This window comes from Alkalihalophilus pseudofirmus OF4, from assembly GCF_000005825.2.
GTDB classification, from domain to species: domain Bacteria; phylum Bacillota; class Bacilli; order Bacillales; family Bacillaceae_D; genus Alkalihalophilus; species Alkalihalophilus pseudofirmus.
Genome location: NC_013791.2, coordinates 346,028 through 403,698, shown reverse-complemented (window position 1 = coordinate 403,698; position 57,671 = coordinate 346,028). Strand labels below are relative to the sequence as shown.

General features: G+C 42.2%; 51 protein-coding genes, 1 pseudogene and 2 riboswitches (2 of these 54 running past the window's edge). Of the genes and pseudogenes, 8 read left to right on the top strand and 44 right to left on the bottom strand.

Annotated elements, in window-relative coordinates; all coding sequences use genetic code 11:
• The 13 genes from putP to BPOF4_RS02020 form a co-directional block, all read right to left on the bottom strand.
• Nucleotides 1-453: the 5' end (the start) of a sodium/proline symporter PutP gene (gene putP, locus BPOF4_RS02080; RefSeq protein WP_012957399.1), read on the bottom strand. The gene continues 1,056 nt to the left of window position 1, outside the view; the window shows 453 of its 1,509 coding nt (coding positions 1-453); the start codon lies at nt 451-453; the stop codon falls past the left edge of the window.
• Nucleotides 454-1,000: 547 nt separating this feature from the next.
• The gene (locus BPOF4_RS02075; protein ID WP_012957398.1) at nt 1,001-1,966 is read right to left on the bottom strand and encodes an ABC transporter permease; all 966 of its coding nucleotides are present in this window, start codon (nt 1,964-1,966) and stop codon (nt 1,001-1,003) included.
• A complete protein-coding gene (locus BPOF4_RS02070; protein ID WP_012957397.1) occupies nt 1,966-3,024 on the bottom strand; it encodes an ABC transporter permease in 1,059 nt (352 codons plus the stop codon). The genes BPOF4_RS02075 and BPOF4_RS02070 overlap by 1 nt, the downstream gene beginning before the upstream one ends.
• A complete protein-coding gene (locus tag BPOF4_RS02065) occupies nt 3,024-4,553 on the bottom strand; it encodes an ABC transporter ATP-binding protein (RefSeq protein ID WP_012957396.1) in 1,530 nt (509 codons plus the stop codon). Before BPOF4_RS02065 ends, BPOF4_RS02070 begins: the two co-directional genes overlap by 1 nt.
• A gap of 218 nt (nt 4,554-4,771) precedes the next feature.
• Entirely contained in the window at nt 4,772-5,893 is a 1,122-nt protein-coding gene (locus BPOF4_RS02060; RefSeq protein WP_012957395.1) for a BMP family lipoprotein, read from the bottom strand.
• A gap of 390 nt (nt 5,894-6,283) precedes the next feature.
• Nucleotides 6,284-7,465, bottom strand: a complete 1,182-nt coding sequence (locus BPOF4_RS02055; RefSeq protein ID WP_012957394.1) for a CamS family sex pheromone protein — start codon at nt 7,463-7,465, stop codon at nt 6,284-6,286.
• Between the two features lie 36 nt (nt 7,466-7,501).
• On the bottom strand, nt 7,502-9,508 hold the full coding sequence (ligA, locus tag BPOF4_RS02050; protein WP_012957393.1) for an NAD-dependent DNA ligase LigA: 2,007 nt from the start codon (nt 9,506-9,508) through the stop codon (nt 7,502-7,504).
• Nucleotides 9,509-9,523: 15 nt separating this feature from the next.
• Nucleotides 9,524-11,752, bottom strand: a complete 2,229-nt coding sequence (pcrA, locus tag BPOF4_RS02045; protein WP_012957392.1) for a DNA helicase PcrA — start codon at nt 11,750-11,752, stop codon at nt 9,524-9,526.
• 102 nt (nt 11,753-11,854) lie between these two features.
• Complete coding sequence (gene pcrB / locus BPOF4_RS02040; protein ID WP_012957391.1) at nt 11,855-12,541, bottom strand: heptaprenylglyceryl phosphate synthase; 687 nt, start codon at nt 12,539-12,541, stop codon at nt 11,855-11,857.
• 214 nt (nt 12,542-12,755) lie between these two features.
• Nucleotides 12,756-13,727, bottom strand: coding sequence for a bile acid:sodium symporter family protein (locus tag BPOF4_RS02035; RefSeq protein ID WP_012957390.1), 972 nt, complete (start codon nt 13,725-13,727; stop codon nt 12,756-12,758).
• Nucleotides 13,728-13,800: 73 nt separating this feature from the next.
• The gene (locus tag BPOF4_RS02030) at nt 13,801-14,436 is read right to left on the bottom strand and encodes a GNAT family N-acetyltransferase (protein WP_158305544.1); all 636 of its coding nucleotides are present in this window, start codon (nt 14,434-14,436) and stop codon (nt 13,801-13,803) included.
• Nucleotides 14,396-15,430 carry a ribonucleotide-diphosphate reductase subunit beta gene (locus BPOF4_RS02025; protein WP_012957388.1) on the bottom strand — a complete coding sequence of 345 codons (1,035 nt, stop codon included), beginning with the start codon at nt 15,428-15,430 and terminating at the stop codon, nt 14,396-14,398. Before BPOF4_RS02025 ends, BPOF4_RS02030 begins: the two co-directional genes overlap by 41 nt.
• Nucleotides 15,431-15,444: 14 nt before the next feature.
• A complete protein-coding gene (locus tag BPOF4_RS02020) occupies nt 15,445-17,616 on the bottom strand; it encodes a ribonucleoside-diphosphate reductase subunit alpha (protein ID WP_012957387.1) in 2,172 nt (723 codons plus the stop codon).
• Nucleotides 17,617-17,804: 188 nt separating this feature from the next.
• Nucleotides 17,805-17,999, bottom strand: a riboswitch (cobalamin riboswitch).
• Nucleotides 18,000-18,432: 433 nt separating this feature from the next.
• Between BPOF4_RS02020 and BPOF4_RS23015 the strand changes: the two are divergent.
• Nucleotides 18,433-19,712, top strand: a pseudogene (locus BPOF4_RS23015) (IS110 family RNA-guided transposase).
• Between the two features lie 901 nt (nt 19,713-20,613).
• On the opposite strand, the gene BPOF4_RS02010 reads toward BPOF4_RS23015, so the two are convergent.
• The 6 genes from BPOF4_RS02010 to BPOF4_RS01985 form a co-directional block, all read right to left on the bottom strand.
• Entirely contained in the window at nt 20,614-21,396 is a 783-nt protein-coding gene (locus tag BPOF4_RS02010; protein WP_012957383.1) for a phosphatidylserine decarboxylase, read from the bottom strand.
• A gap of 16 nt (nt 21,397-21,412) precedes the next feature.
• Nucleotides 21,413-21,733, bottom strand: coding sequence for a YbjQ family protein (locus BPOF4_RS02005; protein WP_012957382.1), 321 nt, complete (start codon nt 21,731-21,733; stop codon nt 21,413-21,415).
• A complete protein-coding gene (locus BPOF4_RS02000; protein WP_012957381.1) occupies nt 21,714-21,920 on the bottom strand; it encodes a hypothetical protein in 207 nt (68 codons plus the stop codon). The genes BPOF4_RS02005 and BPOF4_RS02000 overlap by 20 nt, the downstream gene beginning before the upstream one ends.
• A complete protein-coding gene (locus BPOF4_RS01995; protein ID WP_012957380.1) occupies nt 21,913-22,851 on the bottom strand; it encodes an alpha/beta hydrolase family protein in 939 nt (312 codons plus the stop codon). The genes BPOF4_RS02000 and BPOF4_RS01995 overlap by 8 nt, the downstream gene beginning before the upstream one ends.
• 2 nt (nt 22,852-22,853) lie before the next feature.
• Nucleotides 22,854-23,390, bottom strand: a complete 537-nt coding sequence (locus tag BPOF4_RS01990) for a transcriptional regulator (protein ID WP_012957379.1) — start codon at nt 23,388-23,390, stop codon at nt 22,854-22,856.
• Between the two features lie 120 nt (nt 23,391-23,510).
• Entirely contained in the window at nt 23,511-24,926 is a 1,416-nt protein-coding gene (locus BPOF4_RS01985; RefSeq protein ID WP_012957378.1) for an alanine/glycine:cation symporter family protein, read from the bottom strand.
• A 179-nt stretch (nt 24,927-25,105) separates the two neighbouring features.
• On the opposite strand from BPOF4_RS01985, the gene BPOF4_RS01980 reads away from it, so the two are divergent.
• The 3 genes from BPOF4_RS01980 to alr all read left to right on the top strand — a co-directional run bounded on the left by BPOF4_RS01980 (nt 25,106) and on the right by alr (nt 28,812).
• Nucleotides 25,106-26,338 carry a PucR family transcriptional regulator gene (locus BPOF4_RS01980; RefSeq protein ID WP_012957377.1) on the top strand — a complete coding sequence of 411 codons (1,233 nt, stop codon included), beginning with the start codon at nt 25,106-25,108 and terminating at the stop codon, nt 26,336-26,338.
• Between the two features lie 132 nt (nt 26,339-26,470).
• Nucleotides 26,471-27,604: an alanine dehydrogenase gene (gene ald, locus BPOF4_RS01975; RefSeq protein ID WP_012957376.1), complete on the top strand. Its 1,134-nt coding sequence runs from the start codon at nt 26,471-26,473 to the stop codon at nt 27,602-27,604.
• Nucleotides 27,605-27,702: 98 nt separating this feature from the next.
• The gene (gene alr, locus BPOF4_RS01970; protein ID WP_012957375.1) at nt 27,703-28,812 is read left to right on the top strand and encodes an alanine racemase; all 1,110 of its coding nucleotides are present in this window, start codon (nt 27,703-27,705) and stop codon (nt 28,810-28,812) included.
• A 130-nt stretch (nt 28,813-28,942) separates the two neighbouring features.
• Here alr and BPOF4_RS01965 read toward each other — a convergent pair whose 3' ends face one another.
• From BPOF4_RS01965 to BPOF4_RS01955, 3 genes are all read right to left on the bottom strand, one after another.
• Entirely contained in the window at nt 28,943-29,410 is a 468-nt protein-coding gene (locus BPOF4_RS01965; RefSeq protein ID WP_012957374.1) for a hypothetical protein, read from the bottom strand.
• Nucleotides 29,411-29,653: 243 nt separating this feature from the next.
• Nucleotides 29,654-30,949, bottom strand: coding sequence for a Zn-dependent hydrolase (locus BPOF4_RS01960; protein WP_012957373.1), 1,296 nt, complete (start codon nt 30,947-30,949; stop codon nt 29,654-29,656).
• Nucleotides 30,950-30,967: 18 nt separating this feature from the next.
• Nucleotides 30,968-32,503 (bottom strand): AbgT family transporter, encoded by a 1,536-nt coding sequence (locus BPOF4_RS01955; RefSeq protein WP_012957372.1) that lies wholly within the window; start codon nt 32,501-32,503, stop codon nt 30,968-30,970.
• Between the two features lie 308 nt (nt 32,504-32,811).
• Between BPOF4_RS01955 and BPOF4_RS01950 the strand changes: the two genes are divergently transcribed.
• Entirely contained in the window at nt 32,812-34,668 is a 1,857-nt protein-coding gene (locus tag BPOF4_RS01950; RefSeq protein WP_012957371.1) for a helix-turn-helix domain-containing protein, read from the top strand.
• Between the two features lie 74 nt (nt 34,669-34,742).
• On the top strand, nt 34,743-34,898 hold the full coding sequence (locus BPOF4_RS22105) for a hypothetical protein (RefSeq protein ID WP_012957370.1): 156 nt from the start codon (nt 34,743-34,745) through the stop codon (nt 34,896-34,898).
• A 70-nt stretch (nt 34,899-34,968) separates the two neighbouring features.
• On the opposite strand, the gene ade is transcribed toward BPOF4_RS22105, so the two are convergent.
• The 6 genes from ade to BPOF4_RS01920 form a co-directional block, all read right to left on the bottom strand.
• The gene (gene ade, locus BPOF4_RS01945; protein ID WP_041822547.1) at nt 34,969-36,723 is read right to left on the bottom strand and encodes an adenine deaminase; all 1,755 of its coding nucleotides are present in this window, start codon (nt 36,721-36,723) and stop codon (nt 34,969-34,971) included.
• A 250-nt stretch (nt 36,724-36,973) separates the two neighbouring features.
• Nucleotides 36,974-37,630, bottom strand: coding sequence for a vitamin K epoxide reductase family protein (locus tag BPOF4_RS01940; RefSeq protein WP_012957368.1), 657 nt, complete (start codon nt 37,628-37,630; stop codon nt 36,974-36,976).
• 157 nt (nt 37,631-37,787) lie between these two features.
• Nucleotides 37,788-38,435: a TraR/DksA C4-type zinc finger protein gene (locus tag BPOF4_RS01935; protein ID WP_012957367.1), complete on the bottom strand. Its 648-nt coding sequence runs from the start codon at nt 38,433-38,435 to the stop codon at nt 37,788-37,790.
• Between the two features lie 144 nt (nt 38,436-38,579).
• Nucleotides 38,580-38,891, bottom strand: coding sequence for a YerC/YecD family TrpR-related protein (locus BPOF4_RS01930; RefSeq protein WP_012957366.1), 312 nt, complete (start codon nt 38,889-38,891; stop codon nt 38,580-38,582).
• Between the two features lie 18 nt (nt 38,892-38,909).
• Nucleotides 38,910-39,956, bottom strand: a complete 1,047-nt coding sequence (locus BPOF4_RS01925) for a DUF3048 domain-containing protein (protein ID WP_012957365.1) — start codon at nt 39,954-39,956, stop codon at nt 38,910-38,912.
• A 52-nt stretch (nt 39,957-40,008) separates the two neighbouring features.
• Entirely contained in the window at nt 40,009-41,748 is a 1,740-nt protein-coding gene (locus tag BPOF4_RS01920; protein WP_012957364.1) for an adenine deaminase C-terminal domain-containing protein, read from the bottom strand.
• Nucleotides 41,749-41,908: 160 nt separating this feature from the next.
• Here BPOF4_RS01920 and BPOF4_RS01915 point away from each other — a divergent pair, with 160 nt between their 5' ends.
• Both BPOF4_RS01915 and BPOF4_RS22880 read left to right on the top strand, forming a co-directional pair.
• Nucleotides 41,909-42,178, top strand: a complete 270-nt coding sequence (locus tag BPOF4_RS01915; protein ID WP_012957363.1) for a YgaP family membrane protein — start codon at nt 41,909-41,911, stop codon at nt 42,176-42,178.
• Nucleotides 42,179-42,278: 100 nt separating this feature from the next.
• Nucleotides 42,279-42,389 carry an EYxxD motif small membrane protein gene (locus BPOF4_RS22880; protein ID WP_012957362.1) on the top strand — a complete coding sequence of 37 codons (111 nt, stop codon included), beginning with the start codon at nt 42,279-42,281 and terminating at the stop codon, nt 42,387-42,389.
• Here the strand turns inward: BPOF4_RS22880 and purD are convergent.
• The 16 genes from purD to BPOF4_RS01835 form a co-directional block, all read right to left on the bottom strand.
• Nucleotides 42,364-43,638 carry a phosphoribosylamine--glycine ligase gene (purD, locus tag BPOF4_RS01910; RefSeq protein ID WP_012957361.1) on the bottom strand — a complete coding sequence of 425 codons (1,275 nt, stop codon included), beginning with the start codon at nt 43,636-43,638 and terminating at the stop codon, nt 42,364-42,366. The genes BPOF4_RS22880 and purD overlap by 26 nt on opposite strands.
• A gap of 15 nt (nt 43,639-43,653) precedes the next feature.
• Complete coding sequence (purH, locus tag BPOF4_RS01905; RefSeq protein ID WP_012957360.1) at nt 43,654-45,183, bottom strand: bifunctional phosphoribosylaminoimidazolecarboxamide formyltransferase/IMP cyclohydrolase; 1,530 nt, start codon at nt 45,181-45,183, stop codon at nt 43,654-43,656.
• On the bottom strand, nt 45,180-45,773 hold the full coding sequence (purN, locus tag BPOF4_RS01900) for a phosphoribosylglycinamide formyltransferase (RefSeq protein WP_012957359.1): 594 nt from the start codon (nt 45,771-45,773) through the stop codon (nt 45,180-45,182). The genes purH and purN overlap by 4 nt, the downstream gene beginning before the upstream one ends.
• Entirely contained in the window at nt 45,773-46,807 is a 1,035-nt protein-coding gene (gene purM / locus BPOF4_RS01895) for a phosphoribosylformylglycinamidine cyclo-ligase (protein ID WP_012957358.1), read from the bottom strand. The genes purN and purM overlap by 1 nt, the downstream gene beginning before the upstream one ends.
• A 36-nt stretch (nt 46,808-46,843) precedes the next feature.
• Nucleotides 46,844-48,256: an amidophosphoribosyltransferase gene (purF, locus tag BPOF4_RS01890; protein ID WP_012957357.1), complete on the bottom strand. Its 1,413-nt coding sequence runs from the start codon at nt 48,254-48,256 to the stop codon at nt 46,844-46,846.
• Nucleotides 48,232-50,457 (bottom strand): phosphoribosylformylglycinamidine synthase subunit PurL, encoded by a 2,226-nt coding sequence (gene purL / locus BPOF4_RS01885; protein ID WP_012957356.1) that lies wholly within the window; start codon nt 50,455-50,457, stop codon nt 48,232-48,234. The genes purF and purL overlap by 25 nt, the downstream gene beginning before the upstream one ends.
• Nucleotides 50,441-51,124 carry a phosphoribosylformylglycinamidine synthase subunit PurQ gene (gene purQ, locus BPOF4_RS01880; protein ID WP_012957355.1) on the bottom strand — a complete coding sequence of 228 codons (684 nt, stop codon included), beginning with the start codon at nt 51,122-51,124 and terminating at the stop codon, nt 50,441-50,443. The genes purL and purQ overlap by 17 nt, the downstream gene beginning before the upstream one ends.
• On the bottom strand, nt 51,121-51,372 hold the full coding sequence (gene purS, locus BPOF4_RS01875) for a phosphoribosylformylglycinamidine synthase subunit PurS (RefSeq protein ID WP_012957354.1): 252 nt from the start codon (nt 51,370-51,372) through the stop codon (nt 51,121-51,123). The genes purQ and purS overlap by 4 nt, the downstream gene beginning before the upstream one ends.
• Nucleotides 51,360-52,082, bottom strand: a complete 723-nt coding sequence (purC, locus tag BPOF4_RS01870; protein WP_012957353.1) for a phosphoribosylaminoimidazolesuccinocarboxamide synthase — start codon at nt 52,080-52,082, stop codon at nt 51,360-51,362. The genes purS and purC overlap by 13 nt, the downstream gene beginning before the upstream one ends.
• A 73-nt stretch (nt 52,083-52,155) precedes the next feature.
• Entirely contained in the window at nt 52,156-53,457 is a 1,302-nt protein-coding gene (gene purB, locus BPOF4_RS01865) for an adenylosuccinate lyase (RefSeq protein WP_012957352.1), read from the bottom strand.
• 42 nt (nt 53,458-53,499) lie between these two features.
• Nucleotides 53,500-54,627 (bottom strand): 5-(carboxyamino)imidazole ribonucleotide synthase, encoded by a 1,128-nt coding sequence (gene purK, locus BPOF4_RS01860; protein WP_012957351.1) that lies wholly within the window; start codon nt 54,625-54,627, stop codon nt 53,500-53,502.
• Nucleotides 54,624-55,109, bottom strand: coding sequence for a 5-(carboxyamino)imidazole ribonucleotide mutase (purE, locus tag BPOF4_RS01855; RefSeq protein ID WP_012957350.1), 486 nt, complete (start codon nt 55,107-55,109; stop codon nt 54,624-54,626). Before purE ends, purK begins: the two co-directional genes overlap by 4 nt.
• Before the next feature lie 131 nt (nt 55,110-55,240).
• Nucleotides 55,241-55,342, bottom strand: a riboswitch (purine riboswitch).
• Between the two features lie 75 nt (nt 55,343-55,417).
• Nucleotides 55,418-55,609 (bottom strand): NETI motif-containing protein, encoded by a 192-nt coding sequence (locus tag BPOF4_RS01850; protein WP_012957349.1) that lies wholly within the window; start codon nt 55,607-55,609, stop codon nt 55,418-55,420.
• A 23-nt stretch (nt 55,610-55,632) separates the two neighbouring features.
• Complete coding sequence (locus BPOF4_RS01845) at nt 55,633-56,172, bottom strand: DUF2179 domain-containing protein (RefSeq protein ID WP_175585174.1); 540 nt, start codon at nt 56,170-56,172, stop codon at nt 55,633-55,635.
• 143 nt (nt 56,173-56,315) lie between these two features.
• The gene (locus BPOF4_RS01840; RefSeq protein ID WP_012957347.1) at nt 56,316-56,876 is read right to left on the bottom strand and encodes an isoprenylcysteine carboxyl methyltransferase family protein; all 561 of its coding nucleotides are present in this window, start codon (nt 56,874-56,876) and stop codon (nt 56,316-56,318) included.
• Nucleotides 56,876-57,671, bottom strand: partial view of a type III polyketide synthase gene (locus BPOF4_RS01835; protein ID WP_012957346.1) — the 3' portion only. It continues 302 nt past the right edge of the window; only the last 796 of its 1,098 coding nucleotides appear in the window; its start codon lies beyond the right edge, outside the window; the stop codon is at nt 56,876-56,878. Before BPOF4_RS01835 ends, BPOF4_RS01840 begins: the two co-directional genes overlap by 1 nt.

Genomic DNA, 57,671 nt, shown 5'->3' with positions numbered 1-57,671 from the left:
TTCAAATAACAATGCTCCTCCTACAAGTCCTGAAGACGTGTAGAAAGCGAAGAATACTAAAATAACGAGTGCTGAAATAATACGAAGCGACTTAGAGCTATCTTTAAAACGATGCTCTAAGAAATCTGGTAGAGTAATGGAATCATTCGCAACCTTTGTGTACTTACGAAGACGTGCCGCCATAAACTGCCAATTTAAATATGCACCAACTGCTAAACCAACCGCGAGCCATATTTCACTCATACCACCAACATACATAGCGCCCGGTAGACCTAGTAATAGCCAACTACTCATATCAGATGCCCCCGCACTAAGTGCAGCAACACTTCCGCCTAATCGACGACCACCTAAAACATAATCTGATAAATTGCTTGTCATTTTGTATGCTATTAGACCAATAACGAGCATACCAACTAAATACACGATAAATGTAATAATCGTAGCTAATTCCAACGTTATCCTCTCCTTCTATTCAGTAACGAAACCAATGAAAACAAAATTAATAATGGCATGGGGATATACAAAAGCAACCAAGTAGCTGTTGTTAATCCGTAATCCATCCAATCACCTCCATTCTAATAAATAACATTTATACAATGAATATGCATTTATTATTTTGTTCATGCCCCGTCTGCTGACAACCCGCGAAGGTCATACCAGCATTTCCGAAAGCAATCATAACACACTATCCTATTCAGAACATTCAGTTCTTTATTTTTAAAATCTCTAAATGTATAAATATACAGTATTACCGTTCATGTAACCGTTTTATCCACTATATAGACATATATATTCATGAAAATAAATGATCATTAATTTCTTTATTAGGATAAAGGACTTATAGTATTTCCCATTATCCTACAGAAGCTGTCAATTATTATTCGAGGCTGTATCTTATTTTTCCTCTTTTATCCGGCTTTATTCCGCAGGTTTTTTCATGTCCTAAAACCTTTACATAATATAAAAAAGACCCACCTTTTAAAAGGCAGGCCTAAATCACTTATCTCGATCCTTTAATATACGGTTTACCAATCGCTTTTGGCCCTTCAGCACGTCCAACAAATCCAGCAAGAGCTAAGATCGTTAACACGTAAGGTGCAATCAATAAGAATACTGGCGGAACATCAGAAAGTAAAGGAATTTGCTGACCAGTTATACTTAAAGCTTGAGCAAGACCAAAGAATAACGCCGCTCCAAGTGCTCCAAGCGGATTCCACTTACCAAAGATCAGGGCTGCCAGCGCCATAAATCCTTGTCCAACGATGGTCGTTCCTGAGAAGTTACCTGTAACCGTTAAAGCAAATACTGCTCCGCCAAGTCCTGCAAACGCACCACTTAGCATAACACCGATATAACGCATACGATTGACATTAATCCCCATCGTGTCAGCTGCCATCGGGTGCTCACCTACAGAACGTAAGCGAAGACCGAATGGTGTGTAGAAAATAACGAAATACACAATGACCGCTAAAAGAATCGCGACATACGAAGTCATATATGCACTTGAGAAGAATAGTGGTCCAATAAACGGAATATCACTTAAAAGCGGGACATCCATTCTGTAAATACGGTTAGAAATATAATCCGTTTGTCCTTTGTTATAAAGAAGTCGAACAATAAATACCGTTAACCCTACAGCAAGGAAGTTCAGTGCAACCCCGCTGACAATCTGGTCCGCACGGAATGTAATGGATGCAACTGCATGAAATAAAGAGAAAAGTGACCCAATTAAAATTGAAATAACTAAGGCAAGGAGAATAACGACTGGGCCGCCCATTCCCATCCCTTCTAACGTTAACGTCGTAATAATGGCTGTGAAAGCCCCCATCACCATCAGCCCTTCAAGACCGATGTTTACAACACCCGCACGTTCACTGAATAGTCCACCTAATGCAGTTAAAATAAGCGGGGCCGCTGCAAAAATGGCAGCTGGTATAACAAGCCCAAGAATTTGCATGATATCCATTAGATGTCCTCCTTCTTCACACGGTTCATGACCCAGCGAATGATGTAACTTGATGCCACAAAGAAAATAATTAAGGCAATAACAATTTCAACTAACTCTGTTGGTACACCAGCCTGTGATTGCATGTTTAGGGCACCAATTTTTAATCCACCGAACAAGAAAGAAGCAAGTACTACACCAATTGCTGTATTTGCACCAAGAAGGGCAACAGCGATTCCGTCAAACCCTAAGCCTGAGAAGCCGGATAAGATACTCATGTAGCCGTATGTTCCAAGTCCTTCCATAGCTCCAGCCACACCAGCGAACCCGCCGCTGATCAGCATCGATAAAATAATATTGCGTTGAACATTCATTCCCGCATATTGGGAGGCATGTTGGTTAAGTCCAACCGCACGCAGTTCGTATCCTTTTGTAGTTCTCCATAAAATAAACCACATGATTACACACGCTAAGATCGCAACAACGAATCCCCAGTGCAAACGTGAGAAGTCTGTTAGTGATTGTAAAAATGGAGAGGAAAGAGAAGCAGACTGATTAATCGACTCAGTTCTCTCACCCGGTACAAGTAAATAAGAACGAATAATAGCATTCGCTGTATAAAGCGCAATATAGTTCATCATGATTGTAACAATAACTTCATGCACTTGAAATTTAGCTTTAAGCAAACCTGGAATAAAGCCCCAAAGTGCACCAGCAAGGGCACCAGCTAAAATCGCCATTGGCAGGTGAAGCACTGCCGGAAGATCAAAAGCAATCCCCACATAAACCGACGCCAGCCATCCGACAATCAGCTGTCCTTCAACCCCGATATTTAATAATCCAGTTCTAAAGGCAAATGCTACCGCTAAACCTGCAAGAATGAGCGGTGTCATCATACGAATCGTTTCACCAAGATAATACGTATCGCTGAAGATCCCTCTAATTAGCGCTGAGTAGCCCGTAATAGGATTGTAACCACTTACTAACATAATGATTGCCCCAATAAAAATACCTAGAAAAACGGCAATCAAAGGGACAGACCATGACAATAACCTTCCTTTAGGAAGCAACTTCGCCATCACTGTGCTTCACCCGCTTTCTCTTTCTTCCCGCCTGCCATAAGCAGCCCGAGCTCTTTCTCATTTGTTTTATCTGCATCAACAATCGCGACGATCTGTCCTTCATACATAACCGCAATCCGGTCACTCACATTTAGGACTTCATCTAACTCAAGTGACATTAATAAGACTCCACGTCCCTTATCACGTTCTGAGATCAGGCGCTTATGAATAGATTCAATTGCCCCTACATCAAGACCACGTGTCGGCTGTGCCGCAATTAAGAAGTCAGGTGAACGGTCTACTTCACGAGCAATAATTGCTTTTTGCTGATTACCGCCCGAAAGCGCACGTGCCGGTGTGTATTCTGAAGGCGTTCTTACATCAAAGTCTTCAATTAATTCTTTCGCCTTCTTATAAATTTCTGGATAATTTAATACGGTATTTTTTGAGTAAGGCTTTTGGTAATATGTTTGCAAAACAATATTTTCACCAATCGCAAAATCAAGGACTAACCCGTGCTTATGGCGATCTTCAGGAATATGCCCGATTCCAGACTCTGTTACCTTACGTGGTTTTAGGCCAACTAACTCTTTGTTGTTCAATTTGATTGAGCCTTTATCGGCTTTACGCAAGCCCGCAATGGCTTCAATAAATTCAGATTGCCCGTTTCCGTCTACCCCGGCAAGACCGACAATCTCTCCAGCCTTGATTTCAAGGTTCAGAGATTTTACAGCATCCACACCGCGTGAATCTTTAACAGTTAAGTCTGTTACAGAAAGCACTGTTTCTTTAGGGGCTGCTGGTGTTTTATCCACTTTAAAATTAACTTCGCGTCCTACCATCATAGCAGCAAGCTTGTCCTGATCTGTTTCACTTACTTCAACTGTTCCGATCCCCTTACCACGACGGATAACCGTACAACGATCACATACAGCCATAATTTCTTTAAGCTTATGAGTAATTAAAATAATTGACTTCCCTTCTGCTACAAGGGTCTTCATAATTCCAATCAGCTCTTGAATTTCTTGAGGGGTCAAGACAGCTGTCGGCTCATCAAAGATAAGGATATCAGCGCCGCGGTACAGCGTTTTCAAAATTTCTACACGCTGCTGCATTCCGACTGAAATGTCTTCAATCTTCGCATGAGGATCGACCGAAAGACCATAACGCTCTGAGATCGCTTTAACTTCTTTTGCAGCCTTTTTAATATTAACGACTCCAAATTTAGTCGGTTCATTTCCCATCACAATATTTTCAGTAACTGTAAATTTATCTACTAACATAAAGTGCTGATGCACCATTCCAATTCCAAGACGATTGGCAATGTTAGGGTCTGTAATTTCAACTTTTTCACCATGTACGCGAATTTCCCCGCGCTCAGGTTGATATAAGCCGAACAGCACGTTCATCAGTGTTGATTTTCCAGCTCCATTTTCACCAAGTAAGGCATGAATCTCACCCTTTTTAAGCTGGAGTGTAATATTATCATTGGCTACAATGCCAGGAAACTCTTTACGGATGTTATTCATCTCAATAACATAACTCATTGGATTCACTCCTTACATATTTAAGAGAAGGTATGTTAATCGCTGATTGCATGTTTGATCGTTTAGCCAAAAAAGAGGCAATGATGGATTGGGCAAACAGCAATCCGTCATTGTCCCTTCGTACTAAGAGATTGTCATTTCATACCATCTGATGCTTTAAGGTAAAACAAAGGCTAGTGTAATACTAGCCTTTGCTTCTGTATAACTTATATCGTTGCTTATTCTAAGCCGTTTAGGTACTCTTCGTACTCATCATCTGTTTGAGGTACGCTGATATCACCTGATTGAATTTGTCCTTTGTAATCTTCAACAGCAGATAAAGCTTCTTCAGAAACGTTATCTGTAGAAGGAGCAATACCTACAGCATCTTCTTCAAGACCATACTCTAGAATTTCGCCGCCAGGGAAGTCTCCGTTCATTGTTTGCTCAGAAACGATTGCAACAGCAGTATCTACACGTTTAACCATTGAAGTAAGAGTGACAGATTGACCATCGCCGTATTCGCCTTCTTCGTGTTGGTCACGGTCAACACCGATTGCCCAAACATTTTCGCCGTTACGTGCACGGTTGATTGCTTCTGTGAATAATCCGTTACCAGTTCCGCCTGCAGCGTGATAGATGATGTCAGCGCCTTGGCTGTACATTGTGTTTGCGATTTGAGAACCACGAGATGCATCGTTAAAGCTCTCTGCATATTGAACTAGGATTTCAGCATCTGGATTTACTGCTTTAACACCAGCTTTGAATCCATTTTCGAACTTCTTGATTAGACCACTTTCAACTCCGCCGATGAAACCTACTTTATCGCCTTCTGTTTGAAGACCAGCAATAACACCAACAAGGAAAGAACCTTCATGCTCTTTAAATGTTACGTTAGCAATGTTGTCATACGTATTTTCTTCAGCATCAAGAACCACTGTATCTACAATAGCAAGCTGCGCATCTTCAACTTGCTCAGCAATTGTACGGATCGCATCTTCCATTAAGAAACCAATACCCCATACAAGGTCAGCATCTTCACGAACTAAGTTACGTAAGTTTGGCTCGAAATCATCCATTGTTTGTGATTGAAGGTAACGGTAACCAGTTCCTTCTTCAAGTCCAACTTCTTCACCAAATGCAGATAAACCTTCCCAAGCTGATTGGTTAAATGATTTATCATCAATTCCCCCAACATCTGTAACCATTGCTACTTTAAAATCTCCAGCTTCAACTGCTTCTTCAGATGAGTCATCCCCACCATCAGCAGGTGTTTCTTCTGCAGTATCACCTGATCCACAAGCAGCAAGAGCAACAGCGGCAGCAACAGACAGTGATAATGTACGTAACCACTTTTTCATTTTATTTCCCCCTTATAAATGTTTGCATGAGAGCACACAAATTAGTATGGCATATTAACAGGATTATTTAGCCATGACCTAAGATCGATCATACCGGCTTTCATCCTGCTTGTCCATCTATTTTGTAAGCGCTATCTTGCAGGCTTGGCGTTGGTAAGACATCAGACTTCTTATCTCTATGAACAACCATCACCAAACGTCATAAATATATCATGATCTTAGACAATAATAAATACTTTTTTTCATTGTTCACAGGTTTTTGACACACTTTATCCGAGAAAGCGAATTCAATGTGTTATCCATATGGTAATAAATAGATATAGAGTGTCTTTATAGTAAAAAAAGACCCCTTTACATAAGGAGTCTTCGAATGATTCATTTATACATAATTTACTCAAATACATGAATAAATGGTTCCTCACCCGGATTTCGGACAACCATACTTTCTTGCTGTCCGCCAACTGAGGTCACATATAAATTCACTTTTACATTTTGATTGTTAATACGCTGGTTGATCACATCTGCCGCGTATTGAGTTAATGCTACAATCTCAGCCTTCCCTTGAAAACGAAGCGGCACCTCAATCGTTAATTCCTGTAATTGATTATCCACGTAGTACCCGCGGCCAACTACGCCGACATACGTATCAAAGAAGCTTTGTATATCATCTTTAATTTGACCGAAAGAAGCTGCATCATTGCTTACATCTTCATTAGCAGCACTTGATGGGAACAAATAATAGCGCTCATTCATTCGCTGCCACCGCTCAAGGCCTTCCCCTGGCTGTGCCGTTGCCTGCATAAAATAGTTTCCTGGAATGGTTGATTGACGCGGCTGCTCACGGAATAACGCGACCGTAATCGGTACCCTGTCAAATACCCCTTCTTCACGATTAGGGTCACGCAGCCTTTGTACGATTAAGTCAGCGATACGCTGCCCCTCTTCTTCCATTTTCTCCTGGCTGATTGGTGTTTCATAGAAATAGTAGCGGCCTTGCTCATCTTCTACTCTGAAGTTATAAACACTGTTCATAGAAAGACCGATAACGATACCGCCAAGTTCATAATTCCCCTGTTCACTTCTAACTAAATAATTATGCTCTAAAATATGCGATAAATAACGAGGCTGATTCTCCTCTTGTTCACGTAAGGTCTCCCCTTCCCCAAGCTCTGGGTTTAACCCTTGTTGATTTTCTACTTGGTCATAACGCATTAACCAGCTGTTAATCTCATTTCTATTAATAAACTGTCCTTCACGAAAGAAATAGTTTTCTGGATCAAACTGCTCTTTCGCAATTTGCGTAAGTCCCATTTCTAAGTTATCAAGGTCTAAGCGGTTGTAAACGACCGCATTACCAAACCCTCTAGACTGGCCGTGTAAATACGATCCATCATAAAGCACACTTTGGTAGTAATTCTCAGGTGTCGATACACGCGGAACAATATCTACAATCTGCTCTTCTTGCTGCGATTCTTCTACAACGACTTCATCGGGTTCTTGCTGAAACATCGGGAAACACCCCGTTAAAAACAATAGTCCCGTTAAGGAGACCAGCCCCAAACGTCTTACCATTGTAACTTTCCTCCTCTACACCTGCACTAAAAAAGACTACGTAAGCTCTTTTAACAATGCAGCCTCATCCCAAATCTCAATTCCTAGCTCTTCGGCTTTCTTTTTCTTTGAGCCGGCATCTTCGCCTGCAATCACTATATCAGTCTTCTTACTTACACTGCCAGTGACTTTTCCACCAAGTGTTTCAATTTTTTCTTTCGCTTCATCACGTGTCATCTCATAAAGCTTCCCTGTTAATACAACTGTTTTATTGGCAAACGGGCTTTCAGCAGCTTCCGTACCATTAACTGGCTTAGGTCCCTTATAAGTCGTATTTACCCCATATGATTGCAAACGTTTGATTAACTCTTTTACTTCATCTGTTTCAAAAAAGCGCACAATGGACGCGGCCATTTTCTCGCCGATCTCGTTTACAGCGACCAGGGCCGCTTCATCTGCTTCGATAATCGCATCAATTGATTCAAATTCCATCGCAAGCGTCTTTGCTGCCTTTGAGCCGACAAAACGAATGCCAAGGCCAAACAACAGCTTTTCAAGCGAGTTCTCTTTTGAAGCTTCGATCGCCTTCATTAAATTATCAACAGACTTCTCCCCCATACGTTCAAGCTTTAACAGCTCAGAACGATCTAATTGATAGAGATCTGCGACGGTGTGAATTAATTTATGTTCAAATAATTGAGCAATGACCTTTTCTCCCAATCCATCAATATTCATCGCTTGTCTTGAAACAAAATGAATTAAGCCTTCACGAATTTGTGCCGGGCATTCAGGATTAATGCAGCGAAGTGCCACTTCCCCTTCTAAACGAACTAGCTCGCTTTCACATTCCGGACAATGAGTAGGCATGCTGAAGTCCCTCTCTCTGCCGTCACGGCGGTCTGTGAGCACATTCACTACTTCAGGAATAATGTCGCCTGCTTTTTTCACGATCACTGTATCTCCAAGCTTCACATCCTTCTCACGGATCAAGTCCTCATTATGTAAGGATGCGCGCTTAACTGTTGTACCAGCTACAACAACCGGATCAAGAATAGCCGTCGGTGTCACAACCCCTGTTCTGCCTACACTAAGCTCGATATCACGAAGAACTGTTACGACTTCTTCTGCTGGAAATTTAAACGCAGTTGCCCATCTAGGGCTTTTCGCTGTAAATCCAAGCTCTTTTTGTTGTTCGATGGAATCAACCTTGATAACAATCCCGTCAATTTCATAAGGGAGATCTGCACGTTTATCTAACCACTCATTTGTATACTCAATGACTTCTTCAATTGTCGCACAGTGCTTGCTTTCATTATTCACTTTAAATCCAAGCTCTTTTAGGTAAGCGAGGCCTTCGTGATGAGAAGCAAGGTCTTGGCCTTCTGCGTTACCGATCGCATAAATAAAGATCGATAAGTTCCTTTTCGCTGCAATTTTAGGATCTAACTGGCGCAAAGATCCGGCCGCTGCGTTACGGGGGTTAGCAAATTTTTCTTCCCCCGCCTCGCTTTTCGCTTCATTTAATGCTTCAAACGATTTTTTCGGCATATACGCCTCTCCGCGCACTTCAAGACTTGCTTCTTGCTTCAGCTTTAACGGAATCGCAGGAATCGTTTTTAAGTTATTCGTAATGTCTTCGCCGATTGTTCCGTCTCCGCGAGTTGCTCCGCGGACGAACTTCCCATTCTCATACGTGAGTGAGACAGCCAGTCCATCAATTTTCAATTCGCAGCTATACGTTACATTATCGCCTACACGCTCGCGCACACGGCGGTCAAAATCACGCAGGTCTTGATCATTGAAGGCATTTCCAAGACTGAGCATCGGAATTTGATGTTCTACTTTTTCAAAGAAAGGAAGAGGTTCTCCACCTACACGCACGGACGGAGAATCCTCACTCACTAATTCTGGATGCTCTCCTTCTAGAGCAATCAACTCTTGCATTAGCTGATCATATTCGGCATCCGTTACAAGCGGCTGGTCAAGAACATAATAGTGATAGCCATACTCTTCTAATTTCTCTCGCAGCGTTTGCACACGCTTTTCTGCCTCTTGTCGATCCATACTCTTCTTCCTTTCCTATTGCTTAGTAATTGGGGCAAACTTAGCAAATAAACGCTTCACGCCAGTAGGCTGAGGGAAAGCAATATCAAGCTCAACAGCTTCGCCTTCACCTTTGATGCTGACAACGGTCCCTACTCCCCATTTTTTGTGCTCTGCTTTATCTCCAACAGCCCAAGCAAATTGATCACCGCCCGTTGAAGTCGATACAGATGCACGCACTTTAGGTTTTGCTGCTGGAGCAGAGGCTGTACCACGTGACGCTTTCATCCAAGCCGGTGTTGGTTTATCCTCGTTCACTTGTTCAAGACACTCTTCTGGAATCTCTGAAATAAAACGAGACGGCGGGTTTGTATTTGTCTTACCATATAAGGTCCGCATCCTTGCATTCGTTATATAAAGCTGCTTTTCAGCTCTCGTAATCCCTACATAGGCAAGGCGGCGCTCTTCTTCCATTTCTTCTGCCTCAAAAAGCGAGCGGCTATGCGGGAAGATCCCTTCTTCCATACCAATCAAGAATACTAGCGGGAATTCCAGCCCCTTTGCGGAATGCAGAGTCATAAGCGTGATCGCATCCTTAGGTTTTCCTTCATTTTCATCGTCAAGCTTGTCAATATCTGCGACAAGCGCAAGATCTGTTAAGAATGCTACTAATGATTTATCATCATTTGATTTTTCAAATTCATTCGTAACCGTTATAAACTCATCAATATTCTCAAGACGGCTCTGTGCCTCGATCGATTGTTCGTTGCGGAGCATATCACGGTAGCCTGTCTTCTCTAGCAGTTCCTCGACTAACTCAGTCACAGATAAATACTCCTGCATTTGAATCCAGTGAGAAAGTTGATCTCTAAAGTCTTTTAATTTGCCGACCGTACGTGCTGTCAGGCCTACCTGCTCAATTTCCTGCAAAGCAGCAAATAGAGAAAGGCCTTGTTCAACAGCATACGCTCCAATTTTATCAACAGTTGTCGCACCTATGCCTCGTTTTGGAACGTTAATAATCCGCTGCAAGCTGATATCATCGTCAGGGTTGGCAATAAGACGCAGATACGCAAGAACATCTTTAATTTCTTTACGATCATAGAACTTAGTGCCGCCGACGATGTTGTACTCAATATTAGACTTCACAAAATATTCCTCAATTACACGTGACTGAGCATTTGTACGGTAGAGAATCGCAATATCTGAGTTAGTGTGCTCCCCGCTTCTCGTTGCTTCACGGATTTTCTCGACCACAAACTGTGCTTCCGATTGCTCCGTATCTGCCCCGTAGTAACCAATCTTTGGACCGTCGTCATTTTCTGTCCATAGGTTTTTCGGTTTACGGTTAAAGTTGTTCTCAATTACTTTGTTTGCTGCATTTAAAATCATTTTAGTGGAGCGGTAATTCTGCTCTAGTAAAATAACGGTCGCATTCGGGTAATCTTCTTCAAAGGATAAGATATTAGCAATATCCGCACCCCTCCAGCGATAGATCGACTGATCAGAATCCCCGACAACGCAAATATTTTCATATTTATCACTAAGCATTCGGACAAGCATATATTGTGCTTTATTCGTATCTTGATACTCATCTACCAGGATGTACTGAAACTTGCGTTGATAGAATTCTAATACCTCTGGTACAAGCTTGAACAGCTCGATCGTCTTCATGATAAGATCATCAAAATCTAAGGCGTGATTTTTCTTTAATTGTTTTTGGTACTCCACATATACTTCAGCTGCCGTTTGATCATATGGTCCCGTTGCCTGCCTCATGCAGTCATCAGGCTTCTTTAATTCATTTTTCCAGCCGCTCATTGTTCCAAGGATGCTTCTTGGATCAAATTTCTTAGGATCAATGTTCTTGTTTTTTAGAATTTGCTTTATAACAGATAATTGATCTGAGGAATCTAGAATTGTGAAATTACGGTTGTAGCCGATGCGGTCAATATCACGACGCAAAATACGGACACACATCGAGTGAAAGGTAGAAATCCAAATATCTTCAGCTACCGGTCCAACAAGTTTTGCCACACGATCTTTCATTTCTCGTGCAGCTTTATTTGTAAATGTAATCGCTAGTACGTTCCACGGCGCAATGGCTTTTTCACGCAGCAAATAAGCGATGCGATGGGTAAGAACTCGTGTCTTTCCACTTCCCGCGCCAGCCATTAGTAATAACGGACCTTCCGTATGAGTTGTTGCTTGTCTCTGCTCAGGATTTAAGCCTGAGAGCATTTTTTCTATGATCTTTTCTTGCATACTTCCACCACCAAACAAATGTTCTTAGTTTATAGTCTACAATGCCTTACCAGTTGATGCAATCGAATGTCCAGCCGACTTCTGCTTTTAATGTACATTCTATTAAGATTTCGTTGCTTTAACTGTTTCTAATGCAGCCTTTAAATCTTCATAAATGATATTTCCTACAACAATCATATCCGCTGCTTCAGCCATCTCTTGTGCCTCTTTTAGTGAGTTAATGCCACCGCCGTAGACGAGCTTCGTTTCATTTAATACGTTTTTCACTTGGTGCACCAAAGAAGGATCCCCGTATGTCCCGCTGTATTCAATATAGAAGATGGGAAAACGGTAGAGGTTCTCAGCCATTCTTGCATAAGCCACCACGTCTTCTACATCAATATCCGTATTTGCTTCTGTCACTTTAGCAGCTTTGGCCTCGGGATTTAAAATGCAATACCCTTCCATCACAATCTCGTCCCAGTTCATGATTGCTCCGTACTCTTTGATTGCTTGATGATGCAGTCCTTGTATCCAGTCAACGTTCTGGCTGTTCATCACAGACGGGATAAAATAATAGTCAAATCCAGGTGTGATTGCTTCAAGATTTGAGATTTCAAGAGCAGCCGAAACAGAGTAACGTCGTACACGAGCTAACAGCTGCAGCGTGTTATCCAATGTCACCCCATCAGTCCCGCCAATAATTAAGCCATCTGTACCTGATTCACAAATGGCTTCTAATTCTTCATCATTTATTTCTTTATTTGGATCTAATTTAAACACATGCTTCCATTCCTTAAATTCAAGCATGAATCTTCAACTCCTATAATCTACCCTCTTCTATGCAGCAGGGTTTCGCTATGACTTATCTTGTGATTCTGAACGTCATTATATCAAAATCCAAGCCCCTTGTCGCCCGGCAATAGGTACCTAAACCAAACACTCAGTCTCCCAAATAAACAAAAAGCTCCCTCCCATACTTTCTAATTCAAGGGAGAAAGCTTTTTCATTTTATAGAGATTGACTACCCTGCTTGTTTCGCTTCTGCTTCTTGCTCACTTCCATTTTTCTTTCTAGACCAGATTGAGACTAGCGCTGGTCCAGATACATTATGCCAAACAGAGAAAATAGCGCTTGGCAGAGCTGCGAGCGGCGAGAAATGAGCTGCCGCAAGCGATGCCCCGAGCCCAGAGTTTTGCATCCCGACTTCAATGGAGATCGCTCTGCGTTTGGCTTCATCGAGTCCGCATAATTTAGCTGTTACATGTCCAAGGAATAATCCAAAGCTATTATGAAGCATTACAGCTAAAAAGACGAGTAAACCTGTTTGAGCAATATTCGCTTGGTTTACCCCGACAACCGCGAGTACGATTGCTAAGATTGCTGCAATGGAAATAATCGGCAACGTCTTCACACTGCTCTCCACAGCTTTCGGGAAAAAGCGTCTTGCAAGCAAGCCAAGAGCAATAGGGATAATGATCACCTGAATAATAGATTGAAACATTGCACCAGCATTTACAGGAAGCCATTGTCCTGCTAACAGCAATAAAATAGCCGGAGTTAATAACGGCGCTAGCAGCGTTGAAATAGACGTCATAGCAACAGAAACTGGCAGGTCCCCTTTAGCTAGGTACACCATAACATTAGAGGCCGTACCCCCAGGACAGGCGCCGACAAGAATTAATCCTACTGCAAGTTCAGGCGGAAGCTGCAGTAATACAGCAATCGCATAAGCAACTAATGGCATAATCAAAAATTGAGCAATCACACCAATCACTACAGGTACCGGCTTCTTAGCGACAACACTAAAGTCGACAGCTCTCATCGTAAGACCCATTCCAAACATAATCACACCTAAGAAAAGCGTGATATGAGGGGCGATCCAAGTAAATAACTGCGGTGCAGAAAACGCAATAAAACTACATAAAATAATAATAAGAGCAAAATACTTACTCATCCACAAACCAATTTTTTCGATCTTTCCAACCGGCTGCATCCAACCCCTCCTTTTCAAATATTTAAACAATTCTAACTTTAAAAGAAGGTGAATGCAACATTATTTGGTGAAATTATCTGACATTATTTGATATTGGATTTCCGCTCAACTCAAGAAAGCGCTTAACAATTTCACTGGGTACATCTCTTCCAAATCGGACCATCATGAAGTTATCATGATAATTCATAATGTCAGGTTCATTGGTTAACACCTCTTCAAAGCCGCCTTTCATCAGCAGCTTTTGGAGAAGCTTTTTGTAGAGAGCACTATCACCATTAACAGAATCCAGATCCCAGTGCCACCGGTATTCTAGTGATATAAGTATATTCTTCTCATAGTCGCCTTCATCGAGTAAGGCTGTTAATAATGAACTTGCCGCCTGCTGATTTCTATACGGAGGCGCCACCTCAACCACACCTAATACGCGTATCTCTTTCATTTTCACCCAACGTTCATATGGCTCAGGCGGTAAGATAATAGCATAACCAACGATAAACTCCTCTGTGTAGGCTATCGCTAGATTTACATCTAAAGTTTGAAAAGCATCCAGCATCGCTAGCTGCTGTTCACTTGGCAGCCTGAATTGCCCTAGCCCATCGTGAAACCGGTGTTTCTGCAACAGCTTCCCGACGAGGGGGCGGTCAGCTGTTACAGATACCGTCTTATATTTAGAGTTCATCAAAGCCGTTGTCACTTGAAACTTTCGCATATTGGCGTGATTTTTGTTCAAAGAAATCACTTTTGGCCGCATTTACATCCTCGTAAGCTTTAATCCATTTAAATACATTTGTACGATGCTCTGGAAAAATATGATCGTAGCCAAGCTGCTTTGCTCTTTTATTTGCAATGAATTTTAAATAGGACCCCATCTCATCAGAGGTTACGCCCTCAATCTGCTCACCGATGATATAGTTGTACCACTTCAATTCAAGCTCCACTGCCGTCGTTAGGGACTGTTTGACGAAAGATTCCATCTCTCTGTTGTTTAATTCAGGATGCTCTTCAAGTAATTCTTTAAATACATTCGTAAATAAATACACATGAAGCTGTTCATCACGGTTAATATAATTAATCATCGTTGAAGTAGACACCATCTTCTGATGACGGGCGAGGTTGTAGAAGAAGGCAAAGCCCGAATAAAAATTAACTCCTTCTAAGATCACATCGTAAACAATCGATCTTGCCAATGTATCTGGTGTAGGGTTATTTGCAAATTCCTCGTACCCATCTACAATAAATTCATTTCTCTCTTTTAGGACAGGATCATTTTTCCAGTAATCGAAGATCTCATCCTGCGTCGCTTTTGGTACAAGACTTGAGAGCACATAGGAATAGCTCTGGTTATGAACGACCTCTTGAAATGACAGCACACTCATTAATGCAACAAGCGATGAATCTGTTAAGTAATCGGCTACCTTTAATGAATAATCCGTTTGTACACTATCTAGGAAAGCAAGAAGGCCGATAATCTTTTTAAAGGCCTCTTGCTCTGTTTCTGTTAGATTCTGAAACTGCTTGGTATCATGGCTCATATTAATTTCAAAAGGCGTCCAGAAATTAGCAAGCATGTTTTTATAGAGAGGATAAGCCCAACTGAACCGTACATCATCCCAATTCAATACATTTGAACTTTCCCCATTAATAATTCCTGTTGAAGCATTCGGGGCGTGTGGATTATAAAGTTTTCTTTTTTGAAGTGTCATTTCATTTCCTCCTCTTAACTTGAACAGCTTTCACAGTCATCTACCGAAAGCGACGTTGAGCGAACGTAATACGTTGTCTTTAGCCCTTCTTTCCATGCAAGCAAATGTAGATCAAGGAGCTCTTTTGCTTTTACGTTGTTTGGAACATATAGATTAAATGAAATTCCTTGGTCGACATGACGCTGACGAGCCGCATTTTGACGGATGCTCCATGTTTGGTCAACTAGATGAGCCGGCTTATAATACCAAGTGGTCCGAGCGTCGAGGTCAGGCGCCACAACAGGAATACGATAATTTTTCTTCTCTTCCACGTAATATTTTTGGAACAAAGGATCAATAGAAGCAGTAGAACCAGCAATAAGAGAAGTCGTTGCATTTGGTGCCACAGCCATCACGTACCCGTTTCTCATGCCATGCTTTGAAATGACCGAACGAATCTCATCCCATTCTGCGCCTTCGTATCCACGTTCGCTAAAGAACTCGCCCGTTTGCCAATCAGACCCTTCATAATGCGGATAGGCTCCTTTTTCAGCCGCTAATTCCGCACTAGCTTTAATCGCCGCTTGATTAATCCGCTCATATACACGCTCCACTTCCCAAACAGATTCCTCACTCTCCCAAGCGATCCCTCGCTTCGCCAAGTGATGATGCCATCCGTACGTACCAAGGCCGATCGCTCTGTACATTTTGTTCGTTTTCTCTGCTTGTTTTACGCCGATCGAATTTTGATCAATCACATTATCGAGCATCCTTACTTGAATCTTCACGACTCTTTCTACCACATCATCTGAAAACACTTGAGCCAGTGACAATGAGCTTAAATTACAGACCACATAATCTCCCGGCTGCTTCTTGATCGAAATCGTATCGTCTTCAAGCGTTTCTTCCACAACGGTTGTCGCACTCATATTCTGCATAATTTCTGTACACAAATTAGAGCCGTAAATCATTCCTTTATGCTTGTTTGGATTCAGCCTGTTTGCTGTATCCCGGTAGAACATAAACGGGCTTCCTGTTTCAAGCTGAGAGAGCATGATTCGTTTCATAACTTCAATCGCTGGAATTTCTGTACGCGACAGTTCATCATTCGCTGCACATTGCTCGTACCTTTTACGGAACTCTCCATCTCCTTTTTTCTCATCATAAAAATCTTCAAGAGAGAATCCCATTTTCACCCGAACTTCATGAGGGTCAAACAAATACCAGGTATCTCTCTTTTCAACAGCCTCCATAAATAGATCTGGCAAAGATACAGCTGTAAAGAGATCATGAGTTCTTTGACGCTCATCCCCGTTATTTAATTTCGCATCGAGAAAAGCAAAGATATCTTTATGCCAAACATCCAGGTACACCGCTATAGCGCCTTGCCTCTGGCCAAGCTGGTCTACGCTGACAGCTACGTTATTTAGCTGCTTCATCCAAGGAATAACGCCTGAGGAAACATTTTTAAATCCACGAATCGATGAACCTCTTGCACGAATCTTCCCTAAATACATACCAAGCCCGCCGCCGTTCTTACTTACGGTTGCCGCATCGGTACAGCTATCGAAAATCGACCTGAGATCATCTTCCACCGTATCGATAAAGCAGCTTGAGAGCTGGCCTCCCACTTTGCCGGCATTACTCATTGTCGGTGTAGCAACTGTCATATATAAGTGTGAGAGCGCCCAATAGGCTTCCTTTACCAATTCAAGCCGGGACCCTCTATTCTCTTCTGACATTAGAGTCATTGCTATAACCATCCAGCGCTCTTGCGGCAGCTCTACGATTTGATCATTAAAGTCCTTTGCCAGGTAGCGATCTGCTAATGTTTTAATGCCTATATACGTAAACTTTTGATCTCGTGCCGGTTCAAGTGTTAAGGCGAGTTCGTATAATTCATCAGTTGAATACGAATCTAATCTTCCGTCATAGATCCCTTTTTCAATCTGCGCTTTCAGAAACTCCGGAAAGCTTGCACTAAGCACTTTCGGTTCTACCCCTCGTTGTTCTGCTATTTGTTCTCTCAAATGGTTGATATAACAAGCAGCAGCCACATAAGTCCAATGCGGCTCCTCCACAGATAATTCATTTAAAGCATGTGATGCACGTTTTTCCCATGTTAGATGCGACGTTTGCTCTAACCAATTACGATCTACCTGCACATCTAGCGGGTTATCTTTTTTTTCTTTTACGTTTATCTCCATTTGTCCCACACTCCTTCATTTAGCTATGTACATTTCATTTGCAAATAAAAAACGCCCTATCTCTCAGGTTTGAGAAATAGAGCGTAAAACGGACTTGGTCATTTGCATACCTTAATCGAGCTAGAAGGCACCTTGCAAATACGCACAAATCTAGCCGCTGCCGTCTCACTTCTCATCCCCCGAAGATAGCTGACTGAGAAATGATGGCAGGTCTCCTGACTTGTGCTTCTCTTTACTCTGAGCCTTCCCGTATAAGCACCTTTCAGCTCTCTTATACAGTGGTTGTCTCATTTCATCCACACTTACAGTTGCGGGGACAGTTCTGGATTTTCACCAGATTCCCTATTAAGCTGCCTAGCAGCACCAACATTCCGCAAAAACAATATATAGTTGTTAGTTATGATTACTAATACGATATATTGATAGATTAAACGATATCAGGGGTGGAATGCAAGGATTATATTTTTGGAGGTGGTTGGGTGACTGGGTGGTCAGGTGGTTAGGAGATTGGGGGAATGATTCATACATAATAATAGAACTCGAAAATAAGCGTATGTTAGTGGAGTATTTGCATAGCTTCAAAATTTGAAATGCTTTAAACATGGTGTAGAGCGGACTCGCCGCTGCTGAAATATGCTTCGCTTTCCGCGGTGAGCTGCTGAGCTTCCTCGGGCCTTAGCCCTGTGGGATCTCAGCCCTGCTCTAGGCACCGCAGGAGCATTCCTGTCAGATGAGTTTTAACCTATTGAAAAGAAAAGGATCCTCCGATATGATGCTTGTGTCTCAAAACAAACATTAAAAAAGGAGGATCCTCACATGAAGGATAATCGAACGAAACGAATTAATCAAGTTCAAGAAAGCACTCTTGTCATTGGAATTGATATCGCAAAGGAGAACCACTATGCCTGCGCGATTGATAGCCGCGGTCGAGAATTAGCTAAAGTGTGGAGGATTCATCAATCTAGAGAAGGCTTTATCCAGTTTGAAGAGTACATTCACATGTTAATGAACCAACATCAAAAGACAGATGTTCTGATTGGTTTTGAGGCAACCGGTCATTACTGGATGAACCTAGCTCATTTCTTAAAGGCAATTGACTTTCCATTCGTCTTAGTGAACCCACTACACGTGAAAAATTCGAAGGAAATGGATGATAACCTTCAAACAAAGAATGATGCCAAAGATGCCCGAGTCATTGCGAAATTACTTCCAAACGGCTACTTTAGTGTACCAAGAGACATGACCCCGGTAGATCATTCTTTGCGTCAAGGATCAGCCATTCGAGAACGTCTACGAAAAGACATTGGGGCAGTAAAAAATAGAATACAGCGTTGGATTGCCCTTTATTTTCCGGAATTTCGACAGCCTTTAAGAATTTTGGAAAACAAGAACTGACGGTTCTAAAGCTTACTCCCCTTCCAGAAGATATCAAAGAAGCCTCTGCAGAGGAGTTAGTCCTCAAACAGAAAGAGGCTGGAGCTAAGTACGCGGGTAAACCTAAAATGGCGAAGCTCATTAATTTGGCCCGTCATTCGATTGGACTAACAGAAGGAGCGCAAATGGCGCGGTTAGAAATCCAAAGCTTGGTTCATCAATTAGAGCTATTAGATGCTCAACTCGAAGAAGTCACGACTCAAATGGTTGAACAGGCAAGATACTTACCGGAGTTTGAATACCTTGTTTCTGTTAAAGGAATTAGTGAAAACACGGTCAGTGAGCTGTTAGCTGAGACGGGTTCTCTTCAGAACTACGAACACCCACGCCAAATTATTAAACTAGCGGGGTTAACATTAAGAGAGAATAGCTCAGGGAACCATCAAGGAACCAAGAGAATTTCTAAGCGTGGCAGAAGAAGATTAAGGGCACTTCTTTACAAAGCCATCCTTCCGCTGATTCATAATAATGAGGCGTTCAACAGCGTGTATACCTATTATCACTCGCGCCAGTATAACCCATTGAAGAAGAAAGAAGCGATGGTCGTATTATGCAGAAAGCTCATTCAAGTGTTTCATGGACTGAGTAGGAATCAAGCAAGCTTCAATCCTGAAAGGATGTTAGCGGACCTCTCCTATATCACAGAGAGTAGAGCAGCGTAAGTGTTAAGCTTTCTTCGTTTTAACAACATATGCACAGAGACTCGGCAAGCGTAGACTTAAGACCGCCTAGGATAGGTGAGTCCATGCAGGAGTAGAAGCCGAGCTCTGCGTCAGGAAAGACCCAACGAAGGAATGTAGGCACTTGATGCCAGGAGATATGGGAGGGTACGTCCCCTGAAGCAGCAGAGATCACTCGTGCAAATACCATTTGAATTGGTAGTAGTTTACAAACTGCCAACGCCACGCGTAAGCATAACAGCCATATCCTTCTTAATCTTCCGTAATGTGTATATGGATATCGGAGTATAGTCTTAAAAAACCAAAGAAACCCCCGTCAGATTAACTTTTCCTGAGGGAGTCTACGCATATTTCATCCGCTGGGTTTCGTGCTTCGTTACTTTATTTAGTGGAACAATTTAATTATGAGTTACTTTAAGTCAAAGTATTATTGCTTTTATCCGCCATCTGAAAAGGTTCCTAATAAGCTTCCACCCAAAATAGGAACCACTTATTAACATCCTTCCCCCGTTGATTGGAGCGGAAGGCGCCGACTCCTGCGGGATGTGCGTGGCCAGGGGAGATCCCACAGGAGCGTATGCGACGAGGAAGCTCCCGGACAGCCCGCGGAAAGCGTGCGCCTGCAGCGGAAATCAACATTTTAGCAGGGAGGATTCTTTCTTTATACTTTGAAACGATAGCTGCCTTAGATGCGTAGCCATTGGTAATCCCGCATGAGTGAATTTATGAGGAGGCAACTGGTTACACCCGCGGAAAGCGAGTACCTGCAGTGGAAATCAGCCACTATGGCAAGGATACGTTTCATTGTGTACATGGCCAGCAGGGACTTATTCGATCTCCTTACAAATCGGATCTGTGGAATCTCGTTTTATTAAACAAACGTTTAATTAACTCGATTGGTCAGCTTTTGGCCCATTAGTACGTCTGCTGGCGTTTGCTTGTCGGCAAGCTCCATCAAGCCTTTTTCCCCAATTAAAACAACGGTTGAGCCAAAGGAAAAGTACCCCATCTCTTCACCTCGGGATAAGGTTGAATTCTTGTGGGTAAGCTCAATCGTATTAACATTCATCGCCCCTACTTTTACAACAGCTAACTGTTTGCCGCAAACGTTTAGCTCTGTTATAACTCGATAATTTCTTGAAAGCGGCCTTCTTCCGTAACGAAGCCCTATATTATTAACAGGGTAAGATCGCCCGCCTAACGTCCATTGCTTTGTGATTTCAGCATCTGCCGGGCTATGGATACGGTGATAATGACTAGGGCTTAAATAAAGAACCATTACTACGCCGCCATCATATTTCTCTGCCGCTTCTTTAGACCCTAACATTTCTTCTAAAGTATAATCTTGCCCTTTCACATGAAACGTGACACTAGGTGCTAGGATATGCTGCTCAGCCAAGATACCGTCAACCGGACTAACGAGAATATCTTCTAGCTGATTAATCGGCCTGCTCTCTGGCTTTAACCTCCGGATGAACAACTCATGCAAACTCTTATAGGAATGAACAGGCTCTAGCATTTCTTGTTCATTTAGATTAAACGTTTTAGCAAACGATCGATTCACTCTTCTGCTCATTTTTGATTCTGCAAAACTCTTTAATATAAGAGAGTTCATTTTATGATTTGATAACTCAATAAAAAGACGATACAGTGACTGTTTAACCATTCGTGCCTCCAATAATTTACTTCTCTAAAATTTTTACTGCTGTTCCATAAGCAATAATCTCTGCAGCCGAACCCATAACGGTTGATGACTGCAGACGCATGCCAACAATAGCATTGGCCCCTTTTTTCTTCGCATCTTCTACCATTCGATGAATAGCAAGCTTTCTCGCCTCATCCATCATCTCATTGTACCCTTTAATTTCTCCTCCGACGATCCCTTTTAATCCAGCTGTAATATCACGGCCGATATGTTTCGTTTGAATTGTGCCTCCTTTTACATACCCAATCACTTCAGTAATTTCAGCACCAGCAATCGTATCAGTAGTCACTATCATCATAATCTATTTCCTCCTCTTTTTCTTTATTTCGCTCAATAATAAATACAATTAGTACCCCGATAAAGCTTAATATGTTTAAAGCTAAAGTAGTCAAAGCCAACGTGATATCAATAAAAGCAAAGATTATCGTTAACACCTGAAATAGAATAGCAAGACTAATAAGTGATGCCTTCCACTTTCTATACATGTTTAACAAGCCACTCTTTCATCGTCGTTAACAGCTCGTTGGACAATGGTTTACTGCCTGCTTGTTTATATGCTCTCTTCAGCTGAAGAATGGAATAGTCTTCTGCTTGATCTCTTAGCATATGATTCATGTTCGGAATAATCTTGGCTTCCACCTCGCCGCCTGCGTACCTTTCGACTTCAAATACTCGCTCAGGCGTAACTTGCACGTCCTTTGAGCCCGTTACAGCTAAGATCGGACACTCAACTTCTTCAAGTACTTTACGTGCATTGAATTGATAATGTTCGCGAAACCATTTCGCATTCATTTTCATTCCTTGAACACGTACCGTTGCTGATTCTGAGCGGATCATTTTCTCATCAAATTTAGGTCCCTGCTTCTCCGCCCGCTCGGGGATCTTTAATACATTTAACAGTTTCCCTTTTATACCGCTTATTTCTTTTAAACTGCGAACAGCCTGCCCTCTTTGATGGGCCAACGCCTCAGCCATCGTCTCAGCAGCACCTGATAATAAAATGACTCCAGCAAGCTCCTCGTCTTTAGCTAAAGCTGGTGCAATCATTGCCCCTTCACTATGACCAATAACAAACACATGATGTGGGTCGACTTCCGGCTGTTCTTTTAAAAAGCGGAGCACAGCTTTTGCATCATCAATCAAATCCCATAAGCCGGCCTCAAGATACGTCCCTGTTGAAGCACCAACTCCACGTTTATCATATCTCAATGCGACAAAGCCATTTTCTTTAAAAAATGCGGCGAGCGAGTTATAAAGATTAAACACTTGCCCTCTTTTTCCATTCCCATCACGATTAAGGGGACCAGACCCTGAGATAATGAGTACGGCAGGATAGGATTGCTCTTTTTTTTCAGGCACTTCAAGCGTTCCGCTAATTGTAAGGTCACCACGCTGTATCGAGACCATCTTTTCCATGATCATTCCACCTCTGGTATTGAAATGGTTGCTAACCTCCGTGCACGTCTATCTTTATTCGGTTTCTTCTCCACCGCTTCCTTAATGAGATGACCAAGCTTTTCAGCAAACTCTTCAAACTCCTCATCACTTAGGTGCATCGTAGTCTGCCAATATCCTAGCCCATCTTCTTTATATGAAGCCGGTTGTTGACTCATGACATACCGTTCAAATTCTTTTGCTAAATTAGCTTGATAGGTCATAAAATAACGAAGATGTTCTTCAGGTGCTGTTTCTTCTAATTCCTTATCTGTGATCGCTAAATTCTCAACCAGTACGGCATATACTTTTTCTACCGTTCCTCTTACTTTGTTCGTTTCCACCACGTGAATCAATTCAGCGTCTGATAATATTTTTAAATGGCGGTACATTGTTGCTTGTGGTACATCGCCTAAATTATCAATCAGCTGCTGTACTGTTTGGTTAGGAGATTTAACAAGTTCCTGAATAATTCTCATACGAATAGGATGAAGCATGATATCTGCTTTCTTTTCAGCCAAAACATTTCTCCCTCTCATTATTATCATTTTATATAATGATAATAATATACTTTATAGTATATGTCTACTTTCTCCATAAGAAAGAGGCTCTGTCTTCATGACAGAACCTCATTAAGCTAGTTAACTTGCTTGTTTTGCAGTTGTTTTAGCTGCTTCATAGAAATTATTAAAATAATCATTTGTCTCAGCTACAATGACTTTCCAAAGCAATAATAAGGCAATTAAGTTTGGAATCATCATCAATGCATTGGCCATATCTGCAAATGCCCATACTGTTGCCAGATTTGCTACAGTACCGACTCCACAAGCTGCGATGTACACTAAGCGATAACCTGCAATACCTTTTGAGCCTGCAAGGTATTCAAAACACTTCTCGCCGTAGACATACCAGCCGACAATCGTCGAGAAACCAAAGAAGATTACTGAGAATGAAACGATATATTCACCAACGACTCCAAGGACCGAGCCGAACGCCGCACTTGTTAAAGCACCGCCTTCAAGCGTTGCATCATGAGCAACCCCTGATAAGACACCGCCTGATGGATCCCAAAAGCCTGTAATTAATAATGTCAGACCCGTCATCGTACAAACAACGATCGTTACAATAAATGTACCCGTCATTGCTACAAGAGCTTGTTTTACCGGATGGTCTGCACGAGCGTTACCAGCAATTAATGCTGCCGTACCAAGACCAGCTTCATTTGAGAAAATACCACGAGCAACCCCGTTACGAATCGCTTCTGAAACGACGATCCCTAAGAAACCACCAGCTGCCGCTACAGGATTAAAGGCATAATAAAAAATTAGTTCAAAAGCAGGAATGATCATATCATAATTTAAGATCAAGATGATAAATGCCCCACCCATATACAGGAAAGCCATAATCGGAACAAAGAAACTTGCAACTGTACTAATACGCTGAATACCACCAAAAATAATGACACTTACTAATACAACTAAGATTAAACCAGTTACCCAGTTTGCCATACCAAAGCTATTGCTCGTTACATCAGCAATCGTATTTGATTGCACACTGTTCCCAATACCTAAAGCCGCAAAGGCACCAAATAAAGCAAAGGCAACAGCAAGCGCCTTAAACTTCCGACCGAGCCCTCGCTCGATGTAATACATCGGGCCACTCGAATATTCGCCCTTGTCATTCTTCACACGGTATTTTACAGCAAGTAATGCCTCTGCATATTTAGTTGCCATACCTAGTAAACCAACAATCCACATCCAGAAAATTGCCCCAGGACCACCAAGCGTAATAGCTGTAGCTACCCCGGCAATATTACCGTTTCCAATTGTTGCCGCAAGCGCTGTCATCAATGCTTTAAAATGACTTACATCACCTTCAGCTGCAGCATCTTTACTATCTTCTTTACCAAAACCAATCTTAAATGCATAGATAAGACGGCGGAATTGCAGCCCTTTTAAAACAAGGGTTAAAAATAAGCCTGTCCCAAATAATAAGATTAAACTTGGCGGACCCCATAATACATTATTAATCTTTCCTAGTATGTCTAAGATGTCCATCACATTCACTCCCCACAGATAACGCTTTCATATATTATAATAAGATTGTATATGTTATTCTAACATGACGATGCAAGCTTTTGTTTGTGATAGCACACAAACTGAAAACGCTTCACTTGTGATTTTCAACAAAAAGACTGACGACTTATGTCTTATTTTATAGAGTAAGGAGTTTTCCCATGAGCGATAACAAACGCGAATCTTTCAATCGGCAGTTTGATTCATTAGAAGAATTTGTTGATACGATTAGCGAACGTCTTCAGTGTCCTGTAACTATTGAAGATTCAAATCACCACCTGCTTGCCTATAGTTCTCATGATGACGGAACGGATGCCGCTAGGATTTCAACTATTATCGGCAGACGCGTGCCAGAGAAAGTCATTAATCGCTTTTGGAAAGAAGGGGTGATCCCAACCCTTAATCAAAGTGATGAACCGCTTATTATTCCGCAAATCAACGATATCGGGCTTGGCAATCGTGTTGCCGTCTCTATCCGAAAAAACAATGAAGTGCTGGGCTACATTTGGGTGCTTGAAGTCGGTCGAAAGCTTACGGATGAAGATCTAGCCGACTTGAAGTTCGCTGCAAGCAAAGCCAAAAACCAACTGCTTCAATTAAACATGCAAAAGAAAAAGAAAGAAAAGAATCATCAGGAACTGCTTTGGCAGCTGATTACAGGAGATGCTAGAGACCACAAGCATATCGCTGATCAGCTTTCGAAAATAGGGGTTAACCCAACTAAACCGCTGGCTGTGATTTTATTCAACTTTGAAGTAATGTCCGATGACTTGTATAAAAAGCTTGTTTATGTTGCAAAAACAACTCAAAAAGTAACGATTTTAATTCAGACCTTGGATGAGAATCAAGTCGTCTTTCTCGTGTCCTCCCCTGCTTCAAATGATTTTGTAAAAGATACAAAAGAGTTTGTGGAAACTTTCAAAGCTCAAGTAAGGGAACGTTTTGGGATAATGGAAGTTACGGCGGGCTGCGGGTATGCGTACGACAATTACGAGTGGATTAAGAGGAGCTATGATGAAGCAACAAAGGTCATCACGTTAAAACAAACCTTTACTAAAGAGCTTCAATCAGCCGCTTTTTATCATGAGCTTGGGGTATTTCGCTACATTGATCTGATTCGTCAAACAATTAAAGAACAAGAGATGACGGTCAACCCTGCTATCCGCAAGCTTGAAAAGTATGATTTGGAGCATCGGACTAACCTGCTTGAGACATTAGGCATCATCCTAGACAAAGACGGCAACATGAATGAAGCCGCAAAAGAGCTTCATTGTCATGTGAATACGTTAAATTACCGTCTTAAACGAATTCAAGAGATTGCAAACATTCAATTAAAAGACCCCGTTCAGAAAATTGGTCTCTATTTAGATATGAAGGTCTATTTAAAACGCTAGTCAATGATTTGGACCATTTGTTAAAAACAACAAAAAAACGTTTACATTTTTAATTTTACGCACAATGCGTTCCTCCTTTTGTGGATTTATACTAACGATATAACAAACATCCGACTTAGGGGGACGAAAAACATGATTATCGGTATTCCAAAGGAAATTAAAAATAATGAAAACCGCGTAGCAATTACACCAGCAGGAGTTGTTGCTTTAACAAAAGCAGGCCACCAAATTCTAATCGAACAAGGCGCTGGAATTGGCAGCGGATTTGAAGATGTAGATTACACAGCTGCTGGAGCAACAATTATTCCAGAAGCGAAAGATGTATGGGCTAAAGCTGAAATGGTGATGAAAGTTAAAGAACCATTAAGCTCTGAGTACGGCTACTTCCGCAAAGGATTAATCCTATTCACATACCTTCACCTAGCTGCTGAGCCTGAACTTGCAAAAGCACTAGTAGACAGCGGCGTTATTGCGATCGCTTATGAAACAGTTGAAGTAAACCGCACTCTTCCTCTTTTAACTCCTATGAGTGAAGTGGCTGGACGCATGGCATCACAAATTGGTGCTCAATTCCTAGAGAAGTCTAAAGGCGGAAAAGGAATTCTATTATCAGGTGTTCCTGGAGTTAAACGTGGTAAAGTAACAATCATCGGCGGCGGTGTTGTTGGTACAAACGCAGCTAAAATTGCTGTTGGCCTTGGTGCTGATGTAACACTTATCGACTTAAGTGCAGATCGTCTTCGCCAGCTTGATGATCAATTTGGAAACGATATTCAAACACTTATGTCTAACCCGCTTAACATTGCTGAGGCAGTAAAAGAATCTGACTTAGTAATCGGTGCTGTATTAATTCCTGGTGCAAAAGCTCCTAAGCTTGTAACAGAGGAAATGATCAAATCTATGACTCCTGGATCGGTTGTTGTTGACGTAGCGATTGACCAAGGCGGTATCATTGAAACAGTTGATCAAATTACAACACATGATAACCCAACGTATACAAAACACGGTGTTGTTCACTATGCAGTTGCTAACATGCCTGGAGCTGTTCCGCGCACATCAACAATCGGCTTAACAAACGTAACAATTCCTTACGCTATGCAGATTGCTAACAAAGGCGTAGAAAAAGCTGTTGCTGAGAACCCTGCACTTGCTCTTGGTGTAAACGTTGCAAACGGTGATGTAACATACAACGCTGTAGCACGTGATCTTGGATATGAGTTAGTATCTGTAGAAGATGCATTAAAGAAAACACCTGTTCAAGCATAAGAATCTACTATAATATAGACTTACACGAACCCCCTCGGTCACCTTAGACTGAGGGGGTCTATTAAAAGATACGCTTATATGTAAAAGGAGTTTGCCAGATGAAGACGAGCAGTTTTAGAAACACCTATGCACAAATCTCATTACAAGCCCTAAAAGAAAATGCAGCTTCTTTTAAAGCTTCCCTACAATCTCCTGCATGCAGATTAATGGCGGTTGTAAAAGGAGACGGGTACGGACACGGGGCCGTTGCTGCAGCTAGTTCAGCCTTAAACGGCGGAGCAGACTATTTGGGAGTAGCCATTCTTGATGAAGCGATTGAGCTTCGTGATGCAGGAGTTGAAGCACCTATTTTAGTGTTAGGCTATACCTCTCCGCATGCGTTACGAGAAGCGATTTCTCGCAATATTACGCTCACTGTGTTTTCTACTGATGTTCGGGATGCATTGCTTGAGGTGGCTTCTGAGGCCGAATCGCCAATAAAGGTTCATATTAAAACTGAAACAGGCATGGGACGAGTAGGTGTGCAGACCAAAGAAGAGCTGCTCGACGTCATGACTCCTCTCTATCACCATAATAATATTGAAGTAGAAGGCATTTTCACCCATTTTGCTGAAGCTGATAACCTGCAGTCTACCTACACAGATGAACAATTTGCACGATTTCTATCATTTATTGAGGCAATAGAAAAAGACGATATGCACGTACCGATTAAACATTGCTGCAATAGTGCAGGAACTCTCTTCCATAAGGATAAACATCTTGATATGGTACGTGTCGGCATCAGCCTGTACGGGTTAAGACCGGACGTTTCCTTAGAATTCCCAATTGAGCTTACTCAGGCAATGCGGTTATTTTCTAGTATTGTATCGCTTAGAAAACTGCCTGAAGGTTCATCAATTAGTTACGGAAGAACACATAAACTCTCATCTGAAAAAGTTGTGGCTACGATGCCGATCGGATATGCCGACGGTCTTTCCCGGGCCTTATCTAATAAAGGGTTCGTCACTTTACACGGCCAAAAAGCGCCGATCTTGGGTCGCGTGTGCATGGACCAGACGATGATCGATGTAACAGATATCCCAGATGCTGCGCTTGGCGATCATGTGGAATTTCCAATCGATGAGATGGCTGAATTAACAGGGACGATTAATTATGAGATTGTTTGCGCGGTGAGTAAGCGTGTTCCGAGATATTACGAAGAGAACTAGGCTGGTTGATTAACGTGAAACCACACTGATTTGAAATCAGTGTGGTTTTTTCATATGTTTTAAAAAACGATTAATCTTATCATTTCATCTGTGATATATTCAATATTTTGATAGCCGGCTACAATAAAGGTTAAGTTAGTTCAACTGATTCTGTACCTTCTGTTTTTAAAGCATGGAGAATGACACTCTTTATGTATGAAGTCATCTCTCTTAACTTTTCTACGTTATAAATGCCTACATAGTATTGGATGACCAGCCCATCGACAAAAGCGACTAACAGTGATGCTCCATTATTGGTGTGAAGAACAGGATATTCCATGGCCGAATCAAGTTGCTGCAGTTTCATTTTCAGATGCTTGAGCATCTCAGTGAATGATTTGCTGAAAGTCCCTTGATAAATTTCACCATCTGAATAACGGCCCAAAACACTCTTGATGTCTTCTAGATTCTTATCATTATAATCCCAAGAATCATACAAAAACTGCTCAATGAAGCCTTCTACGGTTGTGTTTTCATTGTCTTTAACGGCTTTTATATAGTCACTTTCCAGTTGTCTTAATAATTTATCCATACCTTGTTGAGAATCTCTTCGTTCCATTACAAACAACCTCCTTTCTGCCCTCTACCCCTATGTTGGCTTTTTAAGACCTATTATTTTGTCATTTTGTTCATTAAAATAGCAGAAAAAAATTCGATTTAAATTTTTGATCACAAAAAAAAATAAGCGTACAAATCCCTGCTAATTTGTACGCTCATTCTATAATGTTCATACTTCCCCTCTCAAAACCTAACCCGTTTCGTTCCTGTCTGACCCACTTCTTTTTTAATTAATTCTATCTCTTTACTCGTTTGCTAAATCCCATAATACATCTTTCATCACTGCTACCCCGTCTACACAATCAGCTAAATGCGTAAACTCTTCAGGAGAATGGCTTTTACCGTTTACACTTGGTACAAACACCATAGCTGATGGTACGTATTTGCCCATAATCATCGCATCATGTCCTGCTCCGCTGACAAGTGAACGATAAGGCAGCTGATGACGCTCACAAGATGCCTTTATTGATTCTTGAATGGAATCAGGAACAACAACTGGGTCAATTTTCGTTAATTCTTCATGCTCTGCTTGAATGCCTCTACGCTCTGCAATCTCAGTCGCACTCGAAACAATTCTCTTATTCAGCTCAGCTAAACTTCCCTTATCAATATCTCTTACATCCACGATGACGTTAGTTTTTCCAGAAATGACGTTTGCTCCATTTGGTGAGACATCAATCTTTCCTACAGTCGCAACAGCCGTTTCGTTTATTTGTCTTGGAAGTTTCTCTACTTCTAGCATAAATTCAGCTGCCGCACATAACGTATCTTTTCTTAAGTGCATTGGGGTGTTTCCGGCGTGATCTGTTTCTCCAAGGAACGTAAATGATTGCCAAGTCGGTCCTGCAATACCACTCACGATTCCAATCTTTTCATTGTTTAATTCAAGCTGCTTTCCTTGTTCAATATGCAGCTCTAAAAACGCATGAATGTCACTCTTCTCACATTTACCAGATAATGCAGTCTCAGGATCATATCCTTGTTCCTTCATTGCTTCAGCAATACTCACGCCTTCTTTATCACGGTAAGTGTTAAGCTCTTCTTTTGTGATTTCGCCCATCAACGCCTGGCTGCCAAAGATTCCGTTATTAAACCTCGATCCTTCTTCATTGACAAAAATCACGAATTCAATCGAACGTTTAGGGCGCTTTCCTTCTTTCATTAGAGCCTCAATAGCCATAAAAGAGCTGATGCAGCCAAGCGGCCCGTCAAAATAACCACCGTTAGGAACGCTGTCTAAATGTGAACCAGTCATCACTGCCGGCAGATCAGGGTCCTCTCCTGTATATTTTGCAAATAGATTCCCAAAGCCATCTTCCCTAACTTCAAGCCCTGCTTCCTTTATCCAGCTGATAAATAACTCCTTAGCCTGCCTCTCTTCTTCGGTGTAAACGAAACGAGTGACACCGCCGTCAGCCGTCTTGCCAAATGCAGCAAGCTCTAAGATTCGGTTAGCAAGTGTGGCAGGGTCAATATGTGGATATTCTGCACATTGATTGACCCCTTCAAGTAAGCGCTCATCTGTAAAAACCGTTTGCATAACACGTACACTCCTATCTTATAAGAAAATATTACTTCCTGGGCCAAGCGGCAGACCGATGAAATACCAAATGATAAAGAAAACAATCCATGCGATCCCAAAGAAAATGCTGTATGGGAGCATTACTGCAATTAACGATCCAAGGCCGAGATTCTTATCATAACGGCGGGCTAATGCGAGCAAGATTGCAAAATATGCAAACATTGGTGTAATCGGGTTTGTAATCGAATCGCCAATTCGATAAGCAAGCTGCGTGAATGCCGGATCATAGCCAAGCAGCATAAACATCGGAACAAATACCGGTCCTAAAATCGCCCATTTTGCCGAAGAGCTTCCAATAAATAAATTCAATCCAGCGCTAATGATGATAAAGCCGATTAACAATGGCAGACCTGTAAAATTCAAGCTCTTCAAGAGATCGGCTCCTGAAATCGCTAAGATAATCCCTAAATTACTCCAGTTAAAATACGAGATAAATTGAGCCGCGAAGAATGCCAGGATAATGTACATCCCCATCGTCCCCATGGACTTCGCCATCGTATCAGCAACATCTTTGTCAGAACGCACAGTTTTTGTGATAAAGCCATATGTCAACGCAGGGAATAGAAATAGTCCCATAATAATTGGTACTAGCGAGCTCATGAACGGCGAAATAACAATTCCTCCATCATCTGCACGAAGAACGCCGCTCTCAGGAACAATCATTAAAGCAATGACAGCAAGGTACGCTAGTGTTGTCACTCCTGCCCACTTTAATCCTTTATTCTCAAGTGCTGTGAGCTTCTCTAGCTTCATCTGAGGTCCTGTGTATGTACCTAAACGCGGTTCAACGATCTTATCTGTGATCCAAACAGCGAGAGGAACAATAATAAATGCCGAACCTGCTAAGAAATAATAGTTCATTGCTGGATTGGCAATGAATTCAGAATCAATAATCTGTCCGGCCTCTTGCGTAAATCCAGCAAGAAGAGCATCAAGCATATTTACAATAAGGTTAGCACTAAAGCCCCCTGCAACCGCAGCATATGCCGCAACCATCCCTGCAATTGGATGGCGTCCTACACTCATAAAGACAAGCGCTGCGATCGGCGGCAGGACGATAAAGCCTGCGTCTCCAGCCATATTAGCTAGGATACCAGCAAATACAATTGATACAGTAATAAGAACTTTCGGTGAACCTAGTACGACTTTCTTTAATAAAGCAGATATAAGTCCTACTCCCTCAGCTACGCCAACGCCAATCATTGTTACGAGCACCAGGCCAAGAGGCGGGAATTGAGCAAAGTTTGTGACCATCTGTGTCATAATCATTTGAATTCCATCACGTGTGAGAAGACTGATCGCTTCAACCGTTTCATCCGTTGCCGGGTTAATCACGCTCACTCCTGCCATGGCAGCAAAGTGCGAAGCGATAATGACTAGCACAGCAAAAATAATGAAAAGCGTAACGGGATCCGGAAGCTTGTTCCCTACTTTTTCAATCATATTGAGGAACATCGTAAACAATCCAGATCTCTTTTCTGTTGTGATGTCTTGTTGGGTATTCGGCTGCATCATTTTCTCCCCCTTTTTATTATCAGATAATTTTGATAGTTACGATTATACATAGATTTAGTCTGTTAATGTAACAAAATCAAAGCTCTTAATTTATGAATATCACAATTTATCTATTCGATTCACCGCACCACTGCAAGAAAGAGAAGCGATCCATTTGATTTTTTTGTTTAAATCCATAATATACGAACTCATTTTTTATTAACTGACACATACCTTTACCTTCAAATACATAGTACAATGAATAGTATAATGATTCTGTAAATTAATAAAAGACTGAAGATTAGACAACTAGAGGTGAACGAGCAATGGAAGACACATTAAATCGAAAACAGCTTAAGCTTTTAATGGATGTATCAAACGTCCTGAATTCATCTGTTGATATCGATCACACAATAGATTCGATAATGAGAGAAACCATTAATGCGATTGATGCGGCTGACGGCGGCGTTCTCTTTTTATATGATGAAAAAGAGAATGTTCTACTGCCCAAATCATCACAAGGGTTTCGCTTGCATAATATTGACAACGTCCGTCTTGCACCTGGAGAATCTATGACAGGCCTCGCTTTTTTGGCTAAGAACTGCTTAGTCTTTCCAACACAGGAATTAATAAAGAAAACAACCTCCTCAATGAATAAAACTAGCTTCGTAGAACTTGAAAAAGCGATCCCTCACTACCCGTCTGCTGCCATATGTGCTCCCATTATCCGCGATGGTAAGTCTATCGGTGTAATTACCCTTGACTGTTTTTACTCTAATAAAGAATTTACACAGGAAGACATTAACCTTGTCGAAGCAATCGCCCACCAAGCAGCCGTTGCATTAGAAAAAGCAAATCTCTACAAAGCAAAAGAAGAACACCTGAATGAGATGCAGCACTTAAATGAGAAGATGGTAGAACAAAACGCTCTATTAAAACGGTCTATTGATATCCACTCCAATTTAACCGACCTTGTGTTACATGGTGAAGGGCTCAGCTCAATCATGCATTATATCTATCAAAACATTGGTTATCATGCCATTTTAATAAGTGAGCTTGGCCATGTGATGGCAAGTACTATAGATTCGCCATTTACACCTGCCGAAACACAAACGCTCCTAAACTCATTAGAAGAAGCTGCAAATGAAACGAATCCTATTAGCCCTATCAAGCTCACTTGTAAACAATTAGGCGACGTCTCTGTAGTGTTACTTCCTATTGGATCGGCAGAAGGGAATTTAGGAGTACTTGCGCTGCTTGCCGATGGTGAGATCAGCGAGATGATTTTGGCAGCTCTAGGTCACGCATGCGCTGTTATATCTTTAGAGATCCTTAAGAATCAAGCTGCCTTTGATACAGAACAAACGCTAAAAGGGGAATTTATCGAAGAATTACTCTCCGGAAATGTGGACCGCGCTTTCTTTGAGAGAGCGAAGCATCTTAACCTTTCTGAGAAAGGGCATTTCACTTCATTTATGCTTCGTTTTAGAGAGTTTGATGTGACCAATCAATACGACAATCACTTGCAAAGACAGATGGTTGTCCTCATTCAAAAATATATTGATGAGCATCTGCACAGCGGGGTAGCCGTTGCTAAAAATGAGCAAATCATTGTCGCAATCTCTTTTGAACATCCATCTGCCAGAGAGACGAGGGAATATCAATTAAACGAACTATTGTCGTACATAAAACAACAAATACAGCTGAAAGAATGGAAGACTGACATTCAATGCGGGATCGGCAGAAGCTACACCCATTTAACTCAACTGAAAAAGTCATTCCACGAGGCATCGAAATGCATCCAATTTTTGCGCAGCTACGATTTGCAGATAGATGAGTTAAGATATCATGACTTAGGCGTTCAGAGGCTTCTCTTGCAAAACACAAAAGAAGAGTTAACTGATTTTGTAGAAGAGACACTAGGCCCGCTTCTTCAATATGAACGATCTAAAAAAACTGAATTGCTAGAAACTCTTATACTCTACCTTGATCACAATCAAAATGTAAAAAAGACAGCCGAAGCGATGCATATTCATTTGAACACCTTAGCCTATCGACTTAAACGTGTAGAAACGATTTTAGAAGTAGATTTTCAAGACAGCCGCCAATTTCTTGATGTGCACATGGCTTTGAATTTATATCAATACCTGCAAAAGGGTGCAGTTGAAATTACTAGGATGTAAGTGATTATTTTCAACCTCTTCGGGTAAAGGAGAATAAGGGGGAAGGGTGATATACAATCAGAAAGGGTGAGGATATGTCCCTTACAAAAGAAGAGATTCATATGATGTTATATCACTTAAACGATGAGCAGATGATTAAAGTGTACAACTACATTCTCTCATTGCAGAAGGAGAGTCATACTGCTCCTTCTATGGAAGCTGATCGTCAGCTAAAATCTCCCGAACAGTAGAAGTAGAAAATGAACAACAGAAAACGTACAATAGAAACACAGGCTGCGATTCGTCCGCAGCCTGTGTTTCTTATTCAGCTTCTATTTTGACATGAGCAAATTGCGAGACATCAAATAATCCGGTATCTGTTAGCTTAAGTGCAGGAATAACTGGGAGCGCTAGAAAAGATAATGTCAAAAACGGGTTCTTATCCTGTTCATAACCTAACTTCTTCAATGCTTCATCAATTTCTTTAATCTGGCGGTTCACCATCTTATAAGGCTCAGATGACATTAAGCCGCCAATTTGAAGGGGTAAACTTGCGAGAATGTCTTGATGATCTGCTACCACCATCCCTCCCTTTATACGCTCTAACTCCTTAATCGCAGCAGCAATACTCTCATCATCTGTACCCAAAGCAATAATATTGTGAGAATCATGGGACACAGTGGTAGCAATGGCTCCTTTTTTCAAAGGAATCCCCTTTACAATCCCCACCCCAACATGGCCAAGCTCGTGATGACGTTCCGCAACGACAAGTTTTAATTGATTCTGTTCAACAGATGGTATGAATTCTCCACCTGATACCTTCACCTCTTCAACCAATGCTTCTGTCACAATCGAGCCTAACTTCACACCAATAACTTTCGCTTTATTTGATGCAAGCGGAAGCTTAAATGAGGCCACATCCCACTCTTTCATACGGACGCTGTCTAATAAATAAGAAGGCGGCTCAACTTCGCCTCTCAGCTCAGTGACAAATTTGTTGCCTTCAACGACCTTCTCACCCGCAACGTATACAGCTTCAACTTCCACCTTCTCTAAATCATTTAACACAAGAAAATCAGCTTGATAGCCTGGTGCAATCGCGCCCTTATCTTTCAACCCAAAGCATTCAGCCGCATTTAAACTCGCAAGTTGAACCGCTTGTACAGGATCCATCCCTAACTTGATTGCTTTACGGACGCTTGCATCAATACTTCCTTCTTCTATTAATTCATCTAAATGCTTGTCATCTGTAGCAAACACGTACCTTCTAGCATTATAAGGTGTGACGGTTCCAATTAATGCTTCCATATCTTTGGCCGCTGTTCCTTCCCGCATCAACACATACATCCCGCGAGCTGTTCTCATTGTCGCTTCACTCGCACGCACTGCTTCATGGTCATTTCTAATCCCTGCCGTTAAATAGGTGTTCAGTGCTGTTTCATCAAGTCCAGCTGCATGACCATCAATAATTCTGTTTTCTTGATGTGCAGCAAGCAGCTTCGTGACCATCTCTTCGTCTCCATTTAACACCGCAGGATAATCCATCACCTCAGCTAATCCATACGCATCTTTTTCCTTCATAAGACTCCCTACTTCTTCTGCTGATAAAGAAGCTCCGTTATGTTCAAATGGAGTGGCAGGAACAGAAGAAGGTGCCATGATCTTTACCTCAAGCGGAAGGTGTTTGGACGCTTCAATCATATATAAAACAGCTTCAAGTCCGCCTACGTTGGCGATTTCATGCGGGTCAGCGATAACCGTCGTTACCCCGCGAGGAAGAACGACCTTAGCGAATTCTTCTGGAGGTACCATCGCGGATTCAATATGAACATGACCATCAATGAAGGATGGAGAAATAAACTTTCCACTCATATCAATCTCAATCTCGCCTTCATAATCCCCGCAACCAACAATCATTCCGTCACTTATCGCAACATCTGCTTTATATGTGTTGACATTAAATACATCCACAACTGTGGCGTTCTTTAATACCAATTCTGCCTTTTCACGTTTAGATGCTGCTGCTATTCTTCGTTGTAATTGCTCCTTCTCCAATCTCGTCACTCCTTCAGACATTTTTACTATTGTAGTATGAAATGACGGGAGATGCACGGAGTTTGGGAGGAAAATAGCCATGAAGACTTTTTTAGAATACAAGCACACCTATATGGTATCCGCAAGAGTGTCTATTACGAACCTCTTTTATCGAGGCATGTAAAGATTGCAAGGCAGTATTTTATTATTAATAATCATAAAAAAAGATGTGATTTCATATAGAAATCACACCTTTAGAGTCACATGAGCTCATTTCTAATGTCGCTCTTTCCTATACCCCAGGTGCAGGAATGATTGTGACAAACCAAAAACTAAGTACAGCAAGTGAAGCTACCATAAACATTAATACCATCCACCCTAACCCTTTTACATCAAATGCAGTACGAGCATTACGTAATAATTGAGACAGTGAAGGCAGTTGACTCATGCGTACCATAATAATCTCAAGGGTTAAAAGGATCGTTGTAGCTACAGCCGACACTAAGCAAAATGGACAAATTGCTTCAATAACAAATAATTGCAGATAAACAAAAAATGCAGAAGACATCACACCAATCACTGTCATTGGCGTTAAAATTTTAAGAACTAAAGGATGACTTGAGTAAAACCACAAACCTGCGAGTAATAATACCGTTAGATAATAAAATGCTCCCAATAAAGCCAATGGAATACTACCTACATATGCCCATTCGCTAGTCATAACTGCCCACGGTGTACCAGTTACATCGAATTCAGCAGGCAATGGCAGTACCCAGAAGTGGACACCACTTAAGAACGTACTTACAGCCCACCCAATCGCTGCTACAGCAATAAAAGCAGCAAACAGCTTAGGTACCATCGTTCCATACGTATAGGTTGTATCATTAATTCTTTCTTGTTTTCCTTCTCTTTCTAACGTAACAGTGCTCTCCTGAACTATCTCTTTCATAACTATCCCTCCATTTATCATAATACCCCGTTAGGTATATGATCATATTAATATACCTAACGGGTATTTCAATAGGTGAGATAAGTCCTTCTTTATTTTCCCTTCAACAGCATAAAAAGACACATGATGGCTTCATGTGTCTCTACTCGTATCCTGCTTACTTATGCTCTTTTCGATCTGACGTGCGGCCAGAGTCATTTCCTTTAATATCAGCTACTTTTTGTTGATCCAGCTCCGTCATCGGCTCCTCTTCTGCCGGCTCTGGATTATAACCTTCTTCAGGATCCGTTAGATCAGATGGCGATTCACTCGTCCCATGCTCGCTAATATCTCTCCACGTGTCCTCACGATCATAAATCATTTCATTCTCTTCCTCTTCACGAGCCGCGATCGTTGGATTCATCACTTCTTCCTCTACCGGCCTTCTCGTTTCATCCTCTATATTCACATCCGCATGCTCGATCCGGCGTCTAGCTGTCGGGAGAGCTTCTAGCCGCTCAAAAGGAATCGGCTCTCCGCACACTTCACAAATTCCGTACGTCCCATCTTCAATGGCAGCAAGGGCTTGATTAATTTCCTCTAGTTCATCTTTGGAATGCTGATCAAGAGCTGCTTCTAATTCACGATCATGAAGCTCGGTTGCAAGATCACCAGGATGGTTGTCGTAGTTCGATAATTCTCCCGTATCCTCCCCCTGGTTTTCTAAGTCTGCCTCGCTCGTGTCATCTGATACTCGGTCTTCTATTTCCTTTTTCATCTGAAGCAGTTTATTTTCTAATGTTTGTAGCTGCTCATTCGTTAACATCGTATATACCTCCAAATTGGATTCCTATTTAGTCTTTACATAATCAATCTGTTAATAAGGTAATACACGTAATTAAGGAAAAGTAAACATCTTGAGAATGTAAAAAGGCATAAGGTTTGTAGATAAACCTCATGCCTTAACTGCTTATTTTTCTTCAACCGGTTCTTCTTCTTTAATTCGCTCAAGAGTCATTTTATAGCCGTCATTCCCATAGTTTAAACAGCGTTTCACCCTCGAAATCGTTGCCGTACTTGCACCTGTTTCCGTCTCAATTTTATGATATGTATACCCATTTCTAAGCATACGTGCTACTTCAAGACGCTGTGCAAGGGACTGAATTTCATTTATAGTACATAGATCATCAAAAAACTCATAACATTCATCAAGGTCTTTAAGCGACAAGATCGCATTGAACAATTGATCTAATTCTCTGCCTCTCAATTTATCAATCTGCATAGATCCACACACCTTTCACTAATTATAGGTTACACTCTCATCCATACCTGGTGAGGAGGGAACAATATTAATCCAAGTTAAGCCTGGCTTAAGTGGCATTTCATTTTCATTCTCGTCAACAGGAAGTATCTTACCGTCAATGTTTTTCCACATCACTTCATTCGCAATGCCGCTTTGTATAAGAAGACCTCGTCCGCCTTCGGTCAAATTAATTTCCCTGCGGCCTGCATCATCGACTACCCGGTGACCTGTTTCCACGATAAACAGATTTGCTGCTTCTAGAGGCTCGTCCGTTTTGTAATCAACAGTCTGCATCTCCCCGTTAAAGCGGTGATACATTCCTGTTGTCTCATCATAAGAGTATGTGACCTCATTACGATTTAAATAATTAATCACAACTTCAGAAGCCGCATTTCCTACTACCTGTATATCATCATTTGTATAAAAAGTAAGCGGAGTGACTTCAGCTTCCCACTCATACCCTTCCTGCTCAATACCCTTTTTTATGTTTTCAAATGTGATATAGGAATTATGTGGTGCACGGCGGTCACTTGAACGCTGAAACAAGCTCCCATCATATTGAAGCCCGCTTAAATAATCGGTTCTGCCAGCCCGAAGCTGCTGCTCGGCTCCTGGACTCCAACCGTGTGTCACAAAAGCTGCGTCATATCCATTAACGAGTTCAATATGATATTCTCTTGCACTTCTGACCGGCCCGACTTCTTCTGGCAGCGTGCTGTGGAAAATGGCCACAAAACGTGTCATTTCCCCCTCAGCTAACACCTCATACATGACATCCGCATCCACGAGGCCAGTTTGAGGTCTCGCTGCTGGGTGATTATTAATCATGACTGCGACCGGCCGGTTCTTTGCTTCATATTCGCTTTTCATTCCAGTTAGTGGATGAGTAAAAGGTAATTCTGCGGCATTCTCTTCTGACTCTTCCTCCATTGTTTCTGCATCTTGTTCTGTATTTGTTGGTTCACTCTCATCTGTCGAATCATTGCTGCATCCTGCGACTGTAAACATTGTAGCTGCAACCGCTATAATCATCCACCATTTCATTGAATGTCTACGCCCTTTACTAAATAATATAAACCATAAACTCTTTTATAGTTTAACGCATAATCGAAGGAAAGAGTACCGTTTTCTTATGAACATCATAAATCCCGCTTTGTGTGACACGTATATACGGGAGATGGGTGGATGAGAAGAACAGCAGGCTGTATATAGGGTCTTCATGTTTATATCCACGCTCACGAAGCATGCCTACAAACTCTTTTTCTTCTTTAATGACCTCATTCATATTTTTATTAGACAGCATACCGAATAAATTCAATGGGATTGAACCGATAACTTCTCCGTCTTCTACAAGCGCCATCCCTCCGCCTTGTTCTTTTAGTGCATTAAAGGCTCTAACCATATCCGAAATGTTTTTACCAATTAAGACGATGTCGCCAGTGTTTGAAAACGAGCTCGCAAAGCCTGAGATACGATTGGCAAATCCTTTTAGCATAGAAGTGATCAGCCACTTTCCATTCTTATCTAACATCACAAAGAAGCTTTCGTCGTGATCTTGGCTTAAGGTGCGGTCTGTGCATTCAATTGGAATTTGATAAGGCTTTAAAATAACAGCATTCACCATTTCAATTCCCATTGGCATCGAAAAGTGAAGATCATCTTCTTCTAATTCCCAATCAATTTTCAGAGGCTCAATTCCATAATCCTCCCATGGAAAAGACTCATATCCTTCGCATTGACGGCCATCTCTTACAACCCATTGACCTTTTGCAATGACTGAGGTTGGCTTAGGATCATTTATATCATTTAAAAAGTTCAGATGAGCCACTCGACCAGGAGCAATCATCCCTAACTTATGATCCAAGTTATAATATTTCGCCACATTATATGTTGCCATCGCATAGGCATCAATTGGTTCAATCCCTGCATCAAGGGCTATTTTAATCAAATGATCCATGACTCCGTCTTCATAAAACGTTGGTGTAGAACCATCTGTAGTCATAATGCAACGATCAAACACATCTACCCCAAGCTCTTGCATTTCTTTAAGCAGCTTCGGCAGATCCGGGCGGATAGATGAGTGTCTTAGAGACGTTGTATATCCTAAATTCAATCTTCTTACGACCTCTTCTCCTGTCATCGCTTCATGATCACAGGTCACACCAAGCAAGGCCATTTGAGATAATGTCTTCTCTGAAGCTCCAGGCAAATGCCCTTCAATCGGTTTTCTAAGTCTTGTGGTCTCCTGCATCCAATGAAGAGTGGCATCATCTCCGGTCAATACCTTCGGCCAAGAAGTCAACTCCCCGCCTTGGATGACTAAATGATGCTCAAGCCATGCTTTCATTTTGGAATTCGAGAACGCTTCCTCACTTTTTAATTCGGTCTGAGCATCATAGCGGCACCACCAATACATAGAGGTTGGAAGCTCATCAAGTGCCTCTATCAAAGAAAGCGCTTTCTTTTTTTCGAGATTTAAAAAGAACATCATGTTGTCATTAATCAAGGTTGTCGTTCCACGTGAAGCTGCATATTTTGCAAAGCTGTGGGGATTATAAAGTTGAAATGGATGAGCATGATGCTCGATATATCCAGGGACTATATATTGATCTGAACAGTCCACAATTTCTGTTCCATCTAATGTGTTAGGCAGATCGTCTCCAACATAGACAATACGATCCTGTGCAATCCATATATTTGCTTGTAACCATTTCTTTCTCGCATGGTTTAAGTAGGTTGCATTTTTTAGGACGAGCGAAGGCGCCTGCTCTCCTCTAACAACTTCGAGTTGTTGGCGTAAACGTTTTTTTGTCCAGCGATAAATTCGCTCCGTCATGTGAAATCACCCGTTTCCAAGTTCCTGTTTTTTGTAAATTATTCTGTTGCTCCTATCGTACCATACAATCACTCATTAACTCACTAAAGTTGTCAAATCTTTTTACATGTTTTTTTAACAAATTCGTGAACACGTTCACAAGAAAGGCAGTTGATGTAAAATGAAACCAAATATTGGACGAATTGATGCATTAATCCGAATTACAGCAGGCTTTACTGTCCTTGCTTACTCAATCGCAAAAATGGTACGAAAACCAAATCGCAATCGCTCACTCCTAGCTGCCATGTTAGGCGGCATGAAGATCGCAGAAGGAATTACCCGCTTCTGCCCGCTTGTCTATTTAGCCAAAAGCGAACTATTGGACCACAACCACCACCAAAGCCACGACGACGAACACCACCAAGACGGCAGAGTAATGAACCCGTCATAGGAACGAAAAGCTAAGGTGACTGCACTGGCGCTTCGTCTAAAAAAACAAAAACCGTATAAGTCTAGAACTTATACGGTTTATCATCACTGGAGGTGACAACATGTTCAATATTCAAGAATATGCAACAGATTCACTTTTTATTTATATTTTACTGATAGGAAGTATTGTTGCATTTTTATATGTGTTTATGAAGAAGAAACGCGTGAAATAGCTTTATGGCCTATATCAGTTCGATAAAACAGCCCATCACTCTGGATATGCTTAATGGTCTCATAAACCGTTTCTTTAGCCGTGCTTAGTGTTTTCGCTTTTGAAGCGACTAATAAGACGCGGCCGCCGTTTGTTACCCAGTTATCATCTACATGCTTTGTTCCGGCGTGAAAAACAAATGCTTTGTCGTCTTTTAATGTGTCGAGTCCGTTGATGACCGAGCCCTTCTCATAAGACACCGGATAGCCTTTACTCGCCATCACCACTCCAATGACTGCATCATCTGACCAGCTAAGTTCTGGCTTTTCCCCGTTTAACAGCGTTAGCATGACCTGCTCTAAATCAGATTCTAACCGCGGCAGCACCACTTGTGTTTCTGGGTCGCCAAAGCGCGCGTTAAATTCAATTACTTTAGGACCTGCTGTCGTCATCATTAACCCCGCATATAAGATACCTGTAAATGGATGACCTTCCTTAATCATCGCAGCTGCAGTCGGTTTTAAGATTGTCTCGACCGCTTCTTTTATTTGCTCTTCACCAAACTGAGGTACAGGTGAATAAGCTCCCATGCCGCCAGTATTCGGACCCTCGTCATTGTCAAATGCCCTCTTATGATCTTGAGCAGCAACCATCGGTACGACAATGTCTCCGTTCACAAACGCCATTAACGAAAGCTCTTCGCCTTCTAAGTATTCTTCAATGACAACCGAGGCACCAGCTTCACCAAAGGCATCATCATTAAGCATAGAATGAAGGGCAGCGACCGCTTCCTCTTCAGTCATCGCTACAACTACACCCTTACCCGCAGCCAATCCGTCAGCTTTAATAACTATAGGAGCTCCCTTTTCTTTTACGTATTGGACAGCTGAATTGTAGTCTGTAAATGTGTCATACGCTCCTGTTGGGATAGTGTATTTCTGCATGATTTGTTTTGCAAACGATTTACTTCCTTCAAGACGCGCTGCTGCTTTTGTCGGGCCGAATGCTTTTAAGCCAGCTGCAGAAAATGCATCCACCACACCTGCCAAAAGAGGCACCTCTGGTCCAACAACAGTCAGCTCGACTTCATTTTCTTTCGCAAACTGGATAAGCCCTGCGTGATCTGTCTCACTGATTGGAACAGTTACTGCCACATCTTTCATCCCATCATTTCCAGGAGCCACGAATACTTGATCCACTTGCTTACTCTGATTTAATTTCCAAGCAATTGTATGTTCACGTCCGCCGCTTCCGATAACAAGCACATTCATCCAAGACGCCTCCTCTTAATGTTTGAAATGACGTACTCCTGTAAATACCATCGCAATATCATAACGATCAGCCATATCAATTGATTCCTGATCACGGATTGATCCGCCAGGCTGAATGATCGCACGTACGCCAGCTTTTGCTGCTGCTTCTACTGTATCACCCATTGGGAAGAAAGCATCTGAACCCATAACCGCGCCTTCCATACGCTCACTTGCTTGCTCAAGTGCAATCGCAGCTGCTCCCACACGATTCATTTGACCAGCTCCAACACCTACAGTCATTTGATCATTTGCTAGAACAATTGCGTTTGATTTCACATGCTTCACGACTTTCCAAGCAAGTTTCAATGCACTCCACTCTTCTTCAGTAGGTTCACGTTTTGTCGGTACAGAGATATCCGCTTCATCAAAACTGAAAGTATCCTCATCTTGAACAAGTAGCCCACCGTGAATCGATGTTAAGCTTGCTTCTTTCCCTTCGGCTTTTGTTGTATCCACTGTTAAAAGGCGAAGGTTTTTCTTTTCTTTTAATACTTCAAGTGCTTCTTCAGTAAATGCAGGCGCAATAATAATCTCTAAGAAGATTTCTTTCATTTTAAGCGCTGTTTGTTTGTCTACCTCTTTATTAAGTGCAATTATCCCGCCAAAGATTGAAACTGGATCTGCTTCATAAGCCTTATCATATGCTTGTTCAATTGTCTCACCAGTACCTACACCACATGGGTTCATATGTTTAACAGCTACACAAGCAGGCTCTGTAAATTCTTTCACAATCGCAAGAGCCGCGTTGGCATCATTAATATTATTGTAAGAGAGCTCTTTTCCGTGTAATTGAACGGCTGTGGCAATTGATCCTTTTTTTGCAAGCGGCTTTTTATAAAATGTTGCTTTTTGATGAGGGTTTTCACCATAGCGCAGGCTTTGTTTTTTCTCATATGTAACTGTTAAAGTTTCCGGACTTCCTTCTCCCGCTGCTTCCGTCAAATATTCTGCGATGACAGCATCATAAGAAGCTGTATGACGAAATACTTTTGCAGCTAGGCGGCGGCGTGTTTCAGCAGTCACACCACTTTTTAGTTCAGCTAGAACTGTGTCATAATCTTGCGGGTCTACAACAACCGTCACATGCTTATGGTTTTTAGCTGCCGCACGAAGCATGCTCGGGCCGCCGATATCAATATTTTCAATCGCGTCTTCAAATGTTGAACCTGGTTTTGCGATCGTTTGTTGAAAAGGATAAAGGTTCACAACAACCACATCAATCGGTGTAATATTATGTTCTTCAAGCTGCGCTTTATGATCCTCTTTATCACGCATCGCAAGCAATCCACCATGGATATTTGGGTGAAGGGTTTTAACGCGGCCTTCTAAGATTTCAGGAAATCCTGTCACATCTTGAATCCCTGTTACAGGAATGCCTGCCTCTTGAATTGCTTTTTTCGTTCCACCTGTAGAAACAACTTCAAATCCCTCTTTCACTAAACCTTCTACAAAAGGGATAATGCCTTCTTTGTTTGATACACTGACTAATGCTCTTCTCTTCATTTGCTCATAACTCCTTCCAGCTCTACAGACTCTGCCCACTCCCTTAGTGTCGCAGGATAAAGCCTATGTTCTACTGCTTGTATCTTTGTTGTTAATGTTTCTATTGTATCATCTTGATCAACCAGCACCTTTTCTTGAGCAATAATCGGACCGGTATCCATTCCTGAATCGACAAGATGAATCGTCACACCAGTCTCCCTTACACCAGCATTCATCGCTTGGCCGATCGCATCAAGACCAGGGAATTGCGGTAATAAAGATGGATGGATATTCACGATTCTCCCCTCAAATGCCTGAAGCAGCGTTGGTCCTATCAAGCGCATATAACCGGCTAACGCAATAAGCTGTACGTTTTTCTCTTTTAACTTCTGGACCAACTCGGACTCGTAGCTTTCTTTATTTTTGAAATCAGATGGCTTAAAACTGAACGTGTCGATCCCTGCATTTTTTGCTCGTGTTAATGCAAAGGCATTCGGCTTATCACTCACAACAAGCACCACTTCACATTCGAGCACGCCGCTTTTTGCTTGATCAATAATCGCTTGTGCATTTGTCCCGTTTCCAGAAGCAAAAACAGCTATCCGCCTCATCAATCAAGGCCTCCGATCGTAACTCCAGCACCGCTTGTCACTCTTCCGATAATGAATGCTTTTTCACCTTGTGCTTCAAGGGTACGAATCACATTGGTATGGTCTTTTTCAGGAACGACCGCAATCATGCCAATCCCCATATTAAACGCACTAAACATATCCTTTTTTGATAGACTGCCGTACTCTTCAAGCAGTGAGAAAACAGGGTGGATCGGCCAAGAACCAAAATCAATTTCAACACCGCAGCCATCAGGAAGCATACGCGGAATATTTTCGTAAAAACCGCCTCCGGTTACATGGGCCAGACCGTGAACAGAGTAAGTACGAAGCACTTCTAATAAAGGTTTCACGTAAATTCTCGTTGGTGTAAGCAATTCTTCTCCTAACGTGCCATCAAGTCCAGGAAGAGTGTCATGTAACGAAAGCTTGTTGTCCTCTAGAAATACTTTTCGGACTAAAGAAAAGCCATTGCTGTGGAGACCGTTTGATGAAAGCCCAATCACAATATCGCCTGGAGTAATTTCTTCCCCTGTAAGCAAATCGCTCTTCTCAACCGCACCGACTGAAAAGCCCGCTACATCATATTCTTCTGCACTATACATGCCCGGCATTTCAGCTGTTTCTCCGCCAATCAAGGCACAGCCTGCTTGCTCACAGCCATCAGCCACCCCTTTTACAATCGCCTCAATCCGAACGGGATCAGCCTTTCCTACAGCTAAATAATCAAGGAAATACAATGGCTCAGCCCCTTGAACTACGATATCATTCACACACATCGCAACCGCATCGACACCGATCGTATCGTGCTTATCCATCATAAAGGCAAGCATCAGCTTCGTTCCTACCCCGTCTGTTCCTGATACTAATACGGGCTCTTTCATTTTTAAGCTTGAAAGGTCGAACATGCCTCCAAAACCGCCTAATCCCCCCATGACTCCTGGGCGATTTGTACGATTAACATGCTGGCCCATACGACGAACGGCTTCATATCCTGCTTCAATGTCTACTCCGGCTTGCTTATATGCTTCTGACATCCTTGGTTCCTCCCCTTTATTCCAATAAATCGATTGTTATACTTTTGCATGTGGATGAAGTGTATCCGCATAGATCTCTGTTGGGTACTGTCCTGTAAAGCATGCTAAACACTGCCCACAATTAGGTTCTAGACTGTCACGGCCAATGCCTTCCATAAGTCCTTCTGTTGATAAGAAAGCTAATGTATCTGCACCCATCATGTCTCTCATTTCTTCAATGGAATGATTCGATGCAATCAGCTCTTCTGTAGTGGATGTATCGATTCCGTAAAAGCACGGGTTCTTTATAGGCGGTGAACTGATACGTACATGAACTTCTTTTGCCCCCGCTTCACGAAGCATCCGTACTATTCGTCTGCTCGTTGTTCCGCGTACAATCGAATCATCAATCATTACCACGCGCTTCCCTTCTACTACACCGCGCACGGCTGACAGCTTCATTTTCACTCCTTGCTCACGAAGCTCTTGTGAAGGCTGGATAAACGTCCTTCCGACATAACGGTTTTTAATTAATCCAAGCTCATACGGGATGCCGGTCTGCTCTGCATAGCCAATCGCTGCTGAAATACTAGAATCCGGTACTCCTGTCACAACATCCGCTTCAATAGGTGCTTCATATGCCAGCTGCTTTCCGAGATTCTTTCTTGCGGTATGAACATTCACCCCATCGACATTACTGTCAGGACGAGCAAAATAAACATATTCCATACTGCAGATAGCTCTTGGCTGCGAGCTGACAAAACGCTCAGAACGTAAGCCATTATCATCAATAATAACAAGCTCACCCGGCTGCACATCCCGCTCGTACTCAGCTCCAATAATATCAAATGCACAAGTCTCACTTGCTACCACATAAGCATCTCCAAGGCGTCCAATAGAGAGCGGACGCAAGCCATTCGGGTCAAGAGCGACCATTAGTTGAGTCTCATTCATGACCGCAAACGCATAGGCTCCTTTTAACATACTTAGAGCATTTTTCAGTTGATCCTCTAGTGTGTAGTACCCGCTGCGTTTAATTAAGTGAGCTAACACTTCTGTATCAGAAGTCGATTGAAAGATACTGCCTTGCCCTTCTAGCTGATGCTTCAGATTGTTGGCATTCACTAGATTACCGTTATGAGCAAGCGCTAAACTCCCGCGCTGAGAGCGGAATAGGAGCGGCTGCACATTGGCAAAGCCGCCTCCGCCTGCTGTAGCGTAACGAACGTGGCCAATCGCTCCTTTTCCGTGCAGCAATGTTAGGTCCTCTGGTCTGAATACTTCATTTACAAGTCCCATTCCTTTATGAACGGAGAGCTGTTCACCGTCTGTGACGACGATGCCAGCTCCTTCTTGTCCTCTATGCTGTAAGCTGTGCAGCCCATAATACGTAATTTGAGCAGCATCCTTATGACCCCAGACAGCGAATACACCACATTCTTCATTTAAGCCTTTGATTTCAGCAAACATGGAATGGCTCCCTTCCAAGCCTTAGTCATTTCATCTACTGATACATTCAGTACCGTCTTCTCATCAGCTGATTTTACAACAAGCGATGGATCATTTGTGACTTGACCAATTAAGGTCGCTTTTACTACTTGCTCAAATTGAGCTTGGTGCTCCGGCTTCACTGAAACGATAAATCTAGATTGAGATTCAGCAAACAGCTGTGAGATAATCTCCCCATTTAATGCTGCATCTGCCCCAAGTTCTGTTCCAATTAAGCTCTCTGCAAGTGCTACTCCCACGCCGCCTTCTGCTACATCATGAGCAGAGGCAACAAGCCCTGATTTGATTGCTGTTAATAACATGTGTTGATGAGCTTTCTCCACTTCAAGATCAAGTGTAGGCGCCTTGCCTGAGATCGAGCCGTTCAGCATTTTTTGAAGCTCACTGCCTCCAAATTCAGCCTTTGTATCACCAATGAGATAGATGAAGTCTCCTGCTTCTTTAAATGTTTGAGTCGTGATATGATCTACATCTTCAATAAGTCCCACCATGCCGATTACCGGTGTTGGGTAAACAGCAACGCCGTTCGTTTCATTGTAAAGCGAGACATTTCCGCCGATAACAGGTGTTTCAAGAATACGACAAGCCTCGCTCATGCCGTCAGTTGATTTCTCTAACTGCCAGAAGATCTCTGGTTTATCAGGACTTCCGTAATTTAAACCGTCTGTTAAGCCAAGCGGTGTCGCACCAGAACAAACGATATTACGAGCAGCTTCAGCAATCGCGATTTGACCGCCTACTTCTGGGTCTAAATATAAGTAACGTGAATTACAATCAGTTGTCATGGCAAGTGCCTTGCGTGTTCCACGGATACGAACAACTGCCGCATCAGAACCCGGAGTGACAACCGTATTTGTCTGAACCATGTGATCGTATTGGTCATACACCCACTCTTTACTTGCGATCGTTGGCTGCGCAAGCAATTGGATCAATGTTTCTTTTGGATCGTCAATTTCCGGTGTCCATGCCTCTTGTTTTTGGAACTCCTCGTAGTAAGCAGGTACCTTCGATGGCTTGTGATAAACCGGTGCTTCTTCTGCCAGCGCATCAACAGGAACATCTGCTACAATGTCTCCGTTGTGAAGAAGGCGAAGACGTTTATCATCAGTTACAACTCCAACTTCAGCTGATAGTAAGCCCCAACGATCGACGATTTCTTTAATCTCTTGTTCGCGGCCTTTTTTGACAACGATCAGCATACGCTCCTGCGATTCTGAGAGCATCATCTCATATGGCGTCATCCCTTTTTCACGCTGAGGGATGAGGTCTAGGTTCATCTCAATACCTGAGCCCGCTTTACTTGCCATCTCTGCTGAAGATGACGTTAATCCAGCTGCACCCATATCTTGAATCCCTACAAGGGCGTCTGATTGGATCAGCTCAAGGCATGCTTCAAGCAATAACTTCTCCATAAATGGGTCGCCAACTTGAACGGCTGGACGCTTTTCATCCGAATCCTCACTAAGCTCTTCAGAGGCAAATGTTGCCCCGTGAATTCCATCACGCCCCGTGCTTGCTCCAACATACATCACCGTATTGCCGACACCTTTTGCCTGACCCTTTTGAATATCCTTATGGTCAATTAAACCGACACACATGGCGTTTACTAGCGGATTTCCTTCATAACAAGGATCAAATTGAACTTCGCCGCCAACAGTCGGTACACCGATACAGTTACCATAGCCAGCAATCCCAGCTACAACTTCTTCAAATAAGTAACGAACTTTTGGTGATGTCAACTCACCAAAACGCAGTGAATTTAATAACGAAATTGGACGAGCTCCCATTGAAAATACATCACGGAGAATACCGCCTACACCTGTAGCTGCTCCTTGATAAGGCTCAATCGCTGAAGGATGATTATGGCTCTCGATTTTAAATACGACAGCTTGTGAGTCACCAATATCAATAATCCCCGCTCCTTCTCCAGGACCTTGAAGAACCTTCTCTCCCTCAGTCGGGAATTTGCGAAGCAGCACTTTTGAATTTTTGTAGCTACAGTGTTCAGACCACATGACGGAAAATAAGCCTGTCTCCGTATAATTTGGTGTGCGTCCTAAAATGGATTCTGCCAGCTCAAATTCCGCATCTGTCAGACCCATTTCCAAGTAGAGTTTCTCTTCTTTTACACTTTCTGCTGTAGGCTCAAGTAGTAGCGACATGAGTTTCCCTCCAATTTCGTACAATTGATTGAAATAATGCTAATCCATCGTCACTTCCAAGCAATGCTTCCACTGCACGCTCAGGGTGCGGCATCATCCCTAAAACATTTCCTGCTTCGTTCATAATTCCAGCAATCTGATGACGTGAACCGTTGATATTGTCTTTGTAACGGAAAATAATCTGTCCGTTCTTTTCAAGTTCGTTAAATGTTGCATCATCACATTCATAGTTTCCTTCGCCATGCGCGACTGGGATCGTAATTTCCTGACCCTTTTCATAGCCTGCTGTAAACATCGTTTTTTCATTTTCAACCGTTAAGACAGCTGGTCTGCAAATGAACTTTAATCCCTCGTTACGCTTCATCGCTCCAGGAAGAAGACCTGCTTCTAGTAAAATTTGAAATCCGTTGCATACACCTAACACTGGCTTTCCTTCTTTAGCAGCCTCAATGACAGCTTTCATAATAGGAGCAAAGCGTGCAATCGCACCTGAGCGTAAGTAGTCGCCGTGTGAGAACCCTCCCGGAAGCAAGATGCCGTCAAATCCCTGAAGAGAGGTTGCATGATGCCATACGTACTCTGCTTCAGCTCCTAGAGCATCAGAGATGGCATGATACATATCAGCATCACAGTTTGAGCCAGGAAAAACGATTACTGCAAATTTCATGACGGGACAACCTCCTCGATTTCATAGCGGTAGTCTTCGATCACTGTATTAGCAAGCAGTTTCTCACACATCTCTTCGATTCTAGCTTCAATATTTTCGGTCTCATTTACAGCAAGCTCTAAGTATTTACCAATACGTACATCTTCTACTTCTTTGTAATCCATTGTGTGCAGAGCACTTTTCACTGCTACTCCTTGAGGGTCTAGTACACTTTCTCTTAACGTTACATACACTTTTACTTTGTACATGTTGGGCCTCCTAGTCGAGTTAAAATTTCTTGATAACCAGCTTGTAAGTTTCCTAGATTACGTCTGAATAAATCTTTATCAAAACGCTCGTTTGTTTCCATATCCCAAAGACGGCATGTATCCGGTGAAATTTCATCTGCTAAAAGAAGTTCACCGCTCTCGGTCCGGCCAAATTCAAGTTTGAAATCAATTAATTTAATATCAATTGTGGCAAAAAGCTTTTGCAGGTGCTCGTTTACTTTACGCGCCATTGATTTTAACTGGTCTACCTCTTCAGGAGTTGCAGCTCTGAGTATCGCAATATGATCTTCTGTAATAAGAGGGTCGCCTAATGCGTCGTCTTTATAATAGAATTCCACAACAGGACGCGCGAGTTTCAATCCTTCTTCTAGCCCTAAGCGCTTTGCCATACTTCCAGCTACCTGATTTCTCACAACCACTTCAAGTGGAACAATATCTACTTTTCTCACTAACTGATCCGTTTCTGAAAGTCTTTCAACAAAATGAGTTTCAAGCCCCTCTGCCTCTAAATTCTTAAAGATGAGAGATGTGATTTCATTATTCAGCCTTGCTTTACCCTCAAGCTGAGCTTTCTTTTCTCCATTAAAGGCAGTCGCGTCATCTTTATAAGAAACCCACAAAATACTCTCGTTATCTGTACGATATATTTTCTTCGCTTTACCCTCGTATAACAGTTCACGTTTTTCCATACTCCACCCTCACATTCAGAATATTGGCAATATTATTTGTGGAAGAGGAGCGCTGTTCACTCCTCTATTTTATTTAATTCGCTTCTAGTCCTAGACGCTTGAAGATTGTATCCACATGCTGCAAGTGATAGTTGTAGTCGAAGCAATCATCAATCTCTTCTTTAGAGAGGACGGCAGTAATTGCTTCTTCAGCTTCCACTAGTTCACGGAATTGAATCCCCTTCTCCCAAGCTTCCATCGTCTTCGGCTGAACAAGATCGTATGCTTCCTCACGAGCCATTCCTTTATCAATCAGAGATAATAATACACGCTGTGAGTAAATTAAGCCGTACGTACGAGTCATATTGCGTTTCATATTTTCAGGGAATACCGTTAAGTTTTTCACGATATTTCCGAAACGATTTAACATGTAGTTAAGCGCAATTGTTGCATCTGGAAGAATGATACGCTCAGCTGAAGAGTGAGAAATATCACGCTCATGCCATAATGGAACATTCTCGTAAGCTGTCAGCATATGACCGCGGATCACACGTGCAAGTCCTGTCATATTCTCAGAGCCGATTGGGTTACGCTTATGCGGCATAGCCGATGATCCTTTTTGTCCTTTAGCAAAGAACTCTTCCACTTCACGCGTTTCACTCTTTTGCAGACCGCGGATCTCTACAGCGAACTTCTCAATTGATGTAGCGATAAGAGCAATCGATGCCATGTATTCTGCATGACGATCACGCTGCAATGTCTGCGTAGAAATTGGAGCTGCATTAAGTCCAAGATTCTCACAAACAAGCTCCTCTACACGAGGGTCGATATTAGCATAGGTTCCAACAGCACCTGAAAGTTTACCGAAACGAACTCCTTCTGCTGCATGCTTAAAGCGCTCGATGTTGCGTTTCATTTCCTCATACCAAAGGCCAAGCTTCAAGCCAAATGTCGTCGGCTCAGCGTGAACACCGTGCGTACGTCCCATCATTACAGTGTACTTATGTTCAATCGCTTTATCTTTAATGATGGCTAAGAAACGCTCTAAGTCAGCCAGTAAGATCTCATTTGCTTGTTTAAGCAGATAAGATAAAGCGGTATCAACCACATCTGTAGACGTTAGTCCGTAATGCACCCACTTGCGCTCTTCTCCCAATGTTTCTGAAACGGCACGAGTGAAGGCCACTACATCATGTCTTGTTTCTGCTTCGATTTCGTGGATACGCGCTACATCGAAGCTTGCGTTCTCACGAATTTTAGCCACATCTTCTTTAGGAATTTCGCCAAGCTCTGCCCATGCTTCACATGCTACGATCTCTACTTCTAACCATGCTTTGTAACGATTTTCTTCTGTCCAAATGGCACCCATTTCAGGACGTGTATAACGTTCGATCATCTAACCATCCTCCAACTTTATAAGTAAAATACCTTACTCATTCTAGCACATTCGCTTCACTCTTCGCTTGAGCTTTTCAAGTGCATCTTCCACCGTGTCACCCATCGCCGTGATATGGCCCATTTTCCGGTTTTCTTTTGCTTCTTTCTTGCCGTATAGATGAAGTTTCGCCTCACTTAAATAATCAAGTTCGCTTATCACTTCCTCTAGATGCTGACCTAAGATGTTCTCCATCACGGTCGCCCCTAAAAGATGCGTTGATCCGAGCGGCAGTCCGCAAATCGCTCTAATATGCTGCTCAAACTGAGAAGTAAAGCAGCCTTCTATCGTGTAATGACCTGAGTTATGAGGTCTAGGTGCCAGCTCATTTACAATCACTTCACCCTCATTAGTCACAAACATCTCAATAGCTAGTATGCCCGTTAAACTGAGTCCGTCTGCAATCGTCTCTGCAATCTCTCGGGCTTTCTTCAGCCACTCCGTTTCCACTCTCGCTGGCACGATTGATTGGTGAAGAATACTGTTGACATGAATGTTTTCACTTACCGGGAATGTCTTCACTTCCCCTAGAGTCGAGCGCGTGACAATAATGGAAATCTCACATTTAAAAGGGATAAACCCTTCAAGAACCAGCTCTCCTGATTCTAACAGTCGCTTGGCTTCCTTGAGTAATTCAGCTTCATCATGCACAACCGCCTGCCCTTTTCCGTCATATCCGCCACGACACGTCTTCAGCACGGCTGGAAATCCAATATCTTTAGCTGCAGCTTGGCAGTCATTTAGATTCTTTATTGACTGATACGGGGCAACCTCTACACCAAGTGACGATACTGAATCTTTTTCACGAATTCGATGCTGTGTTGTTTGAAGCAGTTTAAATCCTTGCGGGAAATATGCTTCTTCTGTCAAAAGAGCTGCTGTTTCGGCATCAATATTTTCAAATTCATAGGTGATTACATCTGAGACGGCCGCAAGTTCTCTCGCAGCTTCTTTATCGTCATACCTTGCTTGAATAAGTACATCGGCTAACCCTTCACATGGTGAGGATGATGCAGGCTCGAGCACCGCTGTTTTGTAACCCATTTGTTTCGCTGCTATACAAAGCATTCTGCCGAGCTGGCCGCCGCCAATAATTCCAATCGTTGAACCTGGTCGAATCACTTTGCTCATAGCGTCTCACTGCTTTCTAAGACTGCTTGTTTTGTTGCTTCACGTTTATCTATTAATCTAGATTGAACCTCTCTATCAGTTGAACCTAAAATTTGTGCTGCAAGAAGACCGGCATTTTTCGCACCGGCAGCCCCGATGGCTACAGTGGCAACAGGAACTCCGCCAGGCATTTGTACAATTGAGAGGAGAGAATCCATCCCTTTAAGAGATTTTGATTCAACAGGCACTCCTATCACCGGCAGTACCGTTTTAGCGGCTACCATGCCAGGCAGATGCGCTGCTCCTCCTGCCCCTGCAATAATGACTTCTAGCCCTCGCTCGATTGCCGACTCAGCATATTCAAACATTAAGTCAGGTGTACGATGGGCAGAAACAACTTTTTTCTGGTATGGAACCTTAAGCTCATCTAAGATCTCACATGCATGTTTCATCGTTTCCCAATCCGATGTGCTCCCCATAATAACTCCCACAACTGGCTTCATCATGTTCTCCCCTTTGTTGCGTTTTCTATCGCACTTTACTCATAAAAAAAGCGCAGAATTAGCTATCTTTGTCTACTGAGAGAAAGGAAGCTAATTCCACGCTTTCATGACACTTCAATAAACCTATCCAATGAAGTGACACTTTCCCTCATAGTCCAACGATTTACGGTCATTGGGTAGAGACTTTCGGGCCTTATTCCCGTGATTATATGAGGTGATATTCTGTTTTCTCGTTTATTCATCTTCATCTTACAAGCAGATACACGATCTGTCAACAAAAAGTCGAACGATGATAAAAAGTCAGACTATTATTGTTCGCCTTCTACCAATTTCCCTTCAAATACGATCTTCTGTCTAACAGGAATATATTCAACCTGCCGCCCCTTCTTCTTCTCTTCAAATACAGGTTCTTCCATCCGGCGAACGGGTTGATAGCCTTCTTTTTGCATACGTTCTAAGCAGTTTCCGATTGATTCATTTTCGCCGACTTCAAACTTCATTTTTTTCTTTTTAGCCACGATTGCTACCTCCGTATTCCTTTAACCCAGAATCCTCCAAAAAATGCTTTTGGTTCGTGTGAAATAATAAAAGCCTTCGGGTCGAGCTCTTTCACCGTTTGATAGAGATTTTGCTCTGACCGTCTCGAGGTTAGTATCTCCATCATCAAACGCTCTCCTTCTCGTCCGTAAGCGACCCAATTTGTCACACCATACCCTTTATCTCTTAGAGCATTGGGGATGTCTGGTTCATATTCTTTTGTGATTACATTTACAGTGATATATCCGAGTGCCAGCTTCTCTTCTACCTTCATACCAATTATAACACCTATCCCATAGCCTAAAGCATAGGCAATCAAATTTTGAGGCTGATCAAGATTATCAAGCACTAAGCTAAGTCCAATCACGTAGACCAGAATTTCGATTACGCTGACACCTGCTGCTAAATACCTCTGTCCTTTTAAAGTGAATATCATTCTAACTGTAAATAACGTAACATACACCACATTAATAATTAAGATGGTCAAGACCATAATAAGCGCATGTTCCATCAGAAATGCAGCCATTTCCTACCCCTCCTCACCCTTTAGTTCATATTAGGTGTAATCGTACCACGACAATTCTACTGAATGATATAGGTGATTTGGTTGAATCATCGTTTCTTTTATCTCTTTTCCTCGAATAAAAAAAAGGCCAGCTCAGCCGGCCTTTACTCGTCATAACTTGGGATGAATCGTCCTTTTTCTTTAAACACTTCCTCATAATCAGTCGCTTCTTTTAACGCTCGTTCCTCTTCTTTAATTCTCACTCTTAAGATGACTGCATTTAAAAGTGAGAAGACGATTGCGGTCCAGTATGCTTGAAAGATCAGCGGCAGAGCAAAGAGCTCCAGCGTAACAATGACATAATTAGGGTGACGCATAAAACGATACGGTCCTTTTGCAACTACTTTTACGCCTGGTAAGATCATGATACGTGTATTCCAAAAGCGTCCAAGAGTGGACAATGCCCATACACGCCCTATTTGCGCAATCAAAAATACAACGAGAGGGATGAGTGACCACTTTACTCCTCCCGCTTGCACAGAAGACACTTCTATAAGCAGTGCGACAAAAAAGAACGCATGCAAGGCAACAATATATTTATAATGTTCCCCGCCAGCCTCATAACCGCCTTGGTTTTTCATCCATTTTGCATTTTGATTCGCAATGACGACTTCAACCAAGCGCTGAATGATGACAAATCCGATAAAAATATATACCAATTCCACTAATGAACACCCTCCCATTGAAGTAAAACTAACTCTGAACAAAAGCCAGGACCAAGGGCCGCCATCAGCCCGTAAGATCCTGGTGCCATTTCTTTTTTCATAAATTCCTCAAGCACATATAAGACCGTAGGAGATGACATATTCCCATGCTTCTTTAATACTTCTCTTGAAACAGCCGTCATGGACTCCGGAATAGAAAGGGTTTCTTCATACGCTTCTAATACTTTTTTGCCGCCAGGGTGAGCCACAAACGCATCAACTTGTCCGTATTCTAATTTATTTTGCGTTAGAAATTGATCCACATTAGGCTTAAGCCATTTTTTAATAATAGATGGAATATCGCGTGAGAAGATCACATGCAGCCCCGTATCTCTCACATCCCAGCCCATCACTTCTTCAGAGTCAGGCATAAGCGTACTCATGGTTTCCCGTATAACCGGTCGAACAGATTTTGCACATTTATTTATCATAGAAGAATGATCACCCGAAACTAAGGCACAGGCAATGCCATCTGCAAATAACGATGTTCCGACAAGGTTGCTTTTAGAGCGGTCATTACGTTGAAACGTTAAACTGCACAGTTCTATACAGACAACAAGTACATTGGATTCTGGATAAGCTCTGCAGTATTCATACGCACGGCTGATTCCAGCCGCTCCGCCGGCACAACCTAATCCCCAAATAGGGATTCTCTTCGTATGAGCAGAAAAAGGAAGTACATTCATAATCCTTGCATCAATACTTGGTGTGGCCATACCAGAACTAGACACAAGAATAATTGCTTCAATGTCTTCT

Excerpts from the sequence above, each read along its gene's own strand:
- purD (WP_012957361.1), bottom strand. The coding sequence starts at position 43,638 with ATGAATGTGCTTGTTATCGGAAGCGGCGGACGTGAACATACAATTGCT.
- purE (WP_012957350.1), bottom strand. The coding sequence starts at position 55,109 with ATGAAGCCAGTTGTGGGAGTTATTATGGGGAGCACATCGGATTGGGAA.
- BPOF4_RS01980 (WP_012957377.1), top strand. The coding sequence starts at position 25,106 with ATGAGCGATAACAAACGCGAATCTTTCAATCGGCAGTTTGATTCATTA.
- BPOF4_RS01915 (WP_012957363.1), top strand. The coding sequence starts at position 41,909 with ATGAAACCAAATATTGGACGAATTGATGCATTAATCCGAATTACAGCA.
- purN (WP_012957359.1), bottom strand. The coding sequence starts at position 45,773 with ATGAGGCGGATAGCTGTTTTTGCTTCTGGAAACGGGACAAATGCACAA.
- BPOF4_RS22880 (WP_012957362.1), top strand. The coding sequence starts at position 42,279 with ATGTTCAATATTCAAGAATATGCAACAGATTCACTTTTTATTTATATT.
- BPOF4_RS22105 (WP_012957370.1), top strand. The coding sequence starts at position 34,743 with ATGTCCCTTACAAAAGAAGAGATTCATATGATGTTATATCACTTAAAC.
- purK (WP_012957351.1), bottom strand. The coding sequence starts at position 54,627 with ATGAGCAAAGTGATTCGACCAGGTTCAACGATTGGAATTATTGGCGGC.
- purQ (WP_012957355.1), bottom strand. The coding sequence starts at position 51,124 with ATGAAATTTGCAGTAATCGTTTTTCCTGGCTCAAACTGTGATGCTGAT.
- BPOF4_RS02020 (WP_012957387.1), bottom strand. The coding sequence starts at position 17,616 with ATGGAGATAAACGTAAAAGAAAAAAAAGATAACCCGCTAGATGTGCAG.
- purC (WP_012957353.1), bottom strand. The coding sequence starts at position 52,082 with ATGGAAAAACGTGAACTGTTATACGAGGGTAAAGCGAAGAAAATATAT.
- BPOF4_RS01960 (WP_012957373.1), bottom strand. The coding sequence starts at position 30,949 with ATGCAAACGGTTTTTACAGATGAGCGCTTACTTGAAGGGGTCAATCAA.
- BPOF4_RS02035 (WP_012957390.1), bottom strand. The coding sequence starts at position 13,727 with ATGCAGCCGGTTGGAAAGATCGAAAAAATTGGTTTGTGGATGAGTAAG.
- BPOF4_RS01850 (WP_012957349.1), bottom strand. The coding sequence starts at position 55,609 with ATGAAGTTTGAAGTCGGCGAAAATGAATCAATCGGAAACTGCTTAGAA.
- ligA (WP_012957393.1), bottom strand. The coding sequence starts at position 9,508 with ATGGATCGACAAGAGGCAGAAAAGCGTGTGCAAACGCTGCGAGAGAAA.
- ald (WP_012957376.1), top strand. The coding sequence starts at position 26,471 with ATGATTATCGGTATTCCAAAGGAAATTAAAAATAATGAAAACCGCGTA.
- BPOF4_RS02025 (WP_012957388.1), bottom strand. The coding sequence starts at position 15,430 with ATGACACTTCAAAAAAGAAAACTTTATAATCCACACGCCCCGAATGCT.
- purH (WP_012957360.1), bottom strand. The coding sequence starts at position 45,183 with ATGAAGAGAAGAGCATTAGTCAGTGTATCAAACAAAGAAGGCATTATC.
- BPOF4_RS01955 (WP_012957372.1), bottom strand. The coding sequence starts at position 32,503 with ATGCAGCCGAATACCCAACAAGACATCACAACAGAAAAGAGATCTGGA.
- purB (WP_012957352.1), bottom strand. The coding sequence starts at position 53,457 with ATGATCGAACGTTATACACGTCCTGAAATGGGTGCCATTTGGACAGAA.
- purL (WP_012957356.1), bottom strand. The coding sequence starts at position 50,457 with ATGTCGCTACTACTTGAGCCTACAGCAGAAAGTGTAAAAGAAGAGAAA.
- BPOF4_RS01935 (WP_012957367.1), bottom strand. The coding sequence starts at position 38,435 with ATGTTAACGAATGAGCAGCTACAAACATTAGAAAATAAACTGCTTCAG.
- BPOF4_RS01940 (WP_012957368.1), bottom strand. The coding sequence starts at position 37,630 with ATGAAAGAGATAGTTCAGGAGAGCACTGTTACGTTAGAAAGAGAAGGA.
- alr (WP_012957375.1), top strand. The coding sequence starts at position 27,703 with ATGAAGACGAGCAGTTTTAGAAACACCTATGCACAAATCTCATTACAA.
- pcrB (WP_012957391.1), bottom strand. The coding sequence starts at position 12,541 with ATGCTTGAATTTAAGGAATGGAAGCATGTGTTTAAATTAGATCCAAAT.
- BPOF4_RS01930 (WP_012957366.1), bottom strand. The coding sequence starts at position 38,891 with ATGCAGATTGATAAATTGAGAGGCAGAGAATTAGATCAATTGTTCAAT.
- BPOF4_RS01925 (WP_012957365.1), bottom strand. The coding sequence starts at position 39,956 with ATGAAATGGTGGATGATTATAGCGGTTGCAGCTACAATGTTTACAGTC.
- BPOF4_RS01950 (WP_012957371.1), top strand. The coding sequence starts at position 32,812 with ATGGAAGACACATTAAATCGAAAACAGCTTAAGCTTTTAATGGATGTA.
- BPOF4_RS02055 (WP_012957394.1), bottom strand. The coding sequence starts at position 7,465 with ATGGTAAGACGTTTGGGGCTGGTCTCCTTAACGGGACTATTGTTTTTA.
- BPOF4_RS02070 (WP_012957397.1), bottom strand. The coding sequence starts at position 3,024 with ATGGCGAAGTTGCTTCCTAAAGGAAGGTTATTGTCATGGTCTGTCCCT.
- BPOF4_RS02010 (WP_012957383.1), bottom strand. The coding sequence starts at position 21,396 with ATGGTTAAACAGTCACTGTATCGTCTTTTTATTGAGTTATCAAATCAT.
- BPOF4_RS02030 (WP_158305544.1), bottom strand. The coding sequence starts at position 14,436 with ATGCGAAAGTTTCAAGTGACAACGGCTTTGATGAACTCTAAATATAAG.
- BPOF4_RS02000 (WP_012957381.1), bottom strand. The coding sequence starts at position 21,920 with ATGTATAGAAAGTGGAAGGCATCACTTATTAGTCTTGCTATTCTATTT.
- BPOF4_RS01985 (WP_012957378.1), bottom strand. The coding sequence starts at position 24,926 with ATGGACATCTTAGACATACTAGGAAAGATTAATAATGTATTATGGGGT.
- BPOF4_RS01995 (WP_012957380.1), bottom strand. The coding sequence starts at position 22,851 with ATGGAAAAGATGGTCTCGATACAGCGTGGTGACCTTACAATTAGCGGA.
- purS (WP_012957354.1), bottom strand. The coding sequence starts at position 51,372 with ATGTACAAAGTAAAAGTGTATGTAACGTTAAGAGAAAGTGTACTAGAC.
- purF (WP_012957357.1), bottom strand. The coding sequence starts at position 48,256 with ATGTTTGCTGAAATCAAAGGCTTAAATGAAGAATGTGGTGTATTCGCT.
- purM (WP_012957358.1), bottom strand. The coding sequence starts at position 46,807 with ATGTCAGAAGCATATAAGCAAGCCGGAGTAGACATTGAAGCAGGATAT.
- BPOF4_RS02005 (WP_012957382.1), bottom strand. The coding sequence starts at position 21,733 with ATGATGATAGTGACTACTGATACGATTGCTGGTGCTGAAATTACTGAA.
- BPOF4_RS01965 (WP_012957374.1), bottom strand. The coding sequence starts at position 29,410 with ATGGAACGAAGAGATTCTCAACAAGGTATGGATAAATTATTAAGACAA.
- BPOF4_RS01920 (WP_012957364.1), bottom strand. The coding sequence starts at position 41,748 with ATGACGGAGCGAATTTATCGCTGGACAAAAAAACGTTTACGCCAACAA.
- ade (WP_041822547.1), bottom strand. The coding sequence starts at position 36,723 with ATGTCTGAAGGAGTGACGAGATTGGAGAAGGAGCAATTACAACGAAGA.
- BPOF4_RS02060 (WP_012957395.1), bottom strand. The coding sequence starts at position 5,893 with ATGAAAAAGTGGTTACGTACATTATCACTGTCTGTTGCTGCCGCTGTT.
- BPOF4_RS01845 (WP_175585174.1), bottom strand. The coding sequence starts at position 56,172 with ATGGCTGCATTTCTGATGGAACATGCGCTTATTATGGTCTTGACCATC.
- BPOF4_RS02075 (WP_012957398.1), bottom strand. The coding sequence starts at position 1,966 with ATGGATATCATGCAAATTCTTGGGCTTGTTATACCAGCTGCCATTTTT.
- BPOF4_RS02065 (WP_012957396.1), bottom strand. The coding sequence starts at position 4,553 with ATGAGTTATGTTATTGAGATGAATAACATCCGTAAAGAGTTTCCTGGC.
- pcrA (WP_012957392.1), bottom strand. The coding sequence starts at position 11,752 with ATGCAAGAAAAGATCATAGAAAAAATGCTCTCAGGCTTAAATCCTGAG.